At 71.3% G+C, this 51,939-nt stretch carries 33 protein-coding genes and 2 pseudogenes (1 of these 35 only partly in view); 18 read left to right on the top strand and 17 right to left on the bottom strand.

The genetic code is table 11. From position 1 onward, the window contains the following. The 6 genes from ACLZOT_RS44120 to ACLZOT_RS44095 all read right to left on the bottom strand — a co-directional run. A partial coding sequence (locus tag ACLZOT_RS44120) for a type I polyketide synthase (RefSeq protein WP_416974890.1) occupies positions 1 to 5,356 on the bottom strand: 5,356 nt, incomplete at its 3' end. 218 nt (positions 5,357 to 5,574) lie between these two features. Further along, on the bottom strand, positions 5,575 to 6,570 hold the full coding sequence (locus ACLZOT_RS44115) for a 3-oxoacyl-ACP synthase III family protein (RefSeq protein WP_416974889.1): 996 nt from the start codon (positions 6,568 to 6,570) through the stop codon (positions 5,575 to 5,577). Between the two features lie 29 nt (positions 6,571 to 6,599). Continuing rightward, complete coding sequence (locus ACLZOT_RS44110; protein WP_416974888.1) at positions 6,600 to 7,472, bottom strand: 3-hydroxybutyryl-CoA dehydrogenase; 873 nt, start codon at positions 7,470 to 7,472, stop codon at positions 6,600 to 6,602. Then, positions 7,469 to 8,818: a crotonyl-CoA carboxylase/reductase gene (gene ccrA / locus ACLZOT_RS44105; protein WP_416974887.1), complete on the bottom strand. Its 1,350-nt coding sequence runs from the start codon at positions 8,816 to 8,818 to the stop codon at positions 7,469 to 7,471. Before ccrA ends, ACLZOT_RS44110 begins: the two co-directional genes overlap by 4 nt. Before the next feature lie 65 nt (positions 8,819 to 8,883). After that, a complete protein-coding gene (locus ACLZOT_RS44100; protein ID WP_416974886.1) occupies positions 8,884 to 10,077 on the bottom strand; it encodes an acyl-CoA dehydrogenase family protein in 1,194 nt (397 codons plus the stop codon). A 21-nt stretch (positions 10,078 to 10,098) separates the two neighbouring features. Next, positions 10,099 to 12,969: an aminotransferase class III-fold pyridoxal phosphate-dependent enzyme gene (locus ACLZOT_RS44095; protein ID WP_416974885.1), complete on the bottom strand. Its 2,871-nt coding sequence runs from the start codon at positions 12,967 to 12,969 to the stop codon at positions 10,099 to 10,101. A gap of 232 nt (positions 12,970 to 13,201) precedes the next feature. Between ACLZOT_RS44095 and ACLZOT_RS44090 the strand changes: the two are divergent. Then, a pseudogene (locus tag ACLZOT_RS44090) lies at positions 13,202 to 18,805 on the top strand (thioester reductase domain-containing protein); the annotation flags it as partial. Between the two features lie 49 nt (positions 18,806 to 18,854). Further along, on the top strand, positions 18,855 to 19,643 hold the full coding sequence (locus ACLZOT_RS44085) for a thioesterase II family protein (protein WP_416974884.1): 789 nt from the start codon (positions 18,855 to 18,857) through the stop codon (positions 19,641 to 19,643). Between the two features lie 13 nt (positions 19,644 to 19,656). Here ACLZOT_RS44085 and ACLZOT_RS44080 read toward each other — a convergent pair whose 3' ends face one another. Both ACLZOT_RS44080 and ACLZOT_RS44075 read right to left on the bottom strand, forming a co-directional pair. Then, positions 19,657 to 21,975, bottom strand: a complete 2,319-nt coding sequence (locus tag ACLZOT_RS44080; protein WP_416974883.1) for an ATP-binding protein — start codon at positions 21,973 to 21,975, stop codon at positions 19,657 to 19,659. Next, positions 21,968 to 24,166: a LuxR C-terminal-related transcriptional regulator gene (locus tag ACLZOT_RS44075; protein WP_416974882.1), complete on the bottom strand. Its 2,199-nt coding sequence runs from the start codon at positions 24,164 to 24,166 to the stop codon at positions 21,968 to 21,970. Before ACLZOT_RS44075 ends, ACLZOT_RS44080 begins: the two co-directional genes overlap by 8 nt. A gap of 179 nt (positions 24,167 to 24,345) precedes the next feature. Here ACLZOT_RS44075 and ACLZOT_RS44070 point away from each other — a divergent pair, with 179 nt between their 5' ends. Beyond that, positions 24,346 to 25,533, top strand: a complete 1,188-nt coding sequence (locus ACLZOT_RS44070; protein WP_416974881.1) for a cytochrome P450 — start codon at positions 24,346 to 24,348, stop codon at positions 25,531 to 25,533. Positions 25,534 to 25,545: 12 nt separating this feature from the next. Next, entirely contained in the window at positions 25,546 to 25,740 is a 195-nt protein-coding gene (locus tag ACLZOT_RS44065; protein ID WP_416974880.1) for a ferredoxin, read from the top strand. A 469-nt stretch (positions 25,741 to 26,209) separates the two neighbouring features. On the opposite strand, the gene ACLZOT_RS44060 is transcribed toward ACLZOT_RS44065, so the two are convergent. The 3 genes from ACLZOT_RS44060 to ACLZOT_RS44050 are packed head-to-tail and all read right to left on the bottom strand — an operon-like array spanning position 26,210 to position 29,174. Next, positions 26,210 to 27,115 carry an NAD(P)-dependent oxidoreductase gene (locus ACLZOT_RS44060; protein WP_416974879.1) on the bottom strand — a complete coding sequence of 302 codons (906 nt, stop codon included), beginning with the start codon at positions 27,113 to 27,115 and terminating at the stop codon, positions 26,210 to 26,212. Then, positions 27,112 to 28,200 carry an NAD(P)-dependent oxidoreductase gene (locus tag ACLZOT_RS44055; protein ID WP_416974878.1) on the bottom strand — a complete coding sequence of 363 codons (1,089 nt, stop codon included), beginning with the start codon at positions 28,198 to 28,200 and terminating at the stop codon, positions 27,112 to 27,114. The genes ACLZOT_RS44060 and ACLZOT_RS44055 overlap by 4 nt, the downstream gene beginning before the upstream one ends. Then, positions 28,200 to 29,174 (bottom strand): cyclase family protein, encoded by a 975-nt coding sequence (locus tag ACLZOT_RS44050; protein ID WP_416974877.1) that lies wholly within the window; start codon positions 29,172 to 29,174, stop codon positions 28,200 to 28,202. The genes ACLZOT_RS44055 and ACLZOT_RS44050 overlap by 1 nt, the downstream gene beginning before the upstream one ends. Before the next feature lie 178 nt (positions 29,175 to 29,352). On the opposite strand from ACLZOT_RS44050, the gene ACLZOT_RS44045 reads away from it, so the two are divergent. The 4 genes from ACLZOT_RS44045 (at position 29,353) to ACLZOT_RS44030 (ending at position 34,245) form a co-directional block, all read left to right on the top strand. Further along, positions 29,353 to 30,147, top strand: coding sequence for an IclR family transcriptional regulator (locus ACLZOT_RS44045; RefSeq protein ID WP_416974876.1), 795 nt, complete (start codon positions 29,353 to 29,355; stop codon positions 30,145 to 30,147). Positions 30,148 to 30,325: 178 nt separating this feature from the next. After that, entirely contained in the window at positions 30,326 to 31,876 is a 1,551-nt protein-coding gene (locus tag ACLZOT_RS44040) for a sugar ABC transporter ATP-binding protein (RefSeq protein WP_416974875.1), read from the top strand. Next, on the top strand, positions 31,876 to 33,003 hold the full coding sequence (locus tag ACLZOT_RS44035; RefSeq protein ID WP_416974874.1) for an ABC transporter permease: 1,128 nt from the start codon (positions 31,876 to 31,878) through the stop codon (positions 33,001 to 33,003). Before ACLZOT_RS44040 ends, ACLZOT_RS44035 begins: the two co-directional genes overlap by 1 nt. A gap of 126 nt (positions 33,004 to 33,129) precedes the next feature. Beyond that, positions 33,130 to 34,245, top strand: coding sequence for a substrate-binding domain-containing protein (locus tag ACLZOT_RS44030; protein WP_416974892.1), 1,116 nt, complete (start codon positions 33,130 to 33,132; stop codon positions 34,243 to 34,245). A gap of 54 nt (positions 34,246 to 34,299) precedes the next feature. Here the strand turns inward: ACLZOT_RS44030 and ACLZOT_RS44025 are convergent, their stop codons facing one another. Further along, positions 34,300 to 35,547: a PucR family transcriptional regulator gene (locus ACLZOT_RS44025; RefSeq protein ID WP_416974873.1), complete on the bottom strand. Its 1,248-nt coding sequence runs from the start codon at positions 35,545 to 35,547 to the stop codon at positions 34,300 to 34,302. A gap of 335 nt (positions 35,548 to 35,882) precedes the next feature. Here ACLZOT_RS44025 and ACLZOT_RS44020 point away from each other — a divergent pair, with 335 nt between their 5' ends. Continuing rightward, positions 35,883 to 37,196: an acyltransferase domain-containing protein gene (locus tag ACLZOT_RS44020; RefSeq protein WP_416974872.1), complete on the top strand. Its 1,314-nt coding sequence runs from the start codon at positions 35,883 to 35,885 to the stop codon at positions 37,194 to 37,196. Here ACLZOT_RS44020 and ACLZOT_RS44015 read toward each other — a convergent pair. Next, the gene (locus tag ACLZOT_RS44015; RefSeq protein ID WP_416974871.1) at positions 37,163 to 39,856 is read right to left on the bottom strand and encodes a BTAD domain-containing putative transcriptional regulator; all 2,694 of its coding nucleotides are present in this window, start codon (positions 39,854 to 39,856) and stop codon (positions 37,163 to 37,165) included. The two genes, ACLZOT_RS44020 and ACLZOT_RS44015, sit on opposite strands and share 34 nt — an antisense overlap. Positions 39,857 to 40,003: 147 nt before the next feature. Here ACLZOT_RS44015 and ACLZOT_RS44010 point away from each other — a divergent pair, with 147 nt between their 5' ends. From ACLZOT_RS44010 to ACLZOT_RS44000, 3 genes are all read left to right on the top strand, one after another. Then, on the top strand, positions 40,004 to 40,153 hold the full coding sequence (locus ACLZOT_RS44010) for a hypothetical protein (RefSeq protein ID WP_416974870.1): 150 nt from the start codon (positions 40,004 to 40,006) through the stop codon (positions 40,151 to 40,153). A 220-nt stretch (positions 40,154 to 40,373) separates the two neighbouring features. After that, on the top strand, positions 40,374 to 41,084 hold the full coding sequence (locus tag ACLZOT_RS44005; protein ID WP_416974869.1) for an O-methyltransferase: 711 nt from the start codon (positions 40,374 to 40,376) through the stop codon (positions 41,082 to 41,084). Between the two features lie 104 nt (positions 41,085 to 41,188). Continuing rightward, the gene (locus ACLZOT_RS44000) at positions 41,189 to 41,992 is read left to right on the top strand and encodes an AfsR/SARP family transcriptional regulator (protein WP_416974868.1); all 804 of its coding nucleotides are present in this window, start codon (positions 41,189 to 41,191) and stop codon (positions 41,990 to 41,992) included. 27 nt (positions 41,993 to 42,019) lie between these two features. Here the strand turns inward: ACLZOT_RS44000 and ACLZOT_RS43995 are convergent, their stop codons facing one another. The 4 genes from ACLZOT_RS43995 to ACLZOT_RS43980 are packed head-to-tail and all read right to left on the bottom strand — an operon-like array spanning position 42,020 to position 45,417. Next, entirely contained in the window at positions 42,020 to 43,129 is a 1,110-nt protein-coding gene (locus ACLZOT_RS43995) for an HAD-IIIC family phosphatase (protein WP_416974867.1), read from the bottom strand. Positions 43,130 to 43,157: 28 nt separating this feature from the next. Next, positions 43,158 to 44,270 carry an acyl-CoA dehydrogenase family protein gene (locus ACLZOT_RS43990; RefSeq protein WP_416974866.1) on the bottom strand — a complete coding sequence of 371 codons (1,113 nt, stop codon included), beginning with the start codon at positions 44,268 to 44,270 and terminating at the stop codon, positions 43,158 to 43,160. Positions 44,271 to 44,272: 2 nt separating this feature from the next. Beyond that, positions 44,273 to 44,554 (bottom strand): acyl carrier protein, encoded by a 282-nt coding sequence (locus ACLZOT_RS43985; protein ID WP_416974865.1) that lies wholly within the window; start codon positions 44,552 to 44,554, stop codon positions 44,273 to 44,275. Further along, positions 44,551 to 45,417, bottom strand: a complete 867-nt coding sequence (locus ACLZOT_RS43980; RefSeq protein WP_416974864.1) for a 3-hydroxyacyl-CoA dehydrogenase family protein — start codon at positions 45,415 to 45,417, stop codon at positions 44,551 to 44,553. The genes ACLZOT_RS43985 and ACLZOT_RS43980 overlap by 4 nt, the downstream gene beginning before the upstream one ends. Before the next feature lie 520 nt (positions 45,418 to 45,937). On the opposite strand from ACLZOT_RS43980, the pseudogene ACLZOT_RS43975 reads away from it, so the two are divergent. The 6 genes and pseudogenes from ACLZOT_RS43975 to ACLZOT_RS43950 form a co-directional block, all read left to right on the top strand. Continuing rightward, positions 45,938 to 46,513: pseudogene (locus tag ACLZOT_RS43975) on the top strand (crotonyl-CoA carboxylase/reductase); the annotation flags it as partial. A 992-nt stretch (positions 46,514 to 47,505) separates the two neighbouring features. Beyond that, the gene (locus tag ACLZOT_RS43970) at positions 47,506 to 48,618 is read left to right on the top strand and encodes an alpha/beta hydrolase (protein ID WP_416974863.1); all 1,113 of its coding nucleotides are present in this window, start codon (positions 47,506 to 47,508) and stop codon (positions 48,616 to 48,618) included. A gap of 53 nt (positions 48,619 to 48,671) precedes the next feature. After that, on the top strand, positions 48,672 to 49,814 hold the full coding sequence (locus ACLZOT_RS43965) for a LeuA family protein (protein ID WP_416974862.1): 1,143 nt from the start codon (positions 48,672 to 48,674) through the stop codon (positions 49,812 to 49,814). 27 nt (positions 49,815 to 49,841) lie between these two features. Beyond that, a complete protein-coding gene (locus tag ACLZOT_RS43960; protein WP_416974861.1) occupies positions 49,842 to 50,543 on the top strand; it encodes a TenA family transcriptional regulator in 702 nt (233 codons plus the stop codon). Between the two features lie 62 nt (positions 50,544 to 50,605). Continuing rightward, positions 50,606 to 51,778, top strand: a complete 1,173-nt coding sequence (locus tag ACLZOT_RS43955) for an amidohydrolase family protein (RefSeq protein ID WP_416974860.1) — start codon at positions 50,606 to 50,608, stop codon at positions 51,776 to 51,778. 75 nt (positions 51,779 to 51,853) lie between these two features. Next, positions 51,854 to 51,939, top strand: partial view of a 3-isopropylmalate dehydratase large subunit gene (locus ACLZOT_RS43950; protein WP_416974859.1) — the start only. 1,291 nt of this gene lie beyond the right edge of the window; only the first 86 of its 1,377 coding nucleotides appear in the window; the start codon lies at positions 51,854 to 51,856; its stop codon lies off the right edge, out of view.

The following is a 51,939-nucleotide window of genomic DNA, read 5'->3' as shown; positions in this document are numbered from 1 at the left end:
GCACCACCGCCAACACCCGATGCCCCTTACGCCGAGCATCCGACAACCGCTCCACCACCAACAACCCAACACCCTCACCCCACCCCGTACCATCAGCCGACGCAGCGAAGGGCTTGCAACGGCCATCAGCCGCCAGCCCGCCCTGAATGGCGAACTCAGCAAAGCCGCGTGGTGTGACCATCACCGTCACGCCACCGGCCAGCGCCAGATCACACTCACCGGACCGCAATGCCTGGGCCGCGAGGTGCAAGGCCACCAACGACGACGAACACGCCGTATCCACCGTGACCGCAGGGCCTTCCAGTCCCAACGTGTACGCGATCCGGCCCGACAACACGCTGCTCGCGCCACCGGTCAGCATGTAGCCCTCGACATCACCCGAGGCGCCCCCGACGGTCTCGTATCCCGAACCTGTCCCGCCCACGAAGACCCCGGTCCTGCTGCCCTTCAACAGGCCCGGGTCGATGCCGGCCCGTTCCAGCGCCTCCCACGACGTCTCCAACAACAACCGCTGCTGCGGATCCATCGCCAACGCCTCACGCGGCGAAATACCGAAAAACCCCGCATCGAACTCCGCCGCGTCCTCGATGAACCCGCCCACCCGGGCGAAACCGTCACCGACCAGATCCCAACCCCGGTCCACAGGGAACTCACCCATCGCATCAACCGAGGACACCACCACATCCCACAGTTGTTCAGGGCTCTCGATCCCGCCGGGGAACCGGCAACCCATCCCGACGATGGCGATCGGCTCGTCCGGCTCCGCCTTCACCACAACAGGAACCATCACCTGCGCTTGTGAACCCAGCATCTCCGAACCCAGATACTCCGCCAGCACCGCGGGCGTCGGGTAGTCGAAGACCAGACTCGCAGGCAGTACGAGACCCGTGACCGCCGCCAGCTTGTTCCGCAGCTCCACCGCCGTCAGCGAATCAAAACCCACATCACGGAAAGCCCTCCCCGACGGCAACGCGTCAGTGTTGTCGAAACCGAGAGTGACCGCCGCCTCCCGCCGCACCAAATCCAGCAACACCCACGTACGTTCCTTCTCCCCCAGCCCGGACAGCCTGCGCCGCAGCGCCGACTCACCGGCGGACCCCGTACCCGGCCGGGCGAGTGCCCTGCGTGCCTCCGGGATGCCGGACAGCAGAGGACTCGGGCGCTCGACCGTGAAACTGGGGGCGAAGCGTTCCCAGTCCGTGTTGGTCACCGTCAACGTGACCGAGCCGTCGCGCACCGCCCGCTCCAGAGCAGCCATCGCCAGCTCCGGCTCCATCGCCAGCACACCCCGCCGCCGATACCCCTCCACCAACTCGGCACCCGCCGCGCCCATCCCCGGACCCGCCCACAACCCCCACGCGATCGACGTCGCCACCAGCCCCGCACCCCGCCGATACCCCGCCAACCCGTCCAGAAAAGCATTCGCCGCCGCATACGCCCCCTGCCCCCCAGCACCCCAACTCGCCGCACCCGACGAGAACAGGACGAACGCCTGCAGGTCCAGCCCCGCCGTCAGCTCATGCAGATACCACGCCGACACCATCTTCGCCCGCAACACCCCATCCAACCGCCCCACCTCCAGCTCCCCCACCGGCACATGACCGTCACCGACACCCGCCGCATGCACCACCGCCGTCAGCGGACACTCCACCGGCACCCTCGCCAGCACGTCGGCCAACGCCTCCCGGTCGCCGACATCACACGCCTCCACCGTCACCCGCGCACCCAACCCCACCAGCTCCTCACGCAGACCCACAGCACCCGGAGCCTCCAGACCACGGCGGCTGACGAGTACGACATGCTCAGCACCACGGACCACCGCCCACCGCGCCACATGACCACCCAAGCCCCCGGTCCCGCCCGTGATCAGCACCGAGCCACTCAGCCGCACCTCACCACCCGCACCACCTCCGCCGCTCCCGGCACCGGCCCGGACCAGACGACGCCCGTACACACCCGCCCCCCGCACCGCAACCTGATCCTCACCACCCGCCAGCACCCGCCGCAACAACCCCCCGATCCGCTCATCGACCACCACCGGCAAGTCCACCAGCCCACCCCACCGACCCGGCACATCCAGAGCAGCGGACCGGCCCAACCCCCACAACGCCGCCTGCACCGGACTCACCACCGGGTCACCCGACCCCACCGACACCGCACCCCGCGTCACACACCACACAGGCGCAGCAACCCCACAATCACCCAACGCCTGCACCAACCCCACCGTCCCCGCCAACCCGACCGGCGTCGCCCCGAACTCCACACATGCCTGTTCCGCAACACCCAACAACGACACCACCCCAGACGGCACGGGCAGATCAGCCAGCCGCCCAGCCAACTCAGCACGACCGATGTCCCCGTCCACCTCCAACCGCACCACCCCAGCACCCAACGCCCCCACTACCCCGGCAACCCACACATCCTCACCCCACCCCACAGGCACCACCACCAGCCAGTTCCCCGACAACACACCCCCGGACGCCCCGGGCAGCGACTTCCAACTCTCCGCGAACCGCCACCCCTCCACCACAGACCCAGCACGCCGACGCTCACGCCACGCCACCAACGCCGGAACCACCCCAGCCAAAACCTCCTCGTCCACCCCCAACTCAGCCGACAACAACCCCACATCCGCCCCCTCCACCACCGACCACAACTCGTCATCCACCCCACCCACCACCAGCTCACCCACCGACTCCGGCCAGAACCGCTCACGCTGGAAGGCGTACGTCGGCAGATCCACCACCGCCCCCTGGCCCACTATCGCGGACCAGTCCACCGGAACACCCCGGGTGTGCAACCGGGCCACAGCAGCCAGCAGTTGCCCGAGTTCGTCCTCACCCCGACGCAACGTCCCCGTCACCACCGCCGCCGGATGAGACTCGAACAGCGTCTCCTCCAGACTCGGAGTCAACACCGGATGCGGGCTCACCTCCACAAACACCCCGTGACCAGCCGCAGCCAGCGCACGGGTCGTGTCCGCCAACCGCACCGTCTCCCGCAGATTCCGATACCAGTACCCCGCACCCAGCTCACAGGTGTCCATCAGCCCACCGGTCACGGTGGAATAGAACGCGACACTTCCCTCCACCGGCGCGATGTCCGCCAGCGCCTCAATCAGCTCCGCCTCGATCTGCTCCACGTGCGCGGAGTGCGACGCATAATCCACCTCGACCCGACGAGCCCGGAAACCCTCCACCCCACCCACAACGACCAACTCGGCCAGCACCTCAGCATCCCCGGACACCACCACCGACGACGGCCCGTTCACCGCCGCCACCGACAACCGCCCCTCCCACCGAACAAGCAACAACTCCACCTCAGCCAGCGGCAACCCCACCGACACCATCCCACCCCGCCCCGCCAGTGACCCCGCAATCATCCGACTGCGCACGGCGCTGATCCTGGCCGCGTCCTCCAGTGAGAGTCCGCCCGCCACACACGCCGCCGCGATCTCCCCCTGCGAATGCCCCACCACAGCGGCCGGCGTCACCCCGAGCGACCGCCACACCTCCGCCAACGACACCATCACCGCCCACAACACCGGCTGCACCACATCAACCCGCCCCAACGCCTCCTCGTCCCCCAACACCTCCAGCAAGTCCCACTCCACAAACGGCGCCAACGCCCGAGCACACTCCCCCATCCGCCCCGCAAACACCGGCGAGACAGCCAACAACCCCTCCGCCATACCCACCCACTGCGCACCCTGACCCGGAAACACAAACACCACACCCTGCTCACCAACCGAGCCCTGGCCAGCCACCCCACTCACCACACCAACGCCCAGCTCCCCCACCGCCAACCCACGCAGACCCTGCATCAACTCATCCCGACCGCCCCCCAGCACCACCGCCCGATGCTCCAGACTCGCCCGAGTCGACACCAACGCCGCACCCACCTCGACCAGGTCCAGCCCCGCATCCGCCTCCACATGCACCACAAGCCGCCGCGCCTGCTCCCGCAACCCCCACTCCGACCGCGCCGACAACACCCACGGCACCACCGACGGCACGGACGCCCCCGCAGACTCCCCCTCAGGAACCCGACCAGGCGCCTCCGCCAGCACCAGGTGACAATTCGTCCCGCCCATCCCGAACGCACTCACCCCGGCCACCAGCCGCCGCCCCTGCTCGGGCCAGTCCGCGAGGCGGGTGTGCACGCGCAGCCGAAGCTCATCCAGCGGGATGTCCGGATTCGCTTCCACGAAGTTGAGGCTGGGCGGAAGCAGGCGATGCCGAAGGCTCAGCACCACCTTGAGCATCCCCGTGATGCCGGCCGCCCCCTCCAGGTGACCGACGTTGGTCTTGACGGAACCGACCAGCAGCGGGGAGTCAGCCGAACGCCGGGTTCCGAGCGCGGCGCCGAGCGCGGCGGCCTCGATCGGATCGCCGACCTTGGTACCCGTGCCGTGCAGTTCGACGTACTGCACCTCGGTGGGGTCCATCGAGGCCCGCTGGTACGCCTCTTGGATGACGTCCGCTTGGGCGGACCGGCTGGGGACCGCCAGGCCGCTGCCGTCGCCGTCGCCGTGGCCTTCGTTGTTGACCGCGCCGCCGGCGATGACGCAGTAGATCTTGTCGCCGTCGGCGAGGGCGTCGGTCAGCTTCTTCAGCACGACGACCGCGCCGCCCTCACCGCGGGCGTAGCCGTTGGCCCTCGCGTCGAACGTGTAGCAGCGCCCGTCGGGTGACAGTCCGCCGAATTTCCACGCGCCGACAGTGCTCTCGGCCAGGATGTTGAGGTTCACCCCGCCCGCGATGGCCGTGGTGGACTCGCCGCTCCGCAGGCTCTCGCATGCCATGTGCACGGCGACCAGGGACGAGGACTGGGCGGTGTCCACTGTCAGGCTCGGTCCGCGCAGTCCCAGGAAATGCGAGACGCGGTTCGCGATGATCGCACGGCTGGACCCGGTCAGGGTGTGCTGACCGATCGCGTCCTGTCCGAGACGGCTCATCAGAACGGCGTAGTCGTCGCCCATCGCGCCGACGAACACGCCTGTGCGGGTGCCGCGCAGGGTCGTCGGGACGATCCGCGCGTCCTCCAGCGCCTCCCAGCTCAGTTCCAGCAGGAACCGCTGTCGCGGGTCCATCGCCACGGCCTCTTTCGGGGAGATCCCGAAGAAGTCCGCGTCGAACTCGTCTATCCGGTCGAGGAACCCGCCGCGGCGAGGGGAGTGCACATCGCCGGCCCAGCGGTCGTCCGGCGCTTCGCCGATCGCGTCGACGCCCTCGCACAGCAACCGCCAGAACTCGGCCGGACCGGCCGCTTTCGGCAGAGCGCAGGACAGGCCGACGACGGCTATCTCGCCGGCGTCGGTCTTCCCGGTCGTGAGTGCTACGTCAACACGGTTCATCGCTGCCCCTTGCCGAGAAGACCTGGGTCGATACGCACCATGGGAAGTGAACCTCTCGATCCGATCGGCTCCGTAGGTTCGCGAGCCCAAAACAGCAGGCGGATCCTGCGTTCAAGAGCCGAGCAGGCGATGGACCATCGCCGGTCGGTGAGACCGTCTCGGCCTGGCCGTCAGTACCAATGGGTCGGAATGCGGCCCGCCATCGCGTCGTCCCGGAGTCACCGTGTTCCGAGGTGCCGCCAGCGCAGCAGACAGTGCCCGGTCGACATGCCCCCGCCGAACGAGGTCAGCAGCACGAGGTCGCCGTCGTTCAGCGCGCCCTCGCGGTGCGCGGCATCCAGGGTCACCGGCACGGAGGCGCTGCCGACATTGCCGTAGCGCTCCACGGTGCGGTGCAGCGTTGCGTCGGGGAAGCCGGACTGTTTGTCCAGTTCGTCGAGCATGGCGCCGTTGGGCTGGTGGGGGACGATGTGGCCGACCTCCGTCGGTGAGGCTCCCGACTCCTTCACCAGGCGGGCGAGCGCCGGCGGGACGTGTTCGAGGACGAAGTCCCGTACGAGCCGGCCCTCCATCCGGAAGAAGTGCCCGCCGTCGGCCACGGTCTCGTGCGAGGCCGGCCGGCGGGTTCCGCCCGCCTGGACGTAAATCAGTGCCTGGAGGTCGCCGCGTGCGGCCAGGTCGATGCCCTGGATGCCGTAGCCCTCGCCCACGTCGCCGACGACCGCCGCGCCGGCGCCGTCGCCGAGCAGGGTGGCGGTTCGGCGGTCGGTGAAGTCCAGCGACCGGGAGTACAGGTCGGCGGCGGCGACGAGGACACGCCGGGCGGGGTCCAGGGTGACCAGGCCCTGGGCGAGGGCCAGTGCGTGGACGAAGCCGCTGCACACGGCGTTCACGTCGAACGCGGCGGCACGTCGGGCGCCCAGGAGGTTCTGGACGAGGCATGCCGTCGGTGGTTGCGGTGAGTCCGGTGTGGATGTCGACACGATGATCGTGTCGATCTCGTCCGGGGTCAGCCCCGCCGAGGCCAGTGCGGCGCGGCCGGCGCGGGCCGCGAGGTCGGAGGTCGCCTCGTCGTCGGCCGCGAAGCGCCGTGACGCGATCTTCGTCTTGCGGAGGATCCACTCCTCGGTGACGCCGACGCGTTCCGCGATGTCCGCGTTGGAGACCTCGTTCTCCGGCAGGTACGAACCGATTCCCAGGATGCCGACCGGCATACCGATCTCCTTGTGAACAGTCGGGGCGGTCACTTCCGGTAGGTGTGGAAGCCGGTCCCGGTCTTCTTGCCCAGCAGCCCGGCCTCGACCATGCGTGACAGCAGCGGGGGCGGGGCGTGGAGCGGTTCCTTGTACTCCTCGTACAGGCTGTTCGCGACCTCGGCGATGACGTCGAGGCCGATGAGGTCGATCAGCGCCAGCGGTCCCATCGGGTGCCCGCAGCCGCCCGTCATGGCCCGGTCGATGTCGGCGGCGGAGGCCGCGCCCGTCTCGACCATGCGGACGGCGGACAGCAGGTACGGCACCAGCAGGGTGTTGACCAGGAAGCCGGCGCGGTCCGGGGCGCGGATCACCTGTTTGCCGAGTGCGTCGCCGAGGAACTCCTCGGCCCGCCGTATCGTCTCGTCGTCGGTCAGCAGGGTGGGGATCAGTTCGGCCAGCGGCATGGTCGGCGCCGGGTTGAACAGGTGGGTGCCGATGACCTTGGCGGGCCGTGCGGTCGCCCGGGCCAGGCGGGTGATCGGGATCGAGGAGGTGACCGAGGCCAGAACGGCGTCGTCGTCGGTGACGATCCGGTCCAGTGCGGTGAAGATCTCCCGCTTGAGGGGTTCTTGTTCCGGGACGCACTCCACCACGATCCGGCAGTCGTGGAACGCGCCGAGGTCCGTGGTGAACGTGATGCGGGACAGTGCTTCCTTGCGGTCCGTCTCGGTCATCCGGCCCTTGCGCACGCCGCGGTCCAGCGATCCGGCCAGGCGCTCGCGCGCGGCGTCGGCCGAGGTCTCCCGGCGTCCGTGGACCACGACGTCCAGCCCCCGGACCGCGCAGAGTTCGGCGATGCCGGTGCCCATCACCCCGCAGCCCACCACTCCGACGCGGCCCGGCCACTGGGGCGGGGTCATCGCGCACCGGCCGTCGCGGCCCGCCGGAACAGGGTGATGCGGTCCTCCCCGATGGCGGCACGCCGCTCCGGGTCGGTGACACCCGTTCCGGACCCGGGTGCGAGGCAGAGCACGCCGACCTTCCCGGCGTGCGAGTTGGTCTGGACCAGGCGGGCGGCCTCGCCGACCGTCTCCAGCAGGTGGACCTCGCTCAGCGCCGGCTGGATCCTGCCGAGGGACAGGAGCCGGTTGCATTCGGCGTGTTCCTGGAGGTTGGAGGAGTGGCTGCCGACGATCCGCTTCAGCCGCATCCACAGGTAGCGGTTGTCGAAGGTGTGGTCGTAGCCGCTGCTCGATCCGCAGGTGACGACCGTGCCGCCGCGGCGGACCACGAAGACGGAGATCCCGAACGTCGCGCGCCCCACGTAGTCGAAGGCGATGTGCGGGTCCTCGCCGACCTCCCGCCGGACGATCGACCCCAGCCGTTTGCCGATCTCGACGGTCTGCTCGGGGGTGGGCCGGCCGTCCGCCGGCATGCCCAGCTCGCGCCGGTCGATCACCACGTCGCAGCCGAGTTCGCGGACCAGGGCGGCCTTCTCCCGCGAACTGACCACGCCGACGGCGATGCCGCCGCCGTTGCGCACGAGCTGCACGGCGTACGCGCCCAGCCCGCCGGCGGCGCCCCAGATCAGCACCACGTCGCCCTGCTTCATCCGCGCGCCGCGGTCGCTGACCAGCATCCGGTAGGCGGTGCCGGCGCACAGCGGGTTGCTGGCCGCCTCCTCCCAGGTCAGGTGGGCCGGTTTGGGCGCGAGCTGGGTCGCGCGCACCACCGTGTAGTGCGCGAGTCCGCCGAAGTTGGTCTCGAACCCCCACGCCCGCTGTTCCTCGCCGAGGATCCCGTCGGCGTGCGCGATGGGTTCCTCGCTGTCCACGTGCATCGGGCTGGCCACCACGTGGTCGCCGACCTTCCACCGGCGCACGCCGGACCCGGTCCGGACCACCACGCCCGCCGCGTCCGACCCGAGCACGTGGTACGGCTGGTCGTGCCGGGCCTCCCAGCCGCCCCGGCGGGCGAGCTGGCGCAGGAACCTGAACGTCGGGATCGGCTCGAACATCGCCGACCAGACCGTGTTGTAGTTGATCGCGCTGGCCATCACCGCGACGAGCACCTCGTCGGGCGCGAGCTCGGGCATCGGCACCCGGCCGACCCGCAGCGACTTTCGTACGTCCTTGTCGGCGACGCCGCGGAACATGTCGACGTCCTCGGCGCGCAGGTGTGCGGCGAGGTACTCGGGCGGTGGCGCGATGCGCTCCAGCTCCCGCGGTGAGGCGCCGGCCAGTACGGCCTCGGCTAGCGTGTCCATTGCGTTCTTTCCTCCTCGGCCCTTCAGCGGGACCCGTAGAAGTGCCCACCGGGAGACGGCATCGGCTAGATGAGGACGAGCGAGGGGCGTTTGTTCCAGAGCGCGAGGCTGTAGTCCTCCAGCGCGGTCGGTGCGTGGAAGGAGACGTGGCGGCTGCCGACGGCGAGGTCCCGCCAGTAGCGCTGGAGCGGGTTCGCCAGCGCGAAGCCTCGCGCCCCGCTGATGTCGAGCAGCTTCTCCATGCCGTCGCGGGCGAGCCGGACCGAGGAGGCGGCGTGCATCCTGAGCTCGGCGCGTTCCAGCCACGGGACGGGGTCCTCGTACCCGATGCCGTCGAGCCGGCCCGCGGCGTGCGTCAGGTGCAGCATGCTGCTGTCGATGAGATGTGCGGCCTCGGCGAACCAGAGGCGGATGCCCGGTGATTCCATGGCGGCGTCGCCCCTGAAGTCGGTCGGCCTGTCCGTCTCGGCCGGGTCCTTCGAGAACTTCTCCCGGACGACGTCGCGGGCGCCCCGGGCCGCGCCGACCAGCGCCGCGAGGGTCGTCAGGCTGGCCCGGACGAAGTACGACGGCCGCTCGTCCTCGTCGCTGGCGAGTACCTCGGAGACGAGGAACTGCCGGGTCCTGTGTTCGGGCACGAACACGTCGTCGAGCACGATCGCGTGGGTTCCCGTGCCGTTCATGCCTGACATGTGCCACGTCCGTTCGACCGTCACGTCGCTCATCGGCAGCACGCAGCTCAGCACGCGGTCCTCGTCGCCGGCCTTGAACGCGGCCCCGGTCACCAGCGCCCAGTCGGAGATCTCGGCTCCCGTCGCGAAGCGGCAGTACCCCGAGAGCAGGAAGCCCCCTTCGGCCGGCGTCGCCGTGGACCGGGTCAGGTCCACGGCGGTGGACAGCATCAGCGTGTCCGGCCGGCCGTCGAAGGCTTCCGCCATCGCCGCCTCCGAGACCACGTGGACGAGCATCGTCGACGCCGCTTCGGCCGCGACGACCCACCCCGCCGACGCGCATCCCCTGGACACCGCCGCGATGACCTCCGTCTGGGCGGACAGGCTGAGGTCGTGGCCGCCGAACTTCGCCGGGGTCGTCAGCCGGAAGAAGCCCGCGTCGCGCAGGGTCGTCACGACCTCGGGCGCGAGGGTGCACGCGCGCTCCGAGCTTTCGGAGTGGGAGCGCAGGAAGGGGATCAGTTCGTGTGCCTTCACGACCAGCTCGTCCGAGGCGGTCGGCCCCGGGGCGTCGGCGTCTGCGGTCATGGTTTCTTCTCCTCGGGAGGTTCAGGACGTGATCTGCGTGAACCCGTGTCGGCGGGCCAGCGCGAGGATGCCGTGCGCGGAGGACCGCGTGACCGGACCGCCGGACTGTTCGGTTCCGGTGCCGGCCAGCCCCAGTACGACCGCTTCGGCCATCCCCGCGAACAGTTCTCCGTCGCCGAGGCCGCCCCGTGCGCCGGCGGGCAGGCTCGCCCCGCCGGGCGCTGCCAGGACGCCGCTCCGGATGTAGCGGATGTCCTCGCGGAGCGGTGCGGCGGTGTCCAGGGTCCTCGCGGGCACGGCCACGTCGCACACGATCGCGCCTTCGCGGAGACCGGTCAGCGCCGGTGCCGGAGTCGTCACCGCCGACAGCGCCAGGTGGCCTTCCGTGATCGCGGAGAGGTCGTCGGTGACCGCGACGTACGGATCGGTTCCGTAGCGGTCCTGGACGTAGCGGGCGATGAGTTCACCGCTGGGTTCGTCGCCGGGGCGCCGGTCGCGCAGCCAGCCGTCGATCAGTGGCTCTTTCCGCAGCAGCGCCGGAATGCCTGTCAGCTCCTCACCATCGCCGATGCCCACTCCGATGCCCTCGGCGATGCGTGACCAGGCTTCCTGGTAGACCCGGTGTGCCGCGGCGCGCAGCCGCTGCTCGCTGCCGTCGCGGCCGCTGCCCAGGAGGACGATCTTCGACACGTTCTCCGCCGCCAGTGCCGCGCAGGCCGAGCCGACGCGCCCGGCCCCGCCGAGCACCACCAGGGTGAGCCCGTCGAGTCCGCCGTGGCGTTCCTCGGCCGCGGTCGTCAGGTCCCGCAGCGCGGTCGCGGCGGTGAGTGCCAGGCCGGAGGTGAACGTGATTCCGGGAACGCGGGCGGCGTCGCGGGCGGTGGCGGTCCCGGCGTGGAAGCCGATCCCGGCGATCTCGCAGCCGAGGTCCCTGATGACGCGTGCGTACGCCTCGATGTCCTGCCGGATCCCGTGGTGCTGTCCCAGCCGGACACGCTCGGCCATCCGCTGCGAGGTGACGGCCAGGGGGTACACGGTGAGTTCCACCGAGGTGCCGAGCGGGGAATCGATGCGGGTCGGTGGCAGGGGTGGCAGCGCCCTGAGCGGTTCGAGCCTGCGGCCGTACGTCTCCAGTTGGCGGTCGTCGAGTCCGCCGAGTGAGGGGTCGAGTTCACGCAGCGTGCCGGGGGTCAGGAGGTAGCTGATGACGGCGACCTTGCGCGCCGGGTGCTGGTCGTCCGGTCGGGGGGCCCGGTCGTCGGGTGGCGTCGAGAAGTCCCTGACCGTGACGGCCGGCCTGGTCTCCGGTGAGACCACCGGGTGGACGAGGTGCAGCGCGTCCTGGTGGCGCAGTACCGCGCAGAGTTCGGTGAGCGCTTTCTCCAGCTGGGCGATCTCACCGTCGCGGAGGTGGATCGACGGTTCGATGCGCAGCACGTTCGGTGCGCTGCCGGTCGGCAGCATGCGGATCCCGTGCACCCGCAGCAGGTAGCCCGCGACGAGCTGGCCGAGGGTGCCGGTCAGCGCGTGCTGCCTGATGATCGCCGACGGCGCGGTGTACTGCTGGGTGAATTCGAGTCCGATCAGCAGCCCGCGGCCGCGGACATCGGCGATGACGTCCGGATACGTACGGGCGAGGCCGCGCAGCATCTCCAGCAGGCGTTCCCCCCGTTCGGCGGCGCGCTCGTAGGCTTTCCCGCCGTCCGCCTCCAGGAGTCGCAGCGTCTTGAGGGCGATGGCGGTGGAGAAGCCGTCCCGGCCGAACGTCGAGCTGTGGATGAACTCGAACTCCTTGCGGTACAGCGACGCGCGGACGAGGGTCGCCGACACCTTCGCGAGCCCGCCGCCCAGTGACTTGGACAGGGTGATGTAGTCGCCGCGCAGGCCGTTGAGCGAGCCGGCGAAGAACGCGCCGCACCGGCCCATTCCGCTCTGGATCTCGTCGACGACGACCGGGCAGCCGATGTCGTCGCAGATCGCCCGTACGCCGGTGGCGAACTCCTGGGTGAGGACGTGGATGCCTCCCTCGCTCTGGACCGGTTCCACGATCAGTGCGGCGAAGACGGGGAAGTCCCGTTCGACGATGTCGATGCGGCCGTCGCCGGTCACGACGTCGAACACCGTGACCCGTTCCTCGTCGGCGATCGTGCGCAGTGCGTCCGGCTGGTCGGGCGGTACGAACCGGGTGGCGAGTCCGAGCGTCGCGAACGGCGCGCGGTAGGCGGGACCGTGGGTCAGCTGGACGCTGCCGACGAGCTTGCCGTGGAAGCTCCGTTCCAGGGCGAAGAAGACCGGCGGCCTGCCGAGCTTCTCCCGGTTGCCGGCGAGCAGATCGGCGAGGACGCGTTCGAGTTCCTCGACGGTGGTGGGCGGCGGGTGCCCCGGGGGAAGCGACGACAGTCCGTCCGGGAGCCGGACCGATCCGCTGCGGACCGCGGTGATCGCGTCGGCGGCGTTGCACTCGATCTCCTCGATCAGCCGTGTCGCCTTGTGCAGCCGGTCGAACTCCGCGTGCTTGACGGCTCCCTCGACCGCCTCCGCGCCGGAGTTGGCGAGGAAGAGCAGATAGTCCTCCGCGCCGGGGAATTCGCGGTGGATGATCTCGTTGAGCAGGCGGCCGACCTCGTCGGCGCCTTGGTGTACGGACATCTGGGTGTGGACGGGGGAATCGGCGTCCAGGAATCTCTTCGCCTCGTCCACGAGGTCCGGGTGATTGTGCCCGAGGATGAGCGATCCGACTCCGCTCAGGAGGTCCAGCACCGGGACCTCTGTTCCGTCGCTCGCTCGATGGAACAGGGTGTCGCCTTTCGCCCGGACGTACTCGACGTCGGTCCCGAAGGCGCCGAGCAGCTCGGTCAGGCTCGCGTCGGAGAAACGGGTCGGACCTGCCACGGTGGCTCCTCACGTGCGTCAGGTGGTGGCTGCTGGCATCGTCCGTGGCCTGGTGAGGCGCCTGCAATAGAGGGTTCGGGAAGGGCGACCCGTAACGCGCACCCGTGTTACGGGTCGGGTTTCCCAAAACCCTGATTGCCCCGGAGCCGGGGGAACTCCCACGATCATCACGGGTCAGTCTTCGCCGGGACACGGGAATAGGAGTCGGCCGCCGATGGACAAACGGGAGAAGCTCCTCGACTACCTCAAGTGGGTCACCGCCGATCTGCACCGGGCCGAAGCGCGGATAGCGGAGCTGGAGTCGCTCTCCCGTGAGCCGGTCGCGATCATCGGGATGAGCTGCCGGTTCCCTGGTGGGGTGGCGTCGCCCGAGGAGCTGTGGCGCCTGGTCTCGGACGGTGTCGACGCCATCGGTGAGATGCCGGCGGACCGGGACTGGGACGTCCAGGGCGGCTACGACTCCGACCCCGACCGGCCGGGCAAGTTCTACAACCGTGGCGGCGGCTTCATCTCCGACGTCAAGGGGTTCGACGCCGCGTTCTTCGGGACGTCCCCCCGTGAGGCGCTGGCGATGGATCCCCAGCACCGGCTGCTGCTGGAGACGAGCTGGGAGGCGATCGAGCGCGCCGGAATCGATCCCCGCTCCCTGCGCGGCAGCGATACCGGCGTGTTCGGAGGCGTGCTCTACAACGGCTACGGGGCGGGCGTCGACGATCCCGCGCTGGGCATCGAGGGCTATCTCATGACCGGTACGGCGTCGAGCGTGGCCTGTGGCCGTATCTCCTACACGCTCGGGCTGCACGGGCCCGCGGTCACGCTGGACACCGCGTGCTCGTCCTCGGCGGTCGCGCTGCATCTGGCCGCGCAGTCGTTGCTGCGTGACGAGTCCTCCCTGGCGCTGGCCGGTGGTGCGATGGTGATGGCCAACCCGGCCTTCTTCGTCGAGTTCAGCCGGCAGCGCGGCCTGTCTCCGGACGGGCGGTGCAAGGCGTTCTCCCGTTCGGCGGACGGCATGGGCTTCGCCGAGGGGGTGGGGATGGTGCTGCTGGAGCGGCTGTCGAACGCCCGGCGTCACGGGCATCCGGTGCTCGCGGTGATCCGCGGTTCGGCGATGAACCAGGACGGTGCGTCCAACGGGTTGACCGCGCCGAACGGCCTGTCCCAGCAACGGGTGATCCGCCAGGCGCTGGCGAACGCCGGGCTGGCGCCCTCGGACATCGACCTGGTGGAGGCGCACGGCACCGGGACCCCGCTGGGCGATCCGATCGAGGCGCAGGCGCTGCTGGCGACCTACGGTCAGGCGCACACCGCGCAGCGGCCCGTCCGGCTGGGGACCCTGAAGTCGAACATCGGTCACGCCCAGACGGCGGCCGGTGTGGGCGGTGTGATCAAGACGGTCATGGCGCTGAGGCACGGGGTCATGCCACGCACCCTGCACGCCGACGACCCCACCGCCGACGTCGACTGGTCGGCGGGCACGGTCGAGCTGCTCACCGAGGCGCTGCCCTGGCCGGACGACGGCCGGCCGCGCCGCGCCGCCGTGTCGGCGTTCGGGGTGAGCGGCACCAACACGCACCTCGTCCTCGAACAGGCGCCCGAGGCGGAACCGGCCGACATCGGCACCGACACGGGCTGCACGCTGCCGGTCGTTCCGTGGCTGTTGTCCGCGAGGACTCCCGAGGCGCTGCGGGCGCAGGCCGCCCGGCTGGTGTCGTTCGTGGAGTCCGCGGGCGATGTCGGGGCCCGTGACGTCGCGTACTCGCTGGCGACGGGCCGGACCGCCTTCCCGCACCGGGCCGCGGTGCTCGGCAGGGATGTCGGCGAACTCGTCGCGGGCGTGCGAGCCGTCGCCGACGACGGTCCCGGCGCGACGACGCTGCGCGCGGTGGCCGATGACGGCCGGACGGCGTTCTTGTTCACCGGGCAGGGGGCGCAGCGGGCCGGGATGGGCCGTGAGCTGGCCGAGACCTTCCCGGTGTTCGCCGGCGCCTTCGAGGAGGTGTGCGACGGCTTCGCCGGACTGTTGCCGGGGTCGTTGAAGGACGTGGTGTCCGGGGGCGCGGGTCTGGACCGCACGGAGTGGACGCAGCCGGCGTTGTTCGCGTTCGAGGTGGCGTTGTTCCGGCTGCTCGCGTCCTGGGGTGTCGCACCGGACTACGTGACGGGCCACTCGATCGGTGAGCTCACCGCGGCGCACGTCGCGGGGGTGCTCGCTCTGCCGGACGCGTGTCGTCTGGTCGCGGCGCGGGCGCGGCTGATGCAGGCGCTTCCCGAGGGCGGCGCGATGCTCGCCGTCCAGGCCGCCGAGGACGAGGTGCTGCCGCTGCTGGCCGGGCGCGGGTCGGAGGTGGCGGTCGCGGCGGTGAACGGCCCCCGGTCCGTCGTGCTCTCCGGCGGCGGGGACGCGGTGTCCTCGCTCGCGCGCACGCTGTCCGACCGCGGCCACAAGGTCAGCCGGCTGAAGGTGAGTCACGCCTTCCACTCGCCGCTGATGGAACCGATGCTGGACGAGTTCGCGCAGGCCGCGGGCCGGCTCGCGTTCGGGACACCGGCCGTCCGCATGGCCGCCCCGGCGGGCGAGGTGTCCACGCCGGACTATTGGGTCGGGCATGTGCGGCGGCCGGTCAGGTTCGCCGATCAGGTGCGCCGGCTGCGCGACCAGGGCGTCACCCGGTTCGTCGAGGTCGGGCCGGACGGTGTCCTGGCCGCGATGGGCCGGGAGTGCGTGGACGCGGGATTCGTCGCCCTGCAACGGCGCGGCCGGCCGGAGGTGCGGACGCTGCTCGCCGGGCTCGCCCAGGCGCACGTCCTGGGCACCGGGATCGACTGGCGTGCCGTGTTCGCCGGTACCGGTTCGCGCTGGGTCGACCTGCCGACGTACCCCTTCCAGCGCAGGCCGTACTGGCTGGCACCGGCTACGTCGTCCCCGGCGGCGGGGGTGTCCGAGTCGTGGGGGTACGAGGACCGGTGGCGTCCCTGGGAGGTGCCCGCTGCCGGGGCTCGGGACGGGACGTTGCTGGTGGTCGTCCCCACGGGGGTGTCCGCGCGGTGGAAGGAGGTGGTGGCGTCGGGTCTGGGGGCGGTGGTGTCGGTCGAGGTGGATCCGGCCGGTGGTGAGCAGGCGGTCGTGGACGCGGTGGCCGGTGCGCGGCCTGGCGATGTGGCCGCCGTCGTCTCGTTGCTGGGCCTCGCGGACGGTGTCGCCGGGGCCGTGCCGGTGGGCTTGGCGGGCACTGTCCGGCTGGTGCGGGCCCTGGCCGGGGCGGGGGTGGCGGCGCCCCTGTGGTGTGTGACCCGGGGCGCTGTCGCGGTCGGGCCGCAGGACGAGGTGCGCTCTCCGGAGCAGACCGCGTTGTGGGGGCTGGGCCGGGCCGCGGCGCTGGAGTTGCCGGACCGGTGGGGTGGACTGGTCGACCTGCCCGAACGGATCGACCAGGAGGTTGGCGGGCGGCTCCGGTCGGTGGTGTCCGGCGGGCCGGGCGGCGAGGACCAGGTCGCGATACGCCCGGCAGGCGTGTTCGCGCGGCGGCTCGTACGGTCGGCTCCGGGCGCCGGGCTCGGCCAACGCACGTGGGCGATGCGCGGAACGGTCCTGATCACCGGCGGCACGGGGGCGCTGGGAGCACACATCGCGCGCTGGGCGGTGGCGCGGGGCGCCGAGCACGTCGTACTGGTGTCGCGTCGTGGCCCGGCCTCCTCTGGTGCGGCCGGTCTGCGGACCGAGCTGGAAGAGGCGGGGGCGCGGGTGACGGTGGCCGCGTGCGACGCGGCGGACCGTGCGGGGCTGGCGGCCGTACTCGGCGCGATCCCCGGCGAGTCGCCGTTGACGGCGGTGGTGCACGCGGCGGGAGTGGGGGACGGGGACGCCCCGGTGCGGGAGATCACCGCCGACGGGCTGGCGGGCCTGTGGCGGGCCAAGGCCGGCTCCGCGTGGCTCCTGCACGAACTGGTCGGCGAACTGGGCCTGGACCTGGACGCGTTCGTGCTGTTCTCGTCCGGTGCGGCCGGTTGGGGCAGCGCGGGCTCCCCCGGGTACGCCGCCGCGAACGCGTTCCTCGACGGGCTCGCGGGCTACCGCCGGGCCCGGGGCCTGGCCGCCACCTCGATCGCCTGGGGCACCTGGAGCAGCGACGGCCTGGGCGGCGAAAAGGTGCTGGAGCACCTCGGCCGTATCGGGTTGCGGCCGATGGATCCCGGGCCCGCGCTCGCCGCGCTGGAGCGGGCGTTGCTCGACGGTCACACGCTGCTGACGGTCACCGACACCGACTGGCGGCGGTTCGTCCCGGCCTTCACCGCACAGCGTCCCAGCCCTCTGCTGGCCGACCTGTCGCAGGCCCGCTCCGCCACCGCGGACCACGCGGCCCCGCCCCTGCTCCAGCGGCTGGCCGGTCTGTCCCACGGCGAACAGCGCCGGCAGCTCCTCCAGCACACCCACATCGAGCTGGCCGCGACCCTCGGCCACGACGACCTCACCGGCATCGATCCAGGTCATCCGTTCAAGGAGCTCGGCCTCGACTCCCTCACCGCCGTCGAACTCAGCAACCGGCTGAGCACGGCGACCGGTGTACGCCTGTCCCCGAGCGCGCTGTTCGACCACGAGAACCTCACGGCACTGGTCGAGCACCTGCACGCCGAGCTGGTGGGCGGGACCACGTCGGCGGCCACCGTGGACTTCGACGCGGAGATCCGGCTCGCCGCCGACGTGGTCCCGCCCACCGGGGCGGCCCCGGTTCCCGCGGACGCCGGCGACGTGTTCCTGACCGGCGCGACCGGGTTCGTCGGAGCGTTTCTGCTCAGGGAGCTGATGCGATCGACCGGGGCGAAGGTCCACTGCCTCGTCCGCGCCGAGGACGAGGCGGCCGCGCGCGAGCGCCTGCACGCCGCCCTGGCGGGGTACCGGCTCCGGGACGAGATCGACGCGGAGCGGCTCGCGGTCGTCGTCGGCGACCTCGCCCGGCCCGGCCTCGGCCTGGCACCGGAGACGTACGACGCGCTCGCCCGCACGGTCGACGTGATCTATCACGTCGGCGCCGACGTCAACTGGCTGCGGCCGTACTCGGCGTTGAAGGCGGCCAACGTCACCGGCACCGAGGAGGTGCTGAGGCTGGCCACCCGGTACCGCACGGTGCCGGTGCACCACCTGTCGTCGACCGGTGTCTTCGCGCGCCGCGCGCCGCACGGTGGCGCGCTGGCACCGCACGACCCGGCGGGGCCGGGCTCGGAGCTTCCGACCGGATACACCCAGAGCAAGTACGTGGCGGAGCGGATGATCGACATCGCCAGGAGCCGCGGCCTGCCGGTGACGGTCTACCGGACCGATGTCGTCTGTGGTGACCGGCGCAACGGGGCGTGCCAGACCCGTGACTTCGTCTGGCTGAGTCTCAAGGGCGGTGTTCAGGCGGGGGCGCTGCCGTCCGATGCCGACGCGCTGGTCGGCATGGTCCCGGTGGACTATGTGGCCGCGGCCATGGTGAGGCTCTCCCGGACCCGGTCGGCGGCGGGCGGGACGTTCCACCTCCAGAACCCGAAGCCGGTCGGTTTCCAGGAGATGGCGAGCCGGCTGCGCGCGTGCGGCTATCGGCTCGACGACGTGCCCTGGGCCGACTTCGTGGCGGCCGTACGGGCCGACCGGGACAACGCGCTGTTCCCGGTCATCGACATCTTCAGCGTGTTCATGAGGCTGGGTGAGGCGAGCCATGTCCCCGTCGACGTCGGCGGGACCGAACGGGCCCTCGCCGGATCCGGCATCACCTGCCCCGAGATCGGCCCCGAGCTTCTCGGACTGTATGTGCGCTTCTTCGCCGAATCCGGTTATCTCCCGGCTGTGTCGGGCTGACCCCGGCGGCGATCGGCTCAAGCCCCCGACCGAGGAAGGAACTGTTCGGATGTTGGAGAGGAACGACGACGACGGCCGGTGGATCCGCCGGTTCGCCGCCGCGGAGGACGCACCGTACCGGGTCGTGTGTTTCCCGCATGCCGGTGGTGCGGCCAGCTACTTCCTCCCGGTCGCCAAGGCGCTGGCCCCGGGGGCGGAGGTCCTGGCGATCCAGTACCCCGGCCGACAGGACCGGCGGCACGAACCCGGCGTCACGTCCATCGTGGACCTCGCCGGGACGATCGCGTCGGTACTGCCGCCGTGGCTCGACCGGCCCACCGTCCTGTTCGGGCACAGCATGGGCGCCAGCGTCGCCTTCGAGGTCGCCCGGCGGCTCGAACGAGCCGGCACGGTGGCCCTCGCCCTGTTCGTCTCCGGCCGGGTCGCCCCCACCCGTATCCGCCCGGAGACCGTGCACCAGCGCGACGACGCCGGGCTCCTCGCGGAGGTCAAGAAGCTCAGCGGCACCGATGAACGGCTCTTCGACGACGAGGAACTGGTGCGGCTGATCCTGCCGACGCTGCGGTCGGACTACACCGCCGTCGAGACCTACCGCTTCGAACCCGGCCCGCGCCTTGAGACGCCGATCCACGCCCACCTCGGCGACACCGACCCCCGGGTGACCCCCGACGAGGCCGCCGACTGGCGCGAACAGACGAACGGGCCGTTCACCCTGCGGACCTACACCGGTGGCCACTTCTACCTGAACGCCCATCGCGAGCAGGTCATCCGGGCGATCACCGAGGTCCTCGTCCCGTCGGCAGCGCTCCGGACGGCATCACCGGCAGAGGCCCGGTAGCGCGTGCCGTCCCTCAGCCGGGATCGCGGCCCGCCCAGACGGCGAGCTCGGTCCGCGAGCGCAGGCCGAGCTTCTGGCGCACGCCGGTCAGCCGGTAGGCGACCGCGCGCGGTGAGATCCGCAGCCGCCGCGCGATCTGCGCGTTGGTCAGCCCGTGTCCGACCAGCGTGAGCAGGTCGCGTTCCCCTTCGGCGAGGAGGGGAAGCGCCGTCGGGTCGTCGCCGGACGCCCCGCGCGGCCGTACGTAGGCCACCAGGTCCTGGACCGTCGCCCGCGCCGCCGCCGCACCGATCCGCCGGCTCTCCCGTACGTCGACCTCAGCGCGGGCACGCTCCAGGGTCGTCCTCACCAACCGGTCCCAGCCCTGCCCGGGGCGGGGGGCCGCGGTGCGCAGACGGTACGCCGCGCCGCCGATGTAGAGCCCCTGCGCCGCATGCCCGTCCCGTGCGGATCCGACGGCCAGACCTTCCAGCATGAGACCGACGGCCCAGACATGTCCCTCGGCCGCGTCGAGTCCTTCGGCGAAACACGCACGGGCGTGCTCGACGTCGCCTCGGACGACGGCCGCGTGACCGGCCAGGTGCAGGCCGAGCAGCAGCATCGGGCGGGGGCCCGACACCTTCAGTGCCGCGACGGCCCGCGCGGCCAGGGCGCCGCAGCGGTGGGTGTCCCCGAGGGACAGCGCGCCCGCGGCCAGCCAGTACAGGCACGCGCCGACTGGCCCTTCGTCCATGGCGAGACTCTCCTCCAAATAGCGGGCGGCGCGGGTGAGTTCACCTGCCGAGGAGTACGCGGCACCGAGTTCGGACAGTGCCCGGGCCAGCAGTCCCGGCCGGCCCGATGCACGCGCGGCGTCGACACCGTCCTGCGCGTACGTCAGGGCGGCGGCGCTGTCGCCGACCCAGCCGGCCAGTGCGGCACACTCCACCAGCAGGGGACCCGACCACGGGGAGGCCGGCGGGACGCAGGCGCGCGCGGACCGCACGAGGTCGTAGTCGGACGGCCGGACGTGGCCGTGCCGCAGCAGGCAGCGGCCGAGCGCGACGGCAAGGGGCCCCGTCCACTCGGGCCGGCGGTCCCTCCCCCAGGCGCAGGCTTCCCGGAGGGTCTCCGCCATGACCTGCGGTCTCGTGCTGTCGTCCCGTTCCATGTCGCGGACGAGCGCGGCGGTCCACCGGTCGCGTACGCCGGCGTCCTCGCCCTCGGCGGCGAGGATCTCCCGGCCGAAGCCGCGGACCACGTTCAGCTGGCGGCAGCGCCCGTCGGCGACGGAGACGAGGGATTTCACCGCGAGGCGGGCGACCAGGTCGCCGACCTCGGTGGCGGGAACGTCCTCGCCCGCGCAGACCAGCGTCGCATCGGGGAGGCCGAACTCGGTGCCCAGGACGGACAATCGCCGTAGCACCGCCTGTTCGCCCCGGTCGAGCAGGCGGTAGCTCCGCCGGAGGGCCTCACGCGGGTCCTGGCGCCGGCCGGGCCCGCTCAGCAGGCCGATTCCGTCGCCGAGCCGTTCGAGGATCTCTCCCGGCGTGAAGAACCCGGCTCTCCGCGCGGCGCACTCGATGGCCAGCGGCAGGCCGTCGAGGTGTGCGCACAGGCGGACCACGTCGTCCTCGTTGCCCGGGTCCAGGACGAAGGAGGGGTCGACGGCACGGGCCCGCTCGACGAACAGGTGGACGGCAGCGCTGAGGGGCGTGTCCCGGTCGGCCCGTCCGGCGGACGGCAGCGGGTTCACCAGCACCGGCGTCTCGTCGGCGAGCCGTACCGGTTCCCTGCTGGTGAGCAGTGTCGTCGTGCTGGGCCAGCGCCAGGACACGTACGCGGCCAGGTCGGCGGCCAGGTCGAGGGCTTCGTCGCAGTCGTCCAGCAGGAGCAGCGCGGGAAGCCGCCCGAGGCGCAGCGTGTCGGCGAGGTCGGCGCGGGCCTTGTCCGGTTCTGGGCCGGGGCCCAGGTCCAGGCGCCACACACCGCCCGGGCGGGACTGCCTGGTGCGGTGGGCGAGTTCGCGGGCCAGCCGGGACTTGCCCACGCCGGGCGGTCCCACGAGCGTGATGTGCCGGTGGCGCCGGAGCAGTTGTGCCGCGTGCGCGATGTCGTCCTCGCGGCCGACGAAGCTGTCGGTGGCCGGCTGGAGGGCTCTGACGCTGCCGATGCCGCCGGCGGCGCCGGGCGCGGAGTCCTGGGCGCGCGCTGTCCGCTCGTGCCGGCGCCGGCGGTGGGCTCGTTGCCGGCACGCGTTGGAGCAGTACGTCGCGGCCGGCCCGGGCCGGCCGGTCGGCAGCGGGCCTCCGCAGGACGGGCACCGCGACCAGGCCGTCCCGCCCTCACTCACCGGAGGCCCTGGCCGCGAGCCACGTCGCCAGTTCGCAGCGGGAACTCAGGTCCAGCTTGGAGTAGATGCTGGTGATGTGGGAGCCGACGGTCTGCTCCGAGATCTGGAGTCTCGCCGCGACCCCGCGGTTGGTCAGCCCGGCCGCGACGAACGCGGCGACCTGGTTCTCCCGCCGGCTCAGCGGTGGCTCGGCGGTGGCAGGACGTGCGGTGCCGTTGTGCACGTAGTCGAGAAGCTGCTGACGGGTCATCCTGTGTGCCAGTCGCTCGGCGGCGCGGTACGCACCCGCTTCGAGCAGGGGGCCGGTGATGAGCGGCTTGCCGGCGAACAGGCTGTGCCACGGTGAGGTGGCCGGCGTGCGCGTGAGCCTTTCCGCCGCCGCTTTGAGGACGATGGCCCGCTGGTGGCGGCCCGTGCTCGCGGCCACTGCCGCCAGTCCGTCCAGGGCGGGCGACAGGTCGTCGTTCTCGGCGCACTCGACGGCCTGCGAGAACATCGACTCCGCGGTGACGAGATCGCCCCGGACCAGCGCCGCGGTGCCGGTGGTGCACGACCCGAACGACATCAGGCGCGACTCGCCGTACAGGCGGAGCACCGGCAGTGCCTGCTCGGTGGTCCGCTCCGCACGGTCGGTGTCCCCGCACCGCGCCGCGAGCCAGGCGAGCTGGAGCCGGCAAGCGGCGGCGCCGGCGTGCTCGCCGCGCGCGGTCAGCGCCGTCGACGCGTGCTCGTAGTGCCGTATCGCCGCTGCCGGCTCGCCTTCGCGGGCGCGTGCGGCGCCGAGGGTCAGCAGCGCCGTGGCGAGGCCGGCGTCGTTCCCCGCCTGTTCGAGCGCCGGGACCGTCTGCTCCAGGCCCCGGATCCCGGCCGCCCGCGCGCCCGAGGAGAACCGCACCCCGGCGAGATGGGTGAGGAGCACATCACGGTGCGGCGCGGACGGTGACCGCAGGGACGCCTGCTCCAGAACGCGCGCGGCGGCCCGGAGGTCACCGGCCTGCGCCAGGTGCCAGCCGTACATCGTGGCCAGGGCGAGGTGACGTCCGCCGGTCCAGCGGACCGCCAGGGCCAGGTACTCGCTGCGCGCGGCGATCCAGCGTGCCGTCTTCTGCGGTACGTATCCGGTCCGGACGAACTCCGTCGCGCGGTCGCCCAGCCAGGCGGTCAGGGCCTGCCGGACGGCGGTCCGCTCGCCGGCCTCGACGAGGCGGTCGGCGGCGTACCGCCGGATGGTCTCCAGCTGCCGGATTCCGCCTCCGGCGGCCGGCGGACATCGGGTGAGCAGCGATTTCGCCGCGAGATCGGCCAGCAGTCCGGGCAGTTCGGCCGCCGACACGTCACCGATGGCGCACACCGCCTCCGCGGCGTCGAAGGCGGCGTCCCGCGGCAGTACCGACAGTCTGCGCAGCACGGCCCGGTGACGGGCGCCGAGCAGCTGGTGGCTCCCGTCGGCGACGGCTCGCAGGCTCGCCTGCCGGTGGGGGTCGTCCGGGCCGTCGGCGCGGTACAGCGCGGGCAGGATCTCCTCCACCGGCTGTCGCGACACCCGGCTCGCGGCGAGTTCGATGGCCAGCGGAAGACCGTCGAGGTGGACGCAGAGCGTGCCGACGGCGTCGGCGTCGGCCTCGGTCAGCTCGAAATCGGGTACGACGGCGCGCGCCCGGTCGACGAACAGCCGGACGGCGTCGGTCCGCAGCAGCTCCCGGGGGCTCAGGCGGTGCCCTGGTGGGGGGACGGAGAGGGGCGGCACCGGGACGACCGCCTCGCCGGGCAGGGCCAGTGCCTCCCGGCTGGTGGCCAGGATCCGTAGCCCCGGGCAGCGGTCGATCAGCTCGGCGACGAGCCGGGCGCAGGGGTCGAGGGCACGCTCGCAGGTGTCCAGGACGAGTACGGCGTGCTGGTCACCGATGGCGGAGACCAGCGTGCCGGCCGGCATGTCGTCGACCGCCGCCGATGCGAGGTCGGCCCACCACACCTTCTGGCCGGTGCGTGCGAGGCAGCCGCGCAGGGCCTCCACCAGCAGCCGGGTCTTGCCGCATCCTCCCGGCCCGGTCAAGGTGACGAGCCGGTGTCTCCCGGCCGCCTGCCGGAGCGTGCGCAGCTCGTTTCGGCGGCCGACGAACGAACCCGGTCTCACCGGCGGATCGTCGTCCAGCAGCCGTACCGCTGGTGGGGCGGGTCGCGAGCTCAGCATGCGGTGAGTAGACAGTCCCCGTGAGTGCGGGTTCTCGCTCCGCGGTCCCAACATTCGCGCCCGGATCTGGTCATGCGGACCAAGGGCCCGGCGGGATTGGTCCAGGCGGCCAGAGCCGGGGGCCGGTTTTGGCACCGTGACGCAAACGGGCTGACCGACGGCGCCTGTTTACTGCTCGAATGACGCAGTCCGCCGCTCTGCCTTTTCCTCAGGACCGTACCTGTCCTTATCACCCGCCCGTCGGCTACGGGCCGATGTCACGGCCGCTGTCGCGGATCACGCTGTACGACGGCCGTGAGGTGTGGGTGGTCACCGGCCATGCCGTGGCCCGCGAGCTGATGGCCGACCAGCGCCTGTCCGTCGAGGCGTGGCGTGACGGCTTCCCGATTCCCGACCCGCGCTTCGCCGGGGTCGTCCGGGACCGCCGTCCGACGCTGTGCGGTACCGACGATCCCGAGCACAACGTCCAGCGGCGGAGGCTGATCCCCAGCTTCTCGCTCAAGCGGACGGCAGCGCTCCGGCCGCAGATCCAGCGGACCGTCGACGAGCTGATCGACCGCATGGTGGCCCAGGGCCCGCCGGCCGAACTGGTGAACGCCTTCGCGCTGCCCGTGCCGTCGATGGTGATCTGCTCGCTGCTCGGCGTCCCGTACGAGGACCATGAGTTCTTCGAGGCGCAGTGCCGCAGACTGTCGCGCGGGCTGCCCGCCGACGCCTACGACGCGGGCGCCCGACTCGACACGTACCTCAGCGAGTTGATCGACCGCAAACAGCGGACGCCCGGTGACGGACTGCTCGACGATCTGATCCGCGACCAGCTGAACGAAGGGATCATGGAGCGGGCCGACCTGGTCTCCCTGGCGTTCATTCTGCTGGTGGCCGGGCACGAGACGACGGCGAACATGCTCTCGCTCGGCACCTTCACCCTGCTCCAGCACCCGGAGAAGCTGGCCGAGCTGCGCGCCGATCCGTCCCTGATGCCCGCCGCGGTGGACGAGCTGATGCGGTTCCTGTCCATCGCGGACGGGCTCCTGCGGCTGGCCGTCGAGGACATCGAGATCGCCGGTACGACGATCAGGGCCGGTGAGGGGGTCGTCTTCACACCGTCTCTCATCAACCGCGACACCGACGCCTTCGAGAACCCCGATGTGCTGGACTGGCACCGCTCGGCCCGTCATCACGTGGCGTTCGGCTTCGGTACCCACCAGTGTCTCGGGCAGAACCTGGCGCGGGCGGAGATGGAGATCGCGCTGCGGACGCTCTTCGACCGGCTGCCCGGTCTGCGGCTGGCCGCGCCCGCGGAGGAGATCCCCTTCAAACCGGGCGACACGATTCAGGGAATGCTCGAACTTCCGGTGACCTGGTAGGGGTTGGTCGGCATGCGCATCGAGATCGACAGGGACGTCTGTATCGGTTCGGCCCAGTGTGCGCTGACCGCGCCCGGCATCTTCACCCAGGACGACGACGGCTTCAGCGAGCTGCTGCCGGGCCGCGAGGACGGCGGCGGGGATCCGCTGCTGCGGGAGGCCGTCCGCACCTGCCCGGTCAAGGCCATCAGCATCTCCGAGGGGTGAGCGGCGGCGCACGCCGAGCCGGCCCTGTCTCCGCTGAGCGCACCGAGCACCTGCCGGGGTGGCGGACCCGCAGCCGACCATCGCCTGGCTGACGGACTTCACCAGTTGTCCGGAGCCGGCGGGCCCGAGGTGGGTCAGCCGGTTCACCAGCGCGGCGAGGACGGACCGGGCCCGCGCCACGTCCTCCTCGTCCCCCTCGTCCTTCTCGTCCTTCTCGTCCTTCTCGTCCTCTCCGAGCCTCAGGGTCAGGTCGCCGCGCTCGGCTCCCGGGGCCCCGCCGGAGAGGGGCGCGTCGGCCCAGCCCGCGCCCCTTCACGGGCGAGGGCCGCCACGGTGTCCGGCCGGATGTCGTACACCCGCACCGCGTGGTCGCGCCGCGGGAGCCGGCGGGCGATTCGCCGAGCCCCTGCACCTTCTCCTCCTCGGGTGCGTGACGAGACCGGGGACCGGCCTTTTCCGGCTGCACGGTTCAGTCCTCTGTCGTGGAGCGTGAGCGCAGGAGGTGCAGGACGACACTGTTGTCGAGGTCGCCGAGACCCTGGGCGACGACCGACGCGTACAGCCCGGCGACGGTGTCGGACAGCGGCAGCGTGACGTGTCCGTCGGCGGCGCTCTGCACGACGAAGCCGAGGTCCTTGTCGAGATAGCGCGCGGGGCCGGAGGGGGTGAAGTCGCCGTCGGTGAGGTGGTGTCGTTTCTGGGCCAGCACCTCGGAGGCGGCGAGCCCGCCCGCGAGGACCTCCAGCAGGGCCGCCGGTTGCAGTCCGCCGCGCTCGCCGAGTACGACGGCCTCGGCGAGGGCCACCAGGGTTCCCGCGACGACGAGTTGGTTGCACGCCTTGGCGAGCGATCCGGCGCCGGTGTCTCCCATGCGGCGTACGGTCGACCCCAGCGCGGCGAGATACGGGCGGACGTGTTCGACGGCGGTTTCCGGGCCGCCCGCCATGATGGACAGGGTGGCGTCGCGGGCGCCGGTCACGCCGCCGCTGACCGGGGCGTCGACGACGGTGAGGCCGCGCGGTCGCAGTTCGTCGGCGAGGGCGCGGACCCCGGCCGGGGAGACGGTGCCCATCACGACGAGGGTGTGCAGGGCCGGTGCCGGGTCGGCCAGCAGTCCGTCCGGCCGGTCGAGGACGTCCCGTACCTGCGGCAGGTCGGGGAGCATGCTGAGGACGACGGGGGCCGTGGCCGCCACCTGTCCGGGGTGCTCCGCGGCCCGGCAGCCGACCGCGACGGCCGAGTCGAGCGCCGGGCGGCCGCGGTTCCAGACCAGGACGTCGAAGCCGGCCCCGGCGAGGTTGGCGGCCATCGGCAGGCCCATCGCGCCGAGGCCGACGAAGCCGACCGTCGCGGACCGTGGGGACGGGGAGGTCATGTGGGGAGTTCCGCATCGGTGAACAGCCCGGCGCGGGCCGCCAGTTCGCTCAGGCGTGCGGACAGGTCCGGGTGGTCGAGCACGTCCCGGTTGACGACGAAGCGGGGCGGTCTGCCGGTCGCCACGTCGAGAACGGCGCGGACCGCGCTGCCGCCGTTGCCGGCGGACATCTCGTCCGTCCACGCGAGGCTGTGCGGGCTGAGGACGACGTTGTCCATGCGCAGCAGCGGGTTGCCGGGGTCGGGGGGCTCGTTCTCGAACACGTCCAGTCCGGCCCCTCGGATGCGCCCGTCGCGCAGAGCGCTGATCAGGGCCGTCTCGTCGACGATCGGGCCGCGGGCGACGTTGAGGAGTACCGCGGAACGCTTCATCAGGGACAGTCGCCGTGCGTCGACCAGGTGGAAGGTCTCCTCGGTCAGGACGCACATCACGATGACGGCGTCCGACCCGGCCATCACCGTGTCCGCGTCGACGAGACGTACCCCGAGTTCCGCCGCGGCCCGCGGCGGGCAGTAGGGGTCGTAGGCGATGATCTCGGTCTCGAAGGGTCTCAGCAGTCCGACCAGATCGCGGGCGGTGTTGCCGAGGCCGAGCAGTCCGACGCGGCGGCCGGTGAGCCCGCGTCCCATCCACCGGTCGCGCTCGGCCCAGCGTCCCTCCCGTACCAGCCGGTCCTTGGTGGCGGCGTTGTGCAGCACGGCCAGCAGCAGCGTGAGCGCGGCCGTGGCGACGGGGCGCCGGGCTCCGTCCGGGGTGATGGTCACCAGGACGCCGTGCCGTGTGCAGGCGTCGAGGTCGACCGCGTCGTAGCCGACCCCGAAGCGGGCGAGCAGCAGCGGGGGCCGGCCGGCGCCGGCGAAGGTGCGGGCGGTGACGGAGGGCGCCGCGAACAGGACGGCGTCCAGGCCGTCGATGTCCGCCGCGAGGAGTTCGTCGGTGTCGCGCGGCAGGTAATGCCAGTCGATCCCGGCGGTGTCCAGTTCGCTCAGCCGGATGTCTCCCCACACGTTGCGGCCGTCGCCGTCGAGGAAGTCGTGGCTGACGCCGACGGTCACCCGGCTCGCGGCCGGCTGGGGGCCCGCCATCACAGCACCGCGACCGGGTTGACCGGCGAGCCCGTGCCGCCGGGGATGTTCAGTGGTGCCACGACGAGCAGGAACTCGTAACGGCCCTCCGCGGCGCAGGCGGTGGACAGCGCCTCCAGGTCGAGGTTGTCCAGCAGGGGTACGCCCATGGCGGTGATGGCGAGGGCGTGGACGGGAGAGTGCAGTCCCTCGACGGGGGACGGCCGTACATCGCTGTCGCCGTCGCCGCCGAGCAGCGCGATGCCGAGTTCGGCCAGCAGGGGGACGGCGTCGACGTGGAGGCCGGCGCTCGCGTTGTCGGGGTTCCACGGCCCGAGTTCGGCGCGGCGCCGGAAGTGTCCTGAGCGCAGGAGTACCGCGTCGCCTTCGCTGATGGTCACGCCGAGCGTCTGTTCCGCGGCGAGCAGGTCCTCGGCGTGCACGGCCGTTCCGGGTTCGAGCCAGTCGACGCCGAGGGCGGCGGGCAGGTCGATGAGGACGCCTCGGGTGACCAGGGGGCCCAGGGCCGAGACGGCGCCGAAGTGGGCGCCGGCGGCGTCGACGACCTCGCGGGCCGTGCGGCCGTCGTAGAGCTGGCCTCGGTAGGCGATGTGGGAGAGCGCGTCGAGGTGGCTGACGCCCTTGCCGTGGTAGTCGACGGCGATGAAGTCCTTGTGGCAGGACGGTTCGGGGCTCTCCACGTCGCCGAGGTCGGACATGTAGTGCAGGGCGGGTTTGCCGTTGTCGGGTCCCGCCGTCGTGTTCCAGGGCAGCGCCATCGGGACGGTGGTTCCGCTGCGGACGAGGGCGGTGGCGCGCTGGACGTGCGCCGGGGTGACCCGGTTCCACGCGCCACGGTCGGCGGGGGTCCAGTGACCCCAGGTGGACACCGTCTCGAAGAGGATGTCGAACTCCTCGCGCGAGAGGTGCGGTCCGTTGTCGGGGAGGACGGAAGAGGCCAGAGGAAGCAGGGAATCAGACGGGCTGCTGGTCATCGCTGCTCAGCGCTCCAAGGCTCGGAGGATCTCATCTGCCGACCCGGGCGGCGCCGCGGTCGGGGAGTTCGTCGGGACTCACCGCCGAAGCGTGCGCCGCCGCCGTTGTCGTTCGGTGAGATACGAGAGACAATCACAACATGCTGCACTTTGAACAGAATGGTGGATGGAGTTGCGGATGAACGCAAGCGACCCAGGAAGTCTTGTCCCGGCGGTGACCCGGGCCGTGGCGATCCTGGACACGCTCGGCGAGGCGCGGGGCCGCCACCTGTCGGTCAGCGAGATCGCCCGGGCCCTGGGGCTGCCGAAGTCCTCGACGGGCAACCTCTGCGTCTCCCTGGAGGCCGCGGGGATGATCACGCGCCACGGAGCGGGCTTCGGCCTGGGCCGCAAGCTGGTCGAACTCGGGGGCCGCTACCTGTCCACGGTGGATCAGGTGCGCGACTTCTACGAGCTGTGCCGGCGCACCGCGCACGTCTCCCGGGAGACGGCCCGCGTCGCCGTGCTGGACGGCCTGGACGTGCTCTATCTGGCCCGGTACGACGGCACGCAGCCGCTGCGGCTGACCGCCAACATCGGCGACCGCTTCCCGGCCAACTGCACGGCCACCGGGAAGGCCATCCTGTCCACCCTGAATCCGGCGGCGGCCGAGGACCGGCTGCGCGGCCGTACCCTGCCGGCGCTCAGCGAGCGGTCCCTGACCTCCGCGCCCGCGCTGCTCGACGACCTGGCGCGGACCCGGGAGCGGGGCTACGCGATCGACGACGAGGAGGCCACGCCGGGCGTCGTCTGCCTGGCCGTCGCGGTCAGCGGGTTCCGTACCGACTCGGCGATGTTCGCGATCAGTGTCACCGTGCTCAAGGCGCGGCTCGACGACGAGCTCCGTGAGGCGCTGCTGGCGGATCTGCGGACGATCGCGGCGGGCATGGAGAATCCCATGCTCCCGCCGGGGGCACGCCTGGGCGGCGGGTGAACGCGCAGGCGGGACCCTCTTGCCTCAAGTTGTGGGGGCCGTACGGGAGTTGCCGTACGGCCCCCACAACTTGAGGGAATAAAAGCCAGCACGAGCATTGACCATAATGCTGGGCCGAGTTCAGGATGTTGGGCGAGCCGTTGGATCGGTCCTCGGCCTGCACATTCCGGAGAAGTCTGTGAACGACGCTCCCGAAGACACAGCTCCCAACCCCCCGGCTTCCCGCCCGCTGGCAACGATCCGCGGACTGTGCAAGCGGTTCGGCGGCACCCTGGCCCTCGCCGACGTGGACCTCGACCTGCACGCGGGCAGCATCCTCGCCCTCCTGGGCCACAACGGCGCCGGGAAGTCCACCCTCATCAAGATCCTCGCCGGTGTCCACCGCGGCGACGAAGGCCGGATCACCGTGGCCGGCCACCCCCTCGGCACGGACGCCGCGTCCGCCGAGATGTCCTTCATCCACCAGGACCTCGGTCTGGTGGAGTGGATGACGGTGGCGGAGAACGTCGCCCTGGGCACCGGCTACCCCCGCCGCGCCGGCCTGGTCTCCTGGCGGCGGGTCCGCCGGCGCTGCGTCGAGGCCCTGGACATCGTGGCCGGCCACCTCGACCCCGACGCGGCCGTCGCCGACCTCACCCGCGCCGAACGCTCCCTCGTCGCCATCGCCCGCGCGCTGTCCACCCGCGCCCGCCTCATCGTCCTCGACGAACCGACCGCGAGCCTGCCCGCCGCGGACTGCGTGCGGCTCTTCGAGGTCCTGCACACCCTGCGCGACCGTGGCCACGCCATCGTCTACGTCAGTCACCGCCTCGACGAGGTCTACCAGGTCGCCGACCGCTTCGCGGTCCTGCGCGACGGCCGGCTCATCAGTCAGGGCGTCCTCGCCGAGCACGGCCCCGACCGGCTCGTGCGCGACATCGTCGGCCACGAACCGCAGAGCCACAGGCCGCCCGGCCCCCGCACCCGAGGGGCCGAGTCCGCCATCGTGCTGCGCCTGACCGAGGTCACCACCGAGGGCGCCGGACCCGTCGACCTGGAACTGCGCGCCGGGGAGATCCTCGGCATGGTCGGCCTCACCGGGGCCGGCCACATGGACCTCGGCCGCGCCCTCGCCGGCACCCGGCCCCTCACCGGCGGCCGGGCCCTGCTCGACGGCCGTCCGTACCACCCGGGGTCGGTCGCCGCCGCCGTGGACGCGGGGATCGGCTTCGTCACCAGCAACCGGCAGGAGGAGGGCTGCGCCCTCGAACTCACCGTGCGGGAGAACTTCCTGGCCAATCCGCGCGCCGACAGCCGCTCCCCCTGGCACTGGATCGGTCCCCGGCGGGAGCGCGCCGAAGCCCGCTCGCTCATCGAGCGGTTCGGCGTCCGTCCCGCCGCCCCGGAGGCGCCGATCGCCACCCTGTCCGGCGGCAACCAGCAGAAGGTCATGATCGGCCGATGGCTCCGGCTGAGCCGCCGCGTGGTGATCCTCGAAGAGCCGACAGCGGGCGTCGACGTCGGCGCGAAGGCCGAGATCTACCGGCTCCTCGACGACGCCCTCGCCCAGGGACTCGCCGTCCTGCTCATCTCGACCGACTTCGAAGAGGTGGCCGGCGTCTGCCACCGCGCCCTGGTCTTCGTCCGGGGCGCCGCGACGACGGAACTGTCCGGCGACACCCTCACCGTCACCGAACTCACCCAGGCCGCGTCGGCCATGCCGGCGCTGACCGGAACAGGCGATCACTGATGGCCATCGAGACAGGATCCTCCCGCAGCCCGCAGCAGCCCGAGTCCGGCGGCGGCCAGGGCACGAGGACACGCCCCCGCAGGAGCGCCGCCGCCCCGCGGAGCACCTCCGCGGGAGGCCGTTCCCCCGGCCACCTGATCGGCACCTACGGGCTGCTCGCCCTCACCGCCCTGCTCTTCCTGGTCTTCTCCCTCGCCCTGCCGGACACGTTCCCCACCCTGGACAACATCTCCTCGATCCTGTCCAACCAGTCGATCCCGGCCATGCTCGCGCTCGGCGCGATGATCCCCGTCGTCACCGGCAAGTTCGACCTGTCCGTCGGCTACGGCCTCGGCCTGGCCCACGTGCTGACGATGCAGCTGATCGTCAACAACGGCTGGCCCTGGCCGCCGGCCTGCCTGGCCGTCGTCGTCGGCGGCTGCGTCGTCGGCGTGTTCAACGGCCTGCTGGTGGAGTTCGCCAGGATCGACTCGTTCATCGCCACCCTCGGCACCGGCAGCGTGCTCTACGCCTGCACCGGCTGGATCACCGACGGCGCCCGCATCGTCCCCGGCCCGCAGGGACTGCCCGCCGCTTTCACCGACCTGTACGACTCGAAGTTCCTCGGCCTGCCGGTGCCCGCCTTCTACGTCCTCGGCCTCGCCGTCGTCCTGTGGCTGCTGCTGGAGCGGCTGCCGCTGGGCCGCTACCTGTACGTCATCGGCTCGAACGCCCGGGCCGCCGACCTGGTCGGCATCCCCACCCGCCGGTACGGCGTCTACGCCTTCGCCGGCTCCGGGACCGTGGTCGGCTGCGCCGGGGTCCTGCTCGCCTCCCAGCAGCAGATCGGCAACCCCAGTGTCGGCATGGACTACCTGCTGCCCGCCTTCGTCGGCGCCCTGCTCGGCTCCACCGCCATCAGGCCCGGCCGCGCCAACGCCGCCGGCACCGTGGTCGCCGTCTCCATCCTCGCCATCGGTCTCGCCGGCATCCAGCAGCTGGGGGCCGAGTTCTGGGCCACGTCCCTGTTCAACGGCGGCACCCTCCTCCTCGCGGTCGGCCTGGCCGGCTACTCCGCCCGCCGCAGGCTGCGCGCCGGGGCCGACGCCACCCGTACGTCGCGGTCCGGCCCGCCGGCCACCGACTAGCGGGTTCTTCCACGGGGTTCTCGCCACGCCCCCCTCCTGATGAGCACCCATTCCCTCCCCCCCCGTATGTCAGCAAGGAGCCTCGCCGTGACCCATCAGGTCGCCCGCGCGGTACCACTGAGGGCCATCGCCGCCTTCGCCGTGGTCACCGCCTTCGCCTCGGGCTGCACTCGCGGCTCGGAAGCCGCCGCAACCGGCACCACGTCCTCCGCGAAGGCCGGCTGCCCGGCCGTACTCGCCGAAGCCAGGGCCGCCGTCAAGGCGGCCGAAGACGTCGACGCCCCCTGGAACGGCCCGGCCACCGGCCCCAAGGCGGTGTCCGGCAAGAACATCGTCTACGTGGCCCAGAGCATGACCAACCCCGGCGTCGCGGGCACCGCCGACGGCGTGCGGGAGGCCGCCAGGGCCATCGGCTGGAACGTACGGATCATCGACGGCCAGGGAACCCCGGCCGGCATCCAGGCGGCCCTCAGCCAGGCCGTCGCCGTCAGACCCGACGGCATCGTCCTGTCCGGCTTCGACCCCAGGTCGACCGCGCAGCAGGTCGCCCAGGCCGACGCCGCCGGCATCCCCCTCATCGGCTGGCACGCCGTGGACGCGCCGGGCCCCAGCACCAGCCCCAAGCTCTTCAGCAACATCACCACCAACGTCGAGGACGTCGCGAAGATCAGCGCCGACTGGGTCATCGGCCAGTCCGGCGGCCGGGCCGGGGTGGTGGTCTTCACCGACGCCTCCATCCCGTTCGCCAAGGGCAAGTCGGACCTGATCGTGAAGGAACTCGCCACCTGCTCCGACGTGAAGGTCCTGACGACGTCCAACATCCCCATCGCCGACGCCAGCAGCCGCACGCCCCAGGAGGTGTCCGCGCTGCTGTCCCGTTACGGGACGAAGTGGACGCACTCCGTCGCCATCAACGACCTCTACTTCGCCGACGCCGCGCCCTCGCTGCGGGCGGCGGGCAGGCAGGGCGGCGGACCCCCGTTCAACATCGGCGCGGGCGACGGCGACCCGTCCGCCTTCCAGCGCATCAACAGCAGGCAGTTCCAGTCGGCGACGGTCCCCGAACCGCTCTCGGAACAGGGCTGGCAGATAGTCGACGAGTTCAACCGCTCCTTCTCCGGCGAACCCGCCAGCGGCTATGTCGCCCCCGCCCACATCAGCACGGCCGACAACGCCGGCGGCGAGTCCTCCTGGGATCCGGCGGGGTATCGCGAGGGGTACCGGAAACTCTGGGGGAGGTGACCCCGGCCGGCCGCGGGTGCCCGTCCCGCCCGTGCGGGCGGTGCGGGTGCCGGGTCAGGCGGAGCGGCGGCCGGGGAGGGCGGCGGGCGGTGCCTCCTGCTCCCGGGGGACGAGCATGGTGGTGCCGAGTTTCTGGACCAGGTAGAGCGCGCTGTGCAGTCGGAGCCGGTCCTCGCCCAGTTCGCGCAGGGACTTGCCGAGCAGTTGTTCGGCCTTCCTGACGCGGTACAGGACGGTGTTCTTGGCGACGTAGAGGAGTTCGGCGGTCGCGGCCACGCTGCGTTCCTGTTCCAGATAGCACAGGACCGTTTCCCGGAGCGCGGCGGTGGCCTTGTCGTCGGTGGCGAGCGGGCCGAGTTCCCGTACGACGAAGTCCGTCGCCGCCGCCATCTCGTTGCCGAGCAGCAGGAGGAGTTCCAGCGCGCCGTAGTCGTGGACGCCGGCGGGCCGGGTCTGCCCCACCGTCTCCAGGGGTTCACAGGCGCGCGCCTGGAAGTGGGACTGGCGGAAGCCGGCGATGCCGTCGCCCGGGAGTCCGGAGAAGACCTGGATGTGGGCGGGGACCGCGAGCGGTTTCTCGATGCACCGGAATGCCGTGGGACGGGCGGTGCTGCGGCCTCCCCAGGCCCACAGGCGGGTGGTGCCGACGGGCAGCAGGAACGTGGACGAGCAGCCGGCCGCCTCCAGCAGCTTCAGTGCCGTGTCCTTCAGCCCGCCGGCCCGGTCGGGTACGGGCTCCTCGCAGGCGACGATCAGGGCGACGTGGTGCAGCGTCAGGTCGTAGCCGAGGCGCTGCACCGTGTTCGCCAGGTCGATCGGCTGGCCCTCCAGGATCGCGTTGACGAGAGTGATCCGCCCTCGGGCGACTCCGGCGAGCCAGCGCGCCCGGCACTGGGCGAAGTTCTTGCCGACGAACAGGACCAGCCGCTCCATGCCGTCGAAGAGTTCCGCGGAGAGCCGCTGCATCGCCGCCGGGCGTTCCGCCACGGGCAGGGTGGCGGCGCAGAATTCGAAGAACTCCTGCATGAGTTCCGCGTGAATGAAGCGTACGCGGCGCAGCAGCGGTTCGACGTGCATGCCGGATTCGACGCTCTTGCGGACCGTGTCGCCGATCTCACTCTTCAGGCTTTCCGGAAAGGTGCTCAGACCGCCCAGCCGCAGCAGCCCCCACAGGGAGACCGCCTCGAAAAAGCGCGACTCGACGTGGGAGCCGAGACTGCCGAAATCGCGCTTCGTGGCGACCCGGTCGACCAGTATCCGGCTCTTCTCCACGACCCAGCCCACCGCTGCCGGTCCCACCACGGAAATCGCCTGGTCGAGCAGTGGTGCGCCGACGGCCGACCGATTCAGCGCGTCTTGGTCAAGGGGGCGCAGTAAATGTATCAAAACGCATCCTCCAGCGCTTCCATTTCACCTGCGGAACAGCATTGGCGCAGGCCGGTGGCAATATCCGGAAAATGGTCCGGACGTATGGAGTGGCTCGTTGATCCAGAAGGTATCACCCCGTGATCGAGGTCGAGGAATCACAGGGTAATTGCTGAGTATCAGTCGTCCGCCGGGTAACTCATACCCTGCGATGAGCTATGAGTTGCCCGGTGTTATCTAGAATCTGCGGCACGCCACGGAAGGGGAAATCCATGGGCCAGCAGGCCGACGGCAAGGACTCCGACTCCGTACCGGTGGCCTGGGTGTTGTCGGCGAGGACCGGTGCCGGTCTGGCCGCCCGGGCGGCCAGGCTGAGCGGGCAGGTCCGGTCGGACCCGGCCACGCCGGAGACCGAGATCGGCGCACGGCTCGTCGCCGGCGCCACGTCGTTCGGGGAGCGCGCGGTCGTCGTCGACAGCACCCGGGAAGGGCTGCTGGCGGGACTGGACGCGCTCGCCTCCGGCCGGGAGGCACCCAATCTCCTCACCGGTACGGGCGAAGCTGGCCGTCGGGCGGTGTTCGTCTTCCCCGGTCAGGGCACCGAGTGGCCCGGGATGGCCGCGGACCTGCTGCGCTCGGCGCCGGTGTTCGCCGAGCGCGTCCGCGCCTGTGAGCGGGCGCTCGCCCCCTACGTCGACTGGTCCTTGGAGGAGGTGCTGACGGGCTGCGACAGCGCGCCGCCGCTGGAGCGGGTCGACGTCGTACAGCCCGTGCTGTTCGCGACGATGGCGTCGCTGGCCGCCCTGTGGCGCTCGTTCGGCATCGAGCCGGCCGCTGTCGTCGGGCACTCCCAGGGCGAGGTCGCGGCCGCGCACGTGGCGGGAGCGCTCTCGCTGGAGGACGCGGCGCGGCTGGTCGCCCTGCGCAGCCGGGCCCTGCACGCGATCCGCGGCGACGGGGCCATGGTCACCGTCATGGGCTCCGGCGGGCAGGTGCGGGAGATGCTGTCGGGCCTGGAGGGGCGGCTGTGGGTGGCCGCCGTCAACGGCCCGAACGCGTTGACCGTCTCCGGCGACCTGGAGGCGCTCCGTGCGTTCGAGTCGGATCTCTCCGCCGCCCGGATCCTGCGGTGGCGGCTGCCGGGGGTCGACTTCGCCGCCCACTCGGGCCATGTGGAGGCGATCCGGGACGAGGTCCTGCGCCTGTCGAAGGAGACCCGCCCGTGCGGCACCGCCGTCGCCTTCTACTCCAGTGTCACCGCCGGGCGGATCGACCCGGCCGGACTCGGCGGCGACTACTGGTACCGCAATCTCCGGGAGCCGGTGCGCTTCCACGAGACGGTGGAGACGCTCCTCACGGACGGCTACGACGCGTTCGTGGAGTGCGGTCCGAAGCCGGTGCTCAACCTCGGCCTCCAGGAGACCGCCGACCGGGCGGGGATCCCCGTGTCGCTCCTCGCCAGTCTGCGGCGCGGCGAAGGGGGGATGCGGCGCTTCGTCACCGCGCTCGCGGACGCCTATGTGCACGGGCTGCCCGTCGACTGGCGGCGCCTCTACGGGGAGACGGGGCAGGGCGCGTCATGCTGAAGCGGACACGCCGTCTTCGTCTCCTGGTCGTCGGAGAGCAGTGCCCTGAGTCCCTCGACCAGGGGGTGCAGCTCGTGCGGGTACCAGCGGGGCAGGTCGGCGGGGGCGTCCGTCTGCCGGGGCGCGGCGGTGTCACCGGGCTCGGGGAGGGGCAGCCCCTTCTCCCAGGCGTGGTGCCGGAGGAACTCCGCCCGTTGGCCGGGGGTGTGTCCGCCGGTCCACAGGGCGTAGTTGGCGCTCTTCTCCGCGCATGCCTGGAGCGGAATGCGCGCGTAGGCCACATGGCGGTCGACGGCGTCGCGGAAGACGTAGTGCGGATGCCGGCAGGGCGTGTCGCCGTCCGGAACGGACAGGAAGCCGCGGTGCACCAGTTCGTCGAGATCGGTACGGACCTCCTCCGGGTCCCGCCCGCCGGCCGCCGCCACCGCCTCGGCCCAGACCGCGGTGCCGACGGTGGCGGCGTCCTGGAGCGTGACACGCAGGGCGCCCGGCAGCCGGTCCAGCGCGGCTTCGGACCGCCACCGCAGGGTGGGGGGTACGGCGCGGACGAGGCGTTCGGCGTGCGTGTCGTCCGCCATGGCCTCGCCGCCGGGCCCGAAGGCGTCCCGGATCAACCGCACGTAGTCGTGGGCGATCAGGGGGACGCCCGCACACACCGGGACGACCACGCGGCGCACCCCGGCGAGCAGGTCGTCCAGGGCGGCGTTCTCCTGCATCGAGCGCGGGACGAGGCCGGCGTGGCCGAGCAGCTGTCCCCACAGCAGGTCCAGGTGCCGGTCCGGCAGCGGCGGCACGGTCACCGTCGTGCCGTAGCGCCGGTTCCCGAACCAGGAGGGCCGGGTCTCCCGCGCCTCGTAGCGGGCGTCGGCGATCACGAACACCGAGGCGCCGCCGGACGGTTGCGCGAGGCGGTCGACGAAGTCCAGGACCAGGGGGTCGGCGAACTCCACGTCGTCGATGACCAGGACGAGCCGGCGCGACTGGGCCACCGACTCCAGCAGGGTCATCAGGGCCTGGGGCCGGTCGGCGTGGGCCCCGCCGCTGCGGTCGCGGCCCGGCAGCCGTTCCAGGAGCGGGAGGAGCGCGGCGCCGGTCCGGTCCGCCTCGTCCGGTGTGCGGGCCGTGCCGGCGACCGTCCGGCCCAGTTTCGCCCGTGCCGCGTCCTGCGGATCGCCCGCGGTGATGCCGCAGCAGTCCCGCAGGGCGTGTGCCAGGGACCAGTCGTCCAGCACGGCGGGCAGCCGCACGACGGGCGGCGACGGCTCGTGGGCGGACCGTTGCCGGACGGTCCGCAGGAGTTGCGCGGTGAGGTGGGTCTTGCCCGTGCCCGGGCCTCCGGCGACGGTGACGAGGTGGGACCCGGTTCCGCCGAGGAAGCGGCCCAGCTCCGCGTTCAGCTGCGTGCGTTCCCGGTCGCGGCCGACCGTCAGGTACGGGACGGCCAGGTCGTGGCCGTAGGGCTGGACGCCGATCGCGTTCCACACCACGCTCTGGATCTGCGCGCGCTGGTAGACGACCTTGGCCTCGGTGGCCTGCCGGGTCCGGTCGCAGACCCAGATCTCGTTGCGCTGGACGTACGGCAGCAGGAAGGCGCACCTCTCGCCGGCCGTTCCGCTGACGGCCGGCGGGCCTCCGTCGGCCCTGGTGCGCACGAGGGCGAGCCCCGAGGCGACGACGGCGAGGACCCCGCCGCCCGCCGCCGGGTAGTCGTCGGCCATTCCGGCATCGTGGTCGCCGTGGGTGAACCGGGCCCGCAGGGCCAGCGCGCACAGGACGGCGCGGTACACGTCGTCGCCGCGGCAGGAGTCGACACCGAAGGCCACCAGCCAGTCGGTCCCCGTACGGGACAGGACGGTTCCGCCGAAACGGCCGGCCTCCTCCTGGACGGCGGTGTGCATCTGTGTCTGCCGCTCCTCCACGGACTCGGGGAGGGTGTCGAGGTCCCTCCACCGCCACAGGACGCGCACCCGCAGGAGGCTCACCTGCCTGCGTTCCGTCGACACCCAGTCGGCGGGTCCGGGAGCCGGCGCCCCGGGGCCGGGCAACCGCCGTGGCTGCCCGGGGTCGCGTACGGTCCGGTGGGGTGTGTGCTGCGGGGCCGTGGCGGGGCCGCCGATCCGGCACCAGCCCGAACCGGCGCTGGGCAGCAGCAGGACGGGGTCGCGGGTACGGATCGCGTGGTGCAGCCGTTGCAGTTCGGGGCCGGGTTCGACGCCGAACGTCTGCTCCAGTACGGCGCTGCGGCGTTCGTACATCTCCAGCGCCTCCGCCTGCCGGCCGCACCGGACCAGCGCCATCATGCACAGGCCCAGCAGCCGTTCACGCTGTCCCGTGGCGAAGGTCAGCCTCTGGAGCTCCACCAGCACTTCCTCGTGCCGGCCGCACATCAGCTCCGCCTCGGCGTAGTCCTCGAAGGCGTCCAGGCAGGCGTTCTCGACAGCGTCCCGTTCGGGCCACGAGATGCCGGCCTCGACCAGGTCCACCAGCACCTCGCCGCGGCGCAGGTCCAGCGCCTGCCGGAAGGCCGCCGCGGCCCGCTCCGGCGCCCTTTCGGCCATCAAGGTGCGGCCGCGCCGCACGAGCGAGCCGAAACGTGTCACGTCGATCAGCTCTTCGCCCACCTTGAGCAGATATCCCGGAGCCCGCGTCAGCAGTTCCACCGCGGCTCCGTTCCGGTCCGTCGAATGACCGGAAAGCGTCTTGCGCACCTGCATCACGGAATTGTGAAGAATCTTGCGGGCGGAAGCGGGCTCCCTTCCGTTCCACAATGCCGCGGTCAGCGCACTGCTCGAAACGACCTGATTGGGATGCAGGAGCAGATATCCGAGCACGGCACGGCTCTTTACGCCGGGAAGCGGAATCTCGCCATTGCCACCGAGCACTCGAAGCGAACCCAGGACCTGGAATTCCACGACTTCCCCCCTCACGCCGTCGGCTACGCACAGGGCATGAAGTGAACATACACATCACCCAGGACCGACAAACCAGGCCCCTGGGTCAATATTGACCGACAATTTCCAACACCCATATGACAACGGCATCAGACATCATTCCAACTCCCGCCACAACCCCCGAAGAGCCGCGAAGCAGACAAGTTCGCGAGTTGTTCATCATCTCTGCACAACGCACATAACTCGCAGGCCGGCCGGCTCCCCGCCCCGAGGAAGGATCCCGTACGTGGCAGACCAGACGGAGTTCTCCGCAGAACTGCTCACCTACATCCGCGACGTCTCCCTGCGCGAGGACGACGTCCTCGCCGACCTGCGGTCGGACACCCGGGAACTCCCCATGGGACACACCCTGCAGGTCATGCCCGAGGAAGGCCAGCTCCTCGGACTCCTCGCCGGACTCGTCCAGGCCCGCACGATCATCGAGGTCGGCACCTTCACCGGCTACGCCACCCTCTGCCTCGCCCGCGCCCTGCCTCCCGACGGCCGGGTCATCACCTGCGACATCAACCCCAAATGGCCCCGCTACGCCGCCCCGTACTGGAAACGCGCCGGAGTCCACCACCTCATCGACGTCCGCATCGGCGACGCCCACGACACCCTCACCGCCCTCCTCCACGAACACGGCGAATCCACCGTCGACCTCGTCTTCGTCGACGCCGACAAAGCCGGCTACCCCCACTACTACGAGACAGCCCTCCGCCTCCTGCGGCCGGGTGGACTCGTCGTCCTCGACAACACCGTCCTCTTCGGCCGTGTCACCGACCCCGCCGACCGGCACGAGGACACCACAGCCGTACGCGAACTCAACACCGCCCTGCACCACGACCCACGCGTCGACGTCTCGCTCCTCCCCCTGGCCGACGGCATCACGCTCGCCCGTAAACGCGCACCCGTCCCTGATCCTCTGGCGTGGAGACCCCGACCGGTGGGTAGTTGAAGGTCACAGCAACCCTGAACCCGCCGACGCCGACCTCGCCCAACCCGCCGGTAGCCAGACAGGTCACTTCTGCGACCGAAAGAGCAGGAGCCGAAAGAGCAAAAATGTATTTTTTTGTACTCGGTCCGCTGAAGGTAGTCACCGACAACACCCCCATCGCTCTTGCCGGAAATCACCAGCGCACAGCCCTCGGGATGCTGCTTCTGCGTAATAACCGCGTCGTCACCACCGACCGGCTGGTGACCGCCCTGTGGAGAAACAACCCTCCCGCGACCGCCGGAAAAATGGTGCACAAGGCGATAGCCCGATTGCGCGCCCGGCTGGACTGCGCGCCCGTCTCCGACGCCGGACTCGAACTCGTCACCGGCGACGGCGGCTACACGCTGCATATCGACCCCGCGCGGCTCGACTCCACGCGGTTCTTCACCCTGATCGGCCAGTCCCGGGAGGCATTCCGGGCCGGATCCCCGCTCACGGCGACCCGCGCCCTGCGGGCGGCTCTGGCTCTGTCCCGGGGGCCGGTGCTGGAGGACCTGGCCGAGTCGGGCATGTCCTGGCCCGAGCTGCGCGCCCTGGAACACCGGCGCCAGACCGTGCTGGAGGACCTCTTCGGCATCGCGCTGTCCTACGGGAGACACCGTGACATCGTCGCCGACCTGGTCTCCCTGACCGAGGTCCCGGTCCCCCACGAACGCATCACCGCTCAGTGCATGGTGACCCTGTACCGGTGCGGACGGCAGCTCGACGCCCTGGCCGTCTACCGCCGCGCCCGGCTCGCCCTCGTACAGCGGCTCGGCCACGAGCCGAGCCAGGACCTGCGCGATCTCTATCTACGCATCCTCAACCAGGACACCTCCCTCGACTGGAACCCCGACAGCTCCCTCGTGCCGGCCCACGACACGTGGTGACCCCCCGCGCACCGCGCAGCCGCCCGTTCACGGCCGGGCAGCCGGGTGGTTCTCCGCGAGGCGGGACGGGGCGACGAGCCTGATGGTGTCCGGGACCGTCCTGCGCTCGGGGACGAGGTGAAGTCTGACGACGCCGTCATCCTCCGCACCCGGCACGAGGTTCCCCGGACCCAGGCAGGAACAGTCCTCCTCGGTGAACCCCGCCAGCCGGTAGGTGATGTCCATCATCCTGTTGCGCTCCGTCCGGCGGAAGTCGGCGACCATGTGCACGCCTGCCTCGTACGCCTGGTCGACGAGCCAGTTGAGGAGGGCACCGCCGATCCCGAAGGACACCACGCGGCAGGAGGTGGCCAGCAGTTTCAGGTGCCACGTCCGCGCCCGGGTCCGCAGCAGCAGCACGCCGATCGCACCGTGCGTCCCGAACCTGTCGGTCAGGGTGGCCACGAGGACGGCATGGCGGGGGTCGTCGACGAGCCCGCGCAGCACGCGGTCCGGATAGTGCACGCCCGTCGCGTTCATCTGGCTGGTGCGCAGCGTGAGTTCCTCCACTCGCGCCAGGTCTTCGGCACCGGCGTGGCCGACGCGCAGTTCCATGTCCAGCGTGCGCAGGAACTCGCTGTCCGCACCCGCGAAGTCCTCCTGCGCCGCCTGCCGGCGAAAGCCTGCCTGGTACAGGGAACGCCGGTGGCGCGCGTCGGCGGTCGTGCGGGCCGGGGTGAACTCCGGCAGCTCCGGGAGGGAACGGACCTCCTCGTCCGAGTAGCAGCGGACCTCGGGCAGATGGAAGGCCACCTCCGCACGCTCGGCCGGCTGGTCGTCGACGAACGCCAGGGCGTCGTGGGCGAACCGGAGTTCCTCCGCGATGCGCCGGATCGACTCCGACTTCGGCCGCCAGCCGATCTGCGGTACGACGAAGTAGCCGGCGACGCCCAGTCGTTCGAGCCGCCGCCAGGCGAGGTCGTGGTCGTTCTTGCTGGCGATCGACTGGAGTATGCCGCGTTCGTCGAGACGCTCCACGACCTCCCGTACCGCCTCGTCGAAACGGACCTGGGCGTCTTCCAGCAGCGTGCCCCGCCACAAGGTGTTGTCGAGGTCCCACACCAGACACTTCACCAACGGCGGCGTGTTCCCGGACATCGGCGTCTCCCGTCCTCCTGGGTGCGTGTCACCGGGACAGGGCGTGCTGCCCCAGGATCAGCTGGCAGATCTCGCTGCTGCCCTCGATGATCTCCATCAACTTCGCGTCGCGGTGGGCGCGGGCCACCACGTGCCCGTCCGTCGCCCCGGCCGAGGCGAGGACCTGTACGGCCGACGCCGCGCCCCGGACGGCGTGTCCGGCACTGACGTACTTGGCCAGTACGGTCGCGGTGACCTGGTCGGGGGTACCGGCGTCCCAGCAGCGACTGGCGTGCTCGCTGACGCGGGTCGCGGACTGTTCGGCCGCCAGCAGTTCGGCCAGGTGCCGGACGACGAGCTGGTGCTCGGCCAGCGGCCGCCCGGACTGGTACCGGGTACGGGCATGCCCGGCGACCGCGTCCAGGCACGCGCGCAGAATGCCGACGCAGCCCCACGCCACCGACATCCGGCCGTACGCGAGCGCCGTGGTGACCAGCAGGGACAGCGGCTGCCCGCCACCGCCGAGCAGCGCGGACGACGGCAGCCGTACGGAGTCCAGCCGCACCGCGGCGTGTCCGGCGGCCCGGCAGCCGAGCGGGTCGGCGACCTTCTCGATCCGCACCCCCGGCGCGTCGGCGGGGACGACGACGACACCGGCCCCGCCGGCATACCGGCCGACGACCAGCACCAGGTCCGCGTAGCACGCGCCGGTCACCCAGACCTTGGCCCCGTCGACCACCACCCCGTCCCCGTCCGCGACGATCCGGGTACCGATGGCGGACAGGTCGCTGCCCGCCTCCGGTTCGCTGAAGGCGACCGCGGCGAGCCGGCCGCCGCTCAGCAGGGGCAGATACACCTCGCGCTGCCCGGCGTCGGCGAACCGCTGGACGGTCCACGCGGCCATGCCCTGGGAGGTCATGACGCTCCGCAGGGAACTGCACAGGCTGCCGACGTACGCGGTCAGCTCGCCGTTGCGCTCACTGGTGTACCCGCGTCCGGCGTACCGTCCGGGGACCTGGGCGCACAGCAGCCCTTGCCCGCCCAGTTCCCGCAGCACCGCCGCGGGGATCTCCCCGGCGAGGTCCCAGGCCCCGGGCCGGTCACCGACGAGCCGGGCGATCAGGGCCCGTTCGCCGGTCTCCTCGGCGACGGCGACGCTCATGATCAGACTCCTCCGGCCGCGGTCGTACGGAGCCGGGTGACGAGTCCTGCCATGGACCGGGCGCTGCGGAAGTTGTCGAGTTTCAGGTCCTGGCCCTCGATCATCACGCCGAACGTCTGCTCAAGGTGGACGACGAGTTCCATGGCGAACATCGAGTTGGCGAGACCCGCGGCGAACAGGTCGTCCTCGGGCGCCACGGCCACCTTCAGCCTCTCGTGGAGATAGCGCGTCAGGGAGGCGGAGATCTCCGCCTCGTCCGCCGGGGCGGCTTCCGTGTCGCTCACTTCGTGCCCTCTCCGTAGTCGTAGAACCCCCGGCCCGTCTTGCGTCCGAGGTCGCCCGCGCGCACCATCTCCAGCAGCAGCGCGCAGGGCTTGCCGCGTTCGTCGCCGGTCCGCAGGTACAGAGCGGTGAGCGCGTCGGCGAGGTTGTCGAGACCGATCAGGTCGGCCGTGCGCAGAGGTCCCGTCGGGAAGCCCAGGCAGCCCTGCATCAGCAGGTCGACCGTCTCGGCCGGGGCCGTTCCCTCGGCGACCACCCTGATCGCGTCGTTGATCATCGGGTGCAGCAGTCTGCTGGTGACGAACCCGGGCGCATCCCGTACCACCATGGGCCGCCGCGCGAGCCGTACGAGGAGCCGCTCGGTGGTCGCGAGGGTCGCGCCGGCGGTGCGCGGTCCCCGGCTCACCTCGACCATCTCGATCAGATACGGGGGATTCATGAAGTGCGTGCCGACGACGTCACCGGGGCGGGGCAGGGTGCCTGCGAGTTCGTCGACGGGGATCCCGGAGGTGTTCGTCATCAGCGGTGTGCCCGCGGAGACCGCCCCGGCGGCGGCCTCCAGCGCCTTCGTCTTGGCGGCGAGGTCCTCGGTGACGGCCTCGACGACGGCCGTGACACCGGCCAGGTCCTCGGCGGAGGCGCTCAGGAACAGCTCACCCCGGGGGAGCCCGGCGGGCAGCGCCGCGAGCAGGGCTGCGTGCCGCACCTGGTGGGCGACAGCGGCCTCCGCACGGGCCAGCACCCCTGGATCGGTGTCCACGAGAACCACGGGCACCCCGTGCCCCACCGCGAGAGCCGCGATACCCGAACCCATCACACCGGCGCCCAGGATGCCCAGCTGGTACGTCTCCGACTCTGTGCCCACTTGACCACCGTTCCGCACGTGATCGAGCCCACGAAACCCGCAGGTTCAGCATGATGCCGCGCACAGTCAACACAACCGCGTGCCCTGACCGATCGCGCTGGAATCACAAACCGGGGCGGCAACTCTGAGCAGCCGTCCCAAGACCGACAGGGCTCTTTCCGTCCGGGTGCCCAGGTTGAACGGGTGGTGGTCCCCGCGGTACGACGGCCTGCGCTATGCCCCGAGAGAGCGGGGCGGGTACGGCGGAGCTGCGCCGACGGGGGGCGGCCTGACTGAAGCTGCCCGGATGCCGGTCCGGCGTACACCTCATCAGCGCCCTCACGGCGAGTTTTGTGGTCCCGGTCCCAATCGCCGTCCCCCCGTCCCCGCGTAGCATCCGGGACACGTCCGAAGACCCGTGAAGGCTCGAAAAACGGGAGGCTCCTGTGCGGGACACCGTCAGCGCCGTACTCGACGCGAGCGCGACAGCCACCGGCTTTCCCGGCAAGGGCCCCCGCAGATCGCCGCGCGTCCAGGACGGGACGTCCCGTCCCCCGAGCCCGATCTCGGCGAGATGCTGATCGTGGTGGCGGCCGGTTCGGTACCCAGCGCCACCGCCTGGTCCTCGATCTCCGAACCGCTGCCGGCGTTCGGGTTCCTGGAGCGCTACGGCAGGCTCGCCGGGCGACCGGGTCCTCGCGCACTGTCTCTCCGCCGAGCCGGAGAGGGCGGACGGACACGGCGAGTCGATGTTCGACCCCGAGCAACGCGTCCGGGGCTTCGGGACACGCTTCGGCGGCCTCGCGGCACCGGCTCCGGTCGAGTCGAGCCGGCTGACGCCGATGCCCTGTCACCTGAGCCGGGAGGAGGCCGCCTCGCCGGGGCTGGTCGACTCCACCGCGTACCGGCAGTTGGTCCCGCGCAACGGGGCCGCGAGAAAGCAGAGCAACGTCCTGGTCCGGGGCAGGAACGGCAGACTCGGTTCCTTCGCGCCCCGGCTCGTGCCGACCGGGGGCGCCTTCCCGGTCTGCGGCGTCTCCTCCCCGGCGAGAGCGGAGAACTGCCTGTGGACGGGGCCGGGACGATCATCGGTCAGAGCGCGGGAGGCTACCGGTTCCTCGGCATGCGGGACCACGCCAAGCGTGAACAACACATCGCCGCCATCGACCGCTTCCGGGCGACCGGAGACTGAAGCCGCCAGATTCGGCCCCCATCACCCGATCCGGGTTTCTGCCACCCGGGCTCCACTCCGCATCGCCGCGTTCCAGCATGCGCCGATGGGCCCCGGGAACGGCCGCGGGAACGCTTTTCTCGGTATTTGATCGGGCTCGGGGCTCAATTGCGCAGTGGGTAACTGCTGTCGGCCGAGATCCTCGTCATCGATCAGCGGCTGACGCGGCTCGCCCATGGCTCCTCCGGCATCATCGTTTCCGTATGGCCTTCGAACACCTTTGAATAGAAGGAAGGGTGTTCCCCTACGCCGATATCCGGCTGACCGGGGCCAGACAGGTGCACTCACCGCGCGCGACGGTCTGTTCTCTCCGCTCTTCAGAGGCCGTTTCGAGATGTCCGAGCAGCCCATGCGTGGACCGGCCTCGTCCACCCGGACCAGGATCCTCGCCAGCGCGTAGCCGAGCGCGGCGATGCGGTCGGCCGGAAGGCGAAGGAGTTGACGAGAACCCGCTAAGTCACCGGCATTGCAGGTCAACGGCGCCCTTCCGCCAGCGGGGCATCAGATCGCCGAATTCCTCTCAATACCCAGGGATAATGACGAGTGGTCCGATTTATTCACATGTGTACCCGCATCACGTTCCTGTCTGGCAGCTTAATGAGCTGGCACGGCACTCGTCACACGAGGTTTTTCGGGTCACAGTGACTCTACGTCGTGCAACGTACATCCACACTGGAGATACCCCCCTCATGTTTGCACGTATCTACATGTGTCTGCCTTTCACCACTTCCCCCCAGAGCACGTGCCCGTCGATTTCCGCACCCGCCGATCACCTCGCGCCGGACGACAGCGCCTGGGGCGGCTGAAACTCTTCCACGGAAATCGACGGCGGCGGAAATCCCGACCCTGTCGACGGGCACTTACCAGGAGTACGCCACATGCCATCTCTCTCGTGTCGCCCCCCGAGACGCTCGGCCCTGCCGGACCGGATACGCGTCGTCCTGATCACCTGGCTGTGCCTCGTGGCGGCGACCGTCCTGCCGGCCTCGGCTCTGCCGGCCGCTTCCTCGACCGCAGCCCGGACCCCCGTCTGCACGGACCGCTCGGTCCGTGTGGCCCTGACCCCGGGCGGGCCGGCCGACCAGAGCGTCTACGGACGGTTGTGCGTCCCCGAAGGACGCCCGCCGTCGTCCGTCCAGCTGCTCGTCCCCGGGATGACCTACACGCACCTCTACTGGGACGTCCCTGGTTTCGACGGCCGCTACTCCTACGTCCGCAGGGCGACCGCCGCCGGGTACGCGACGTTCGCCGTGGACACCATCGGCACGGGGCGCAGCTCGTATCCGGCGAGCGAGCGGATCACCATCGACGCCGCCGCGTACACCCTCCACCAGGTGATCACGGCGCTCCGGGCCGGCCGGGTGGCCGGCACACCTTTCCGGCGTGTGGTCTATGTGGGGCACTCGCTCGGTTCCGGCACCGGCTGGCTGGAGGTCTCCCGGTACCGGGACGTGGACGCCTTCGTCCCCACCGGGACGCTGCACGCCTTCAACGCCGAGGCGGTGGCACGCTTCCGCGAGACCTACGCCGTGGCGGCCGACGACCCGCGCTTCGCGGACCGCCCCCTCGACCCGGGTTACATCACGACGGCCGACGGCGCCCGCCCCGACTTCTTCTACCACCTGGAGAACGCCGACCCCGCGATCGTGCGATTCGACGAGCGGCACAAGGACGTCATCTCCCTGACCCTGTCCAACGGTTCGGGCAAACTGGCCGCCGCACCCCCGGAGGACTCCGTCACCCAGGGCGTGACCGTGCCCGTCCTCGCCGTGACCGGCGAGTACGACGTACTGCACTGCGGCGGCACCGGCGGCGCGGACTGCTCGGACCCCGCCGCGGTGGCTCGCGCCGAGAGCCGGTACTACTCGGCCGCCGCCCGCCCCACCGTGGTGACCGTGCCGGACTCCGGACACGATCTGGCGCTCCAGCGCAACGCCCCTCAGGTCGCCGACCTGATCAACACCTGGCTTCTGCGGCACGTCCGTCCCTGACCGCCCTCACCCGTCCTCGCCGGCCCCCCTCTCACAGTCGAGATTGGTTTCCCATGAAGACGATCGAGATCTTCGACACCACCCTCCGTGACGGAGAGCAAGCACCCGGAAACTCCATGTCGCCGCAGGTCAAAGTGGACCTGTTCCAGCAGATCGCCACCACCGGGGTCGACAACGTCGAAGCGGGCTTCCCCTCCGCCTCCCCGGCGGACTTCGAAGCCGCCGCCGCGATCGCCGCATCGCCCCGGGACGTGACCGTCACCGCCTTCTGCCGGGCCACCGTCAGCGACATCGACTGCGCCGTGGCCGCCCTGGGCACGGCCCCGCGCACCCAGCTGGAGGTACTGGTCACCGGGTCGGAGGTGCACGCCGAGCACAAGCGGCGGATGACCCTCGCCGAGATCGAACGGGAGACCAAGGAGGCCACCGCCTACGCCCGCAGCCTGGGTGTCACCGACCTGTCCCTGGCGTTCGAGGACAGCACCCGCGGCAGTCTGGACTTCCTGCACCGGGTGGTGGACATCGGCGTCTCGGCGGGCGCGACCACGGTGGTCATCCCCGACACCGTCGGCCAGGCCACACCGGAGTCGATGGCGGCCCTGGTCCGGGCGGTGCGTTCCTGGACCGGCCCGGAGGTCCAGGTCTCCCTGCACTGCCACAACGACCTCGGGCTGGCCCTGGCCAACTCCCTCGCGGGCCTCGCCGCCGGCGCCGACGTCGTACAGACGACGTTCTGCGGCATCGGGGAGCGGACGGGAAACACCGCCATCGAGGAGCTGACCGCCGTACTGCACTACAAGAGTGCCGAGCTCGGTGTCCGCAGCCGGGTGGATCCGCGGCGGATGCGGGAGGTGTGCGAGCACGTCGCGGACGCGCTCGGTCTGCGGATCTGGAAGCACAAACCGGTGATCGGCCGGTACGCGTTCGCCACCGCGGCCGGGGTGCACGCCAGTGGGATCGCCAACGACCCCATCACCTACGAGTACGTCGAACCGGGGCTGTTCGGCCGGACCCGGGAGGTGGTCCTCAGCCGTACCTCCGGACGGGCCAACCTGCGGATGCGGCTCACGGAACTCGGGATGGACTTCACCGCGGACCGGCTCAACTCCATGTACCAGCGGTTCGTCTCCGACCCCGACCCGCAGCGGTTCAACGACGACGCGGCGTTCCGGGAGCTCTACGCGAGCGCCGTCTGACCACGCCCATCAGCGAAGGAGAGTGACGTGTCCGAGGACCCCGAAGCGGTCATGGACGAGCTGGACCGCTACATCGACGAGAACCGCTACGCCCGGCACTCGTTCGTGAAGACCCTGGAAGCGGGTGACTACGACGAGGCGGGACTGCGCGACTGGGCGGTGCAGAAGTACTTCCAGACCCGCGAACAGAACTGCGTGTACGCCGCCGTCCATGTCACCGCCCGCCCCTACCGGGACATCCGGGCGTACGAGGTCGACCAGCTGATCGACGAGGAGACCAGCTCGGGCGAGGGCAGCGAGCCGCACTACGAACTCATCAAGCGGCTGGCCGACGCGCTGGGCGCCGACGCCAAGCACTTCGACGACGCGAACATCGGCTACGGGGTGACCCGGTTCGTCGACTACCTGATCTCGCTCGCCCGGGGCGAACACCCGGTCATCGGCATGATGTGCACCTACATCAACGAGCACCAGACGCCCGAGTCGGCCCGCCGCATGTACCAGGCGCTCAGGACCAACCACCACTTCGACGACCACACCCTCGAATGGTTCACCGTGCACGCGGAGGCGGACGTCGAACACTCCAGCCGGGCGCGCGACCTGATCATCCGTCACGCCGAGGACGTACCCGGCTTCGCGGCCCGGGCCCGCTGGACCGTCGAGCGCGGCATCACCGAGTGGCGGGCCCTGCAGGACTACTACTACGGGCTGCTCAGCCGCACCGGCTGAGCGACGACCGGCACCACACCCCCGACAGGCATCACCACGCCCGCAGAAAGGTCACCGTCTCCATGACCACTCATATCGCCGAGACCCCTCTCGCCGAGGAACCCGTGCAGGACAGGCCGCTCCTCATCGACGCGGACTCCCACCTGGAGGACGGCCCGGAGGTCTTCGACTACATCGACGCCGAGTTCGAGCACCGCAGGCCGATCATCGTCGACATCGGCGGCGCGGTGCGTCACCGCCCCACCCGCAACAAGGCATGGCTGGTCGACGGCGAGATGCGGCCGAAGTTCTTCGGCCCCGGCCCCTCCGCCTTCGCCTCGCCGCCCAACTCCGACTGGGCGAAGTCCAAGCCGGTGCCGCCGGGGGTCCAGTCCCTCACCGACATCGACGGACTGCTGGCCACCATGGACCAGGTGCCGCTCGACAAGATCATCGTCTACAGCACGCTGTTCCTGCACCCGCTGACCGAGGATCCCCGCTTCGAAGCCGCGCTGATGGCGTCCTGGAACACGTACATGCACGAGCGGGCGGCGGCGGCCTCCGGGCGGCTCGGCTTCGGCGCGCTCATCCCCACCCGGGACCCCCATCTGGGGGCCGCGCAGATCAAGCGGGCGAAGGAACTGGGGGCGGCCAGCGTCATGCTGCTGCCGGCGGCCGGCCACAAGATGCTCCACGACCGGTCCCTGGATCCGCTGTGGGAGGCGGCCACCGCCCATGACATGCCGGTCAGCGTCCACGTCGGCTGGGCGTTCAAGGGCATCCAGGACAGCTGCGACTGCCTCGCGGCCTCCATGGTCCTCAACTTCGAGATGTCCATGGCCATCGGGATGTTCTCCTTCCTCGCCGGTGGCATCCTGGACCGTTTCCCGACCCTGCGGGTCGCCTTCCTGGAGGCCGGCACGGTGTGGCTGCCCGCGCTCCTGGACCGGATCGAGAAGTGGCGCAAGACCCCGACCGCCGAGATCTGGCCCGCACAGCGCTCGCCCGAGGAGTACCTCTCCTCCGGGCAGGTCTTCTTCACCGTCGAGGGCGACGAGGACAACCTCATCGAGTTCATCGGTGAACGCGGTCACCGGCAGATCCTGGGCTCGGCGGACTTCCCGCACGTGCACTACGCCGGGGCCAAGCTCGGCCAGGGCTTCACCATGCTCCGCGACCACGACCAGCTCTCCGACCTGCAGAAGAAGGAGATCCTGGGCGGCAACGCCAGCCGTTTCTACGGGCTGAAGGCGTAGGCCGTCCCCGTCCGGGGGCCGCCCGGCCCCCGGACGCACTCCCCCGGCTGTCGCCGCGGACGCACAGGAGGCGCCATGAGCGCGCGCACGTTGCTGGACAAGGTCTGGGACGAACACACCATCCGGCGCGGACCCGATGGCGAGGACCTCCTCTACATCGA

Origin of the sequence: Streptomyces sp. 4F14 (assembly GCF_048159485.1) — a bacterium.
In the GTDB taxonomy this organism is placed as follows: Bacteria; Actinomycetota; Actinomycetes; order Streptomycetales; family Streptomycetaceae; genus Streptomyces.
Note: the sequence above shows the minus strand (reverse complement) of the source record. Positions and strands in the feature narration are given on the sequence as shown.

Excerpts from the sequence above, each read along its gene's own strand:
- ACLZOT_RS44115 (WP_416974889.1), bottom strand. The coding sequence starts at position 6,570 with ATGCCGGTCGGCATCCTGGGAATCGGTTCGTACCTGCCGGAGAACGAG.
- ACLZOT_RS44110 (WP_416974888.1), bottom strand. The coding sequence starts at position 7,472 with ATGACCCCGCCCCAGTGGCCGGGCCGCGTCGGAGTGGTGGGCTGCGGG.
- ccrA (WP_416974887.1), bottom strand. The coding sequence starts at position 8,818 with ATGGACACGCTAGCCGAGGCCGTACTGGCCGGCGCCTCACCGCGGGAG.
- ACLZOT_RS44100 (WP_416974886.1), bottom strand. The coding sequence starts at position 10,077 with ATGACCGCAGACGCCGACGCCCCGGGGCCGACCGCCTCGGACGAGCTG.
- ACLZOT_RS44085 (WP_416974884.1), top strand. The coding sequence starts at position 18,855 with ATGTTGGAGAGGAACGACGACGACGGCCGGTGGATCCGCCGGTTCGCC.
- ACLZOT_RS44075 (WP_416974882.1), bottom strand. The coding sequence starts at position 24,166 with ATGCTGAGCTCGCGACCCGCCCCACCAGCGGTACGGCTGCTGGACGAC.
- ACLZOT_RS44070 (WP_416974881.1), top strand. The coding sequence starts at position 24,346 with ATGACGCAGTCCGCCGCTCTGCCTTTTCCTCAGGACCGTACCTGTCCT.
- ACLZOT_RS44065 (WP_416974880.1), top strand. The coding sequence starts at position 25,546 with ATGCGCATCGAGATCGACAGGGACGTCTGTATCGGTTCGGCCCAGTGT.
- ACLZOT_RS44060 (WP_416974879.1), bottom strand. The coding sequence starts at position 27,115 with ATGACCTCCCCGTCCCCACGGTCCGCGACGGTCGGCTTCGTCGGCCTC.
- ACLZOT_RS44055 (WP_416974878.1), bottom strand. The coding sequence starts at position 28,200 with ATGGCGGGCCCCCAGCCGGCCGCGAGCCGGGTGACCGTCGGCGTCAGC.
- ACLZOT_RS44050 (WP_416974877.1), bottom strand. The coding sequence starts at position 29,174 with ATGACCAGCAGCCCGTCTGATTCCCTGCTTCCTCTGGCCTCTTCCGTC.
- ACLZOT_RS44045 (WP_416974876.1), top strand. The coding sequence starts at position 29,353 with ATGAACGCAAGCGACCCAGGAAGTCTTGTCCCGGCGGTGACCCGGGCC.
- ACLZOT_RS44035 (WP_416974874.1), top strand. The coding sequence starts at position 31,876 with ATGGCCATCGAGACAGGATCCTCCCGCAGCCCGCAGCAGCCCGAGTCC.
- ACLZOT_RS44020 (WP_416974872.1), top strand. The coding sequence starts at position 35,883 with ATGGGCCAGCAGGCCGACGGCAAGGACTCCGACTCCGTACCGGTGGCC.
- ACLZOT_RS44010 (WP_416974870.1), top strand. The coding sequence starts at position 40,004 with ATGCAGGAGCAGATATCCGAGCACGGCACGGCTCTTTACGCCGGGAAG.
- ACLZOT_RS44000 (WP_416974868.1), top strand. The coding sequence starts at position 41,189 with ATGTATTTTTTTGTACTCGGTCCGCTGAAGGTAGTCACCGACAACACC.
- ACLZOT_RS43995 (WP_416974867.1), bottom strand. The coding sequence starts at position 43,129 with ATGTCCGGGAACACGCCGCCGTTGGTGAAGTGTCTGGTGTGGGACCTC.
- ACLZOT_RS43990 (WP_416974866.1), bottom strand. The coding sequence starts at position 44,270 with ATGAGCGTCGCCGTCGCCGAGGAGACCGGCGAACGGGCCCTGATCGCC.
- ACLZOT_RS43970 (WP_416974863.1), top strand. The coding sequence starts at position 47,506 with ATGCCATCTCTCTCGTGTCGCCCCCCGAGACGCTCGGCCCTGCCGGAC.
- ACLZOT_RS43965 (WP_416974862.1), top strand. The coding sequence starts at position 48,672 with ATGAAGACGATCGAGATCTTCGACACCACCCTCCGTGACGGAGAGCAA.
- ACLZOT_RS43955 (WP_416974860.1), top strand. The coding sequence starts at position 50,606 with ATGACCACTCATATCGCCGAGACCCCTCTCGCCGAGGAACCCGTGCAG.